Genomic DNA, 55,516 nt, shown 5'->3' with positions numbered 1-55,516 from the left:
GGCTGATGGTCATGACGTTCCAGGTCGCCATCGCGTTGGGCGCCGTCTTCGGCGGCCTGCTGGTCGACAATACCGGCGTTGCCAGCGCCTTCGCCTATTGCGCGGCGGCGACGTTGCTTGCGGCATTGGCGGCGTTCTTCCTTGGCCCCAAGCCGATCGACGACCCCAATTCCTAAACGGAACGGCCGTCGAAGTCGAAGACCGGCACGGCGGCGACGTCCAACGCCTCGATGCAATGAACGTTGATATAGGCACTTCGCCCGCTCCCTTCGCCGACATCCTCGGCGAAGGGGTGAATGCCGCAGCTGCGGCAGAAGCGGTGGGCGATGACATGGTTGCCGAAGCTGTAGCGGCCGAGATCATCGCCCCAGGCAAGCACCCGCATGCTCTCATGCGGCACTGCCCATAGCAGTGCACCCTTGCGCGAGCAGATCGAGCAATTGCACCGTACGGCTCCGGTCAGCTCGCCTTCGACCTCGAACGCGACCTTGCCGCAGTGGCAGCTGCCTTCGTAGAGCATCGGGCCTTCCTCCTTCGGTTCGACAGGTGCAAACCTGACCGTGCCGGGCTATGTCTCCTGCGGCCAGTTTGTGGCTGCTACATTAAGACGTTGCAAGCGTGCGGAGTCCGACACCGAAAATGCAATCAGCCCGTGATCGCCTCGAAACAATTGTTTCGCGTCTTGCTGCTCGCGTGGGCGATGAGAGCGTTTTCGTAAAGCTCTATCCTGAAGCAGCACGGGCGGCGGCCGACGCCGCCGATGCGCGGCGAAAAGCCGGCGTCACGCTCGGCCGCTCGATGGGGCTATCGTCTCGATCAAGGATCTGTTCGATGTCGCTGGCGAGCCGACCACGGCGGGCTCGCTGCTGCTCGCCACCGCAGCGCCGGCCCTGCGGGATGCCATTGTCGTGCGACGGCTGCGCCAGGCCGGTGCGGTCATCCTCGGCAAGACCAACATGACCGAGTTCGCCTTTACCGCGATCGGCGTCAACCCACATTACGGCACGCCCGGCAATGCAAGTGATGCCAGCCGTATTCCGGGCGGCTCGTCCTCAGGCGCCGCGGTTTCGGTCGGCGAAGGCACCAGCGAAATCTCCATCGGTTCCGATACCGGCGGATCGGTGCGCATTCCGGCATCGTTGAATGGCGTCGTCGGTTTCAAGCCGACGGCGCGGCGCGTGCCGCTCGCGGGTGCGTTTCCGCTGTCGGCCACGCTGGACTCGATCGGTCCGCTAGCCCCCACCGTCGCCGAATGTGCGGCGGGCGATGCGGTGATGGCGGGCGAAAACCTGGCGGCACTGTTGCCGCTTCCGCTGGACGGCCTGCGCATCGGTATTCCGCGCGGCGTGCTGTTCGATGATACGGAGGAAGAGGTCGCGACAACGTTCGACCGGTGCCTTGGCAAGATGGAGCTTAGCGGCGCACGGCTTGTGGAGCTGTCGATCGACGACCTGCTTGCCGATCTGCGCGCGGCAACCAAACGCGCCTCGATCGCGGCAATGGAAGGGGCGGAGATCCATGCCGACTGGCTGGCGACGGGAGCGACGATGCCGGTCGACCCGCGGGTAAGCGGGCCATTGTCGCGCGCCGCCGCCATTCCGGCCACGGTCTATATCAGAGCAATGCGCCGTCGCGCAGCACTTGCCGCCGCGATGGATGACCGGCTGGCGTCGGTCGACGCGCTGGCCCTGCCGACCACGCCGAGGACCGCGCCGACGATCGTCTCGATGATCGGCGACGAGGCCCTGTGCGACAGGACGGAAGGCCTTCTGCTGCGCAACACGCAGGTCGCCAACCAGTTCGATCTTTCAGCCATCTCGCTGCCGATGCCGGGAATGTCGCATCCGGCCGGGCTGATGCTGGTGGCGCGCAATGGCCATGACCACCACCTGCTGCGGATCGCCGCTGCGGTCGAGGCACTGCTTGCAAATTGATCCGATAGCGCGTGTCAGCGCGACGAGCAGTGGCCGCGCTCGTTGTTCTTGGCGGTGCGCTCGATGCTGGTGGCAACCAGCCAAGGCAGGGTGTATCGCTTGCCGTTGAAGGTCCGGGTGCGGTTCTCGATCGAGCCGACAACGACGACCTTGCCGGCATAGAGCTTGTCCGAAAGATCGAGGCCCTTGTCTTGCTGCGGCAGGCGATCGATGTCGATCGAAACGCCTTTGACGAACTTGCCGGTGTCGAGGTCGAGCGCGCTGTTCGATGGACAGGGTGCCATCACGCAGCGCAAGCCGTTGTCGCAGAACACGTAGCTGCCCTGTCCGTTGGCCAAGGCATGCGCCGCCGCCATGCAGACACTGGCGGTCAGCAGGAATTTTGTGGTGTTTCCCATACCGGCAACGTCGCTGGCGAATTCGGGAAAATTGAGGCGTAGCCTTTGCTTAGAAATCGGCAGGGAACCGCCGCCGGTAGTGCTCGACCATTTCGGGATTGCGCAGATTAACCGGCAATCTGTTGGCCAGCACCAGCAAGGCTTCGCCAGCCGCGCCGACGCCCATGCGCATCATCGACTGTTCGGTGATCCCGGCCATGTGCGGGGTGACGATGACGTTGTCGAAGCCGAAGTAGGAATGGTTGGGCGGCAGCGGTTGTGTCGCAAAAACGTCGAGCGCGGCGCCGCCGATGCGGCCCTTCTGCAGGGCCTCGATCAGCGCGTCGTCGTCGATCACCGGCCCGCGCGAAACATTGATCAGCAGCGCATCCGGCTTCATCCGGTCGATACGTTCCCGGCTGATCAGCCCCCGCGTTTCGGGCGTCAGCGGGCAGCACAGAACGATGATGTCGCTCTGCTCGATGAGCGCATCGATCGACAAGAAGCCGACGCTGTCCGGCGCCGGCCGCATGCTGCGCGTCGTTGCCACCACATTCAGATCGAAACCATGGGCGGCGATGTGGCCGACCGCCTGGCCAATTGCGCCGAGGCCGACAATGCCGATCGTCTTGCCGGCAAGCTCATTGGCCATGACGGTGTGTTCGCGGCCGGCCAGCCAGCCCTTCGCCCGCAAGTCGCGGTCCAACACACGAAAGCGCCGAAGCAGCGCCAGTGCCGCGAACATCACATATTCGGCGACCGAGCGCGCGTTCACTCCCGGAACGTTCGCCACCAGCACGCCCGCCGCGTTGGCCGCTTCCATCGGTACCATGTCCAGCCCGGCGCCGTGGCGGATCGCGGCCCTGAGCCTGGTCGCGCCTTCGAAAAGCGCCGCAGGCAACGGAGCGCGAACAATGATGACATCGGCGTCCCTTGCCTCGGCGGCCAGCGTGGCCGCGTCGAGAGCGGAGGCAACGGCGAGTTCGCCGGCCCCTGTCAGCATGGAAGAGGCACGGGGGTGCAGTCTGTGTGTCGACAGGATCTTGGGCATTTCAGGCCTTTTCGAGCGCTGGGCTTTGCGGTTCCGCCTCACGCCCCTCGATCAGCCCCTTCCAATAGCTTTCGGCGCCTTGCAGATGAGCGCTCATCAGCGCCTGGGCGAGGTTGCCGTCGCGGCGCAGCAGCGCCTCGTAGATCTGGATGTGCTCGGCATGCGAGCGCACGCTGCGTTCGGGATCGTTGAAATAGATCGGCAGGCGCATCTCGCCCATCATGTAGTAGACGCTGCAGACATTGTGGAACACACTGTTCTTGGTCGCCCGCACGATCTCGAGGTGGAACTCGCGGTCTTCTCTGGCAAGGCCTTCGCCGGCCGCTATGCGATCCTCTGAGGCCTTCAGGATCTCGCGCAGCCGCTCGAAATTCTCCTCGGTGGCGCGGGAACAGGCAAGTTCGGCGGCCTTGATCTCGTGGATCTTCCGCAACTCGACCGTCTCGTAGATCTGGACAGGATCGAGCGGCAGGCCAGCGCGGGCGAACAGCGCCATAGCCTCGACGCTCGCCTGCTTTGTATCGATGTAGATGCCGGACTTCGCCCGTCGTTCGACGATGCGCATGGCCTCGAGAATGGCCAGCGCCTCGCGGATCTGACCGCGGCTGACGCTGAAATGCTCTGCCAGTTCGCGCTCCGACGGCGTGCGGCCCGTCTCCTTGTCCGAATGGGAGAACAGGTAGGCGGCGAGTTCCGCGAGAAGGTTCTTTTCTTTCATGTCAGCCGTGTTGCGCGTGCGCCTCCAGGAACCGCTCCGAAATAGTGAATCCCAGCCCGGGTCTATCAGGGATCGCTACCATACCGTCCTTTGCTTCGACAGTCTCTTCGATCAGATCGTGGATCATCGGGTTGGCCCCGAGTGAATATTCGACGGTGAAGCTCGCCGGCGAAGCGGCGCAAACATGCAGCCCGGCAAAAAAGCAGGGCGCGCCCGCCCAAAGGTGCGGCGCAAAGCGCAGATTGAAGGCGCTGGCGATGGTTCCGATCTTCATCGCCTCGCTGATGCCGCCGCAAAAGGCCGGATCCGGCTGGAAGATATCGGCGGATTTGAGTACGGCGAGATCGCGGAAGGCATAGCGGGTCGCCTCACTCTCGCCGGTGGCAATCGGGATCGAGCCGCAGGCGCGCACCTCAGCCATGCCGGGCTTGTCGTCGGCGATCACCGGCTCCTCGAACCAGGCGAGATCGAGGTCGCCGGCGAGATGGATGAAGCGCTTGGCTTCGGCCACCGTGTAGGTGCCGTGCGCGTCGACCATCAGGTCGATGTCGGGACCGAGCGCCTGTCTTGCAGCGCGGACGCGGGCGGCGGAGACGTGCGGGGCGCCGTCCATGGCGCCGACGCGCATCTTCAGCGCCTTGAAGCCGCCCTTGGCGATGTAGGATTGCAGCTGATCGCCGATGGCTTCCGCAGTGGCCCAGCCGCCGGAAGCATAGGCCGGCATGCGGTCCAGCTTGCGGCCGCCGAGCAGCCGCCAGACCGGAACGCCGAGTGATTTGCCGAGAATGTCCCACAATGCGATGTCGACGGCGCTGATAGCGGCGATGCTCATGCCGCGTCGTGCCAATTGCGGCATCGCGTGGCCGGCGCGGGCGGCGCTGTCGTGACGCGCGCCATTGTAGAGCATCTCCCAGATGACGCCGATGTCGGCCGGGTCGAGGCCGACCAGCTGCGGCCCGACCTCATGGTTCAGCAAATGGACAAGGGCGCCGTAGCTGCCGGCGCTGCCGGCGGCGTTCTTGCCTTCGCCCCAGCCGACAAGCCCGTCGTCGGTTTCGATGCGCAGGATGGCGGCGTCGAACGTCGCCACCTGACCGAAGTCGCTGCGGTGCTGCTTCGCGGCTTCGATCGGTATGCGAACCCACCAGGCTTGGACCGTCTTGATGCGCATGTTCATCCTCGGCCCGGCCGCGGTGAGGCGGAAGGGCTCTTTCCAAACGGCTTGGCTACTTGATCAGCGGCAGCAGCGTTTCCGCATTGATGCGCATCTGGTCAGTGTAGAATTTTTCCGTGAGCACGCTGGAGCCGTGGTCCTGAATGAATTTCAGCTGCTCTGGCGAGATGTCGACCGGATTGCGTTCGACCATGTCGGGATAGGGGGCAGCCGGCGTGCGGTCGACGGGGGCGACGAATTCATTGGTCAGCGCGCCGTCATAGCCGATCTCCTTCAGCGTGCCGACAATCTTCGGCCAGTCGATCTGCCCGAGGCCGGCAGCGAAGCGGTTGTTGTCGGCGACATGGAAGTCGTACAGGCGCTTGCCGACCTGCCGGATGGCGTCATAAACGTTAAATTCTTCCATGTGGATGTGGTAGGCGTCGAGGCAGACGCCGCATTCGGGGCTGACCGCATCGGCAAGGGCCAGTGCCTGGGCGCCGCGGTTGAACAGATAGGTTTCGAAGCGGTTGAGCGGCTCGACCGCGATCTTGACGCCGACCTTCTTGGCGTGGGTGAAGCATTCCCGGGTGGCGTCAACCACCCATTTCCATTCCTCTTCCTCGGTGCCGTCCGGCACGACCTTGCCGACGGTGGCGGGAACCAGCGTGATAATCTCGCCGTCGAGCTCGCTGACCATGGTCAGCACGTCCTTGACATATTGCACCGAGCGCTCGCGCTGGCCCTGGTCCTTGGCGGCGAGATTGCGCTCGCCCAGCATCAGCGTCACCGCTCCCCAGCAACGGATGCCGTACTCGTTCAGCAGCGCGCGTGTTTCCTTGGTCTTGTACTGTTCGGGTTCGCCGGAAATCTCGATCGACTCATAGCCGAATTTCTTGATGCGCTTGAGCGTCGTTTCCAGCGGCTCCGCCCGCATCCAATTGTGCGTCGAAAGATGCATGGTCTATCCTTCCCAGAATCGCCTGTACCAGTTCGCCTGCGACGCACTCTGCCGAAGTGCGCTGCATGATTCCTCCCCAAGGCCTCCCAGCATTTTTTTGGCAAACTGGTTCGACCAATTGGGCTTGATGGGAGGTCTACAGTAATTTCATCTGGACGGCAAGAAGTGCTACCATCAAGCGCCGTCTCTTGCTTACAGCATTGATTACGTTGAATTATGTTGGGCAGCTCGGCATGGTTGCAGGACTGCGGCCGCGCGTCAAATGGCTTGACCAGATTTCGGCATTTGGTAATACCAGAATAGCGGCGCCGAGCGCGCTGTGCAAAGAGACCAAAGAGGCTGGCCCTGTTTTCAATCGGCGCTATGCTTGGTCGCGAAACATAGGGAGATGCCGATGCCGACGACGATGAAGGGGCCTGGTCTGTTCCTGGCGCAGTTTGCGGGCGACGCCGCTCCGTTCAACTCGCTGGCCTCGATCACCAAATGGGCGGCCGGTCTGGGCTACAAGGGCGTGCAGATCCCGACATGGGACGCCCGGCTGTTCGATCTCGAGAAGGCAGCGTCGTCGAAGGCCTATTGCGACGAGGTGAAGGGCATCTGCGCCGATGCCGGCGTCGAGATCACTGAACTGTCGACGCATCTGCAGGGTCAGCTGGTGGCGGTGCATCCGGCCTACGACGCACAATTCGACGGCTTCGCTCCACCTGCGGTGCACAACAATCCAAAAGCCAGGCAGCAATGGGCGGTCGAGCAGATGAAGTTCGGCGCCAAGGCGTCGAAGAATCTCGGGCTCAAGGCGTCGGTGTCGTTTTGCGGGGCGTTGGCCTTCCCTTACCTCTACCCGTGGCCGCAGCGGCCGGCGGGATTGATCGAGGAAGCATTTGCCGAACTCGGCAAGCGCTGGAAGCCGATCCTCGACGTCTATGACGAGAACGGCGTCGATGTCGGCTACGAAATCCATCCGGGCGAGGACGTGTTCGACGGCGCGACATTCGAGATGTTCCTCGATGCGGTCGGCGGCCACAAGCGCTGCAACATCAACTACGACCCGTCGCACTTCCTGCTGCAGCAGCTCGATTATCTCGAATTCATCGACATCTACCACGAGCGGATCAAGGCGTTCCACGTCAAGGATGCCGAGTTCAATCCGACCGGGCGGCAAGGCGTCTATTCGGGCTACCAGAGCTGGACCAACCGTGCCGGGCGGTTCCGCTCGCTCGGCGACGGACAGGTGGATTTCGGCGGCATCTTCTCCAAGCTTACCCAATACAACTATGATTCATGGGCGGTGCTGGAATGGGAATGCTGCCTGAAGCACCCGGAGGATGGTGCTGCCGAGGGCGCTCCCTTCATCCAGCATCATATCATCAGGGTTACGGAAAAGGCATTCGACGATTTCGCCGGCGGCACGACCGACAAAAAGGTGCTGCGCGGGATGATGGGGATCTAACACAGCTTTCCCTTCCCCCTTGAGGGGAGGGTCGATCCGCGCAGCGGATCGGGGTGGGGTCGCTGGGTTGAGCTCGGCATTGACCGACCCTCCCGGCCCTTCGGGCCACCCTCCCTCAAGGGGGAGGGGTATCTCAGACAACGAGGGAGAAAATCATGGTCGGCGCATCGAAGGCGGAAACCGGGGGCGGTCCGATCCGCTACGGCATGGTTGGCGGCGGACAAGGCGCCTTTATCGGCGCGGTGCACCGCATCGCGGCGCGCATGGACAACGAGTTCGTGCTGGTCGCCGGCGCGCTGTCATCGAATCCGGAGCGCGCCAAGGCCTCGGCGGCCGAGCTTGGGCTCGATCCGGCACGCAGCTACGGCTCCTATGCCGAGATGGCCAAGGCGGAGGCCAAGCGGCCGGACGGCATCGAGGTGGTCGCCATCGTCACGCCGAACAATGTGCACGTGCCGGCTGCCAAGGCTTTTCTCGAGGCCGGCATCCACGTCATCTGCGACAAGCCGCTGGCGACGACGCTGGCCGAGGCAAAGAAGCTGGCGGCGCTGGTCGAAAAGACCGGCAAAGTGTTCGTGCTGACGCATAACTACACCGCCTATCCGATGGTGCGGCAGGCACGCGAGATGGTGGCCAAGGGGCAGCTCGGCGATATCCGCATCGTGCAGTCGGAATATCCGCAGGACTGGCTGACCGAGGACCTGGCCGCCACCGGCCAGAAGCAGGCTGCGTGGCGCTCAGACCCCAAGCAGGCGGGTGCGGGCGGTGCGCTGGGTGATATCGGCACCCATGCCTACAACCTTGCCCGTTTCGTCTCCGGGCTGGAGCTCGATTCGTTGTCGGCCGATCTCGATGCCTTCGTGCCGGGGAGGCTGCTCGACGACAACATCAATGTGCTGCTGCGCTTCAAGCCGGTCGGCGGGTCGCACCCGGCCAAGGGCATGGTCTGGGCCAGCCAGGTGGCGCCCGGCCACGAGAACGGGCTGAAATTGCGTATCTACGGCTCGAAGGGCGGCCTCGAATGGGTGCAGGCCGACCCGAACTATCTCTGGTACACGCCGTTCGGCGAGCCGAAGCAGTTGATTACCCGAAATGGCGCCGGCGCGCTCCCCGTCGCGGGGCGCGTCAGCCGCGTCCCGCCAGGGCATCCGGAAGGCTATCTCGAAGGTTTCGCCAACATCTACCAGGAAGCCGCGCGGGCTATTCGTGCGGCGCGCCGGACGGGCGGCAAGCCGGCTAAGGATGTCGTCTTCCCAACCGTGCAAGACGGCGTCGAAGGCATGGCCTTCATCGAAGCCTGCGTGAAGTCGTCTAAGAAGAATGGGGCGTGGACGAAGCTTTGAAGGGGTGGTGATATTCAGGTGAGGCCGGCCTGCAAATGGCAGTTTTCCTGCGCTTCCGGTGCTCACGTACCAAAAGTACGCTCCGCTCCGGTTCTCGGAACCTACCATTTTCGGCTCGGCCTGACCTGAAATCTACCACTCCTCGGGGACGATCGAGCGAATGAAGGGAGGGGCGTCGATGAAGATCGGCATGTGCATGCTGTTGTGGACGACGGCCGTGTCGAAAAAACACGAGCCGCTGTTGAGAGACATCAAGGCGACCGGCTTCGACGGCGTCGAAATACCGGTGTTCTCCGGCGCGCCGGACGGCTACAAGAAGCTCGGTGATCTGCTCGACCGAATCGGGCTGCAACGCACCGCCGTCTCGGCCATGGGCGATCCGGCGATGAACCTGATCTCGCCGGATGCCTCGACGCGCAAGGCCGGTATCGACTACATGAAATCGGCGATCGACTGCGCTCAGGCGCTTGGCGCGAACACGTTGAGCGGCCCGCTCCATTCGACACTCGGGGCCTTCTCCGGCAGCGGGCCGACAGCGGCCGAGAAAAAACGTTCGATCGCTTCGCAACGCGCCATTGGCGACTATGCCGGGAACAAGGGCGTCACCATCGGGCTGGAGGCGCTCAACCGCTTCGAATGCTATCTTCTCAACACGATGGACGATTTGTCGGAGCATATCGACGCGATCGACCGGCCGCACATCAAGGCGATGTACGACACCTTCCATGCCAACATCGAAGAGGCCGACCCGATCGGCGCCTATTCGCGCAACCGCAAGAACGTCGTCCATATCCATATTTCGGAGAACGATCGCGGCGTGCCGGGCCGTGGCCATATTCCCTGGAAGGAGACGTTCTCCGCCATCCGCAAGAGCGGCTACGACGATTGGCTGACGATCGAGGCGTTCGGGCGTTCGCTGAAGGATTTGGCCGCGGCCACCAAGGTGTGGCGCGACTTTTCCGAAGGCCCGGAAGCTGTCTACCGCGACGGCTACAGGCATATCAGGAGCGGGTGGAGTAAGGCGGCCTAACTGCCGCCGGCGCAACGCGGCCGTCACCCCTGGTCGGCCTGGATCCTGTTGTAGTCGTGGATCGTCCTGCTCAAGCGGCGGCGCAGGAAATTGGAAATGTTGTCGAAGATGAAAACGACGAGCAGGACCAAGAGCACCATGTAGAAGACATTGGCCCAGTTGGAGTTGGTGCGCATCGCTTCCCAAAGCTTCAGGCCGATACCGCCGGCACCGACAGCGCCGATGATCGTTGCGCCCCTGGTGTTGGATTCCCACTGGTAGAGCGTCTGGCTGATGAAGACCGGAATCACTTCCGGCAGCACGCCATAGCGCTGCACCAGCAAGCCGTTGGCGCCGGTCGACTGGATGCCCTCGCGCGGCTTGTCGTCGATGTTCTCAAGGCCTTCCGAATAGACTTTGCCGAGCGTGCCGATCTCGGTGAAGAAGATCGCGGCGCTGCCGGCCAGCGGGCCGGGGCCGAAGGCGCGGGTGAAGAACAGCGCCCAGATCAGCATGTCGACCGAACGCATGAAATCGAAGAAGCGCTTGAGCACCTGACTGATCACGCCGCTCGGGGTGATGTTGCGGGCGGCAAAGAAGGCGAGCGGGAAGGCGACGATGCCGCCGAGCAAGGTGCCGAGAAATGCCATGACGATGGTCTGGAACAGCTTCGTCCAGACATCGCCATGCTGCCATTGGGCGTTGTTCCAGATGTTGTCGCCGGCCAGTGCCAGATTGGATGTGCCGGGCTTGAGCTGGGGTCCGGACATCAGCAACGAGACCACCTCGCCGGGCGACTTGCCGAAGAAGGGCGAGCGTGTGTCGAAGACGAAATTCGCCCAGCCGAGGAAGCGCTTGCGGACCTTGACGCGATCGACGGTTATGCGGACCTCGCCGGCAAAGCCCATCCTGGCGACGATTTCGTCGTCGTGTGCGGTGATCCAGTCCGGCACCAGGCCGGATATCACCGGCTTGCCGCTGGCCAAGGACACCGGCACCGTCTGGCCATTGGCGACCAGCATCGCCTCGGTCTTGTCGAAGGTAACCGATTTGGCCCGGCCGTCGATCAGAATGGTGTAGGAGCCGTTCGCACTGGTGATGACCCAGTCGGGATGAGGATCTTCGCCGAGCGCGGAAAAACGCGGGTATTTGGGCGTGATCTGAGGCTGATCGAGACGGAATTCCGGCTGCAGATCGTAGCTGATCCATTGCGTCAGAAAGAGCGGCAGGCGTTCCCAGTGCGATTCCCTCAGCACTTGCGGCAGGTTGAAGAACCACAAGGCGTAGAGGAGGTAGAGCAGGATGCCGGTGAACAGGACCAGCGGGCCGAAGCGTTTGTACAGGGGCCGCCGGAACACTTGGGGAAAGCGCTCTTCGATCGACTGCATCTCATCGGCGGTCATTGCGGCCATGCTCAGGCGCCCATCATGAATGCCTGCTCACCGACGAGCTTGCGCCTTAGCCAGGCAGAGAACTGGTCGACGAGGAAGATCGTCGTGAACAGCAGCAGCACCAGTGCCAGCGTTTTGGCGCCGAAGCCGCGCGAGATGGAGAGCTTCAGTTCCTCGCCGATGCCACCACCCCCGACCGCGCCGATGATGGTCGAGATGCGGACATTGATCTCGATCCTGAGCAGCGTGTAGGACGTGAAATTGGGCAGCACTTGCGGCAGGCCGGCAAAGCGCACGCGCTCGAACCAGTTGGCGCCGACCGCGCGCAGGCCTTCTTCGGCGCGCATGTCGATGTTTTCGTTGATCTCGTAGAAGAGCTTGCCGAGGGCGCCGATGGAATGCAGGCCGATGGCGATGATGGCCGCGACCGGGCCGGTCGAGAGGATGGCTGCGAAAAGGCCGGCAATGACGATCTCCGGGAAGGCGCGAAGCAGTTCCATGAAGCGCTTGACGACGAGCCTGAGCACCGGACTGGGCGTCAAGTTGCGCGCGGCGATGAAGGAAAAGGGCACCGCAAAGACGAAGCCGATGAAAGTGGAAACCAGCGCCACGTTGAGCGTGGTGAGCATCAGCTCGAAATATTCGGGTAGATAAAAGCCGCCCCAGAGACAGATGCGGCCAAGCGGGAAGTTGAACTCCTGGCTGCCTTTGTCGTGCGGCGATGCGATGTCGAACAGCGCGCGCCAGACGTCATTCCAGTCCTTGGGAACAAGCCAGCTAAGGAAATCCAGTATGTGCGGCAGCCGATCGAAGAAATGTCCGGCATTGGCCTCGTCGGCGAACCACATGGCTGTGCACATGGCAACAAGCAGCAAGCCGATGCCGAGCGCGGTGTAGAACCGGCGCAAGGACGTCTGGCGTCGCCAGGTGTCGGCCGTCCGCCGGGTCGCGTCTGAACGGATCGTGGCTGAGATGGTCATGATCGGCATGCAAAAAGGGCGGCGCTGGTAAGGCCGCCCTTTTCAATTGCATTCACCCGCCGATCGCGGCTTTGCGGGCTTCGACGATGACGCTGTAGAAGTCCGGCTTCACTGGAACGTAGCCAGTGAAATCGCCGCCTTCGATGGCTTCGAAGCAAGGCTTGTCCTTGGCCGGCAAGCTGGTGAAGAAGTTGGCGAGCTTGGCGCTCATATCGCCGCCGAGCGCGGTGCGCACGACCAGCGGGCCATTCGGGATCAGGCCGGAGCGCCAGACTTCGACGAAGTCGTTGGGGTCGACGGCGCCCTTGGCGACTTCCTTGTGGAAGGTGCCGGACGTGTAACCGTTCTTGAAGTCGCCGATGCCCGAGGAGTCGTCAACCGCCACGTCGACCTTGCCGTCGCGGACGGCGAGAAGGTTGTTCTCGTGGCCGCCATTGAACTGGGTCGAGGCGAAGAAGGTTTCGTTCGAAGCGCCGGTGTCCTTCGGGATCTGGGTCAGCGGGATCAGATAGCCCGACGTCGAATCCGGGTCGGCATAACCGAGCTTCTTGCCCTTGGCCGATTTGATGTCGGTGATGCCGGACGACTTCAGCGCCAGGCCTATCGAATAATAACCGGTCGCACCGTCGGTCTGCTGGGTGGTGAGGATCGGGGTCACCGCGTTCGGATCCTTGAGGTAGACGCTGGCATAGCCCGACGCACCAAGCTCGGCGAAATCGAGCGTGCCGCCGAGCAGGCCCTGGATGACGCCGTCGTAGTCGGCGGCCGGGAACAGCGAGACCTTCTCGAAGCCGAATTCGGACGTCAGGTGATCGGCGAGGCACTGAAAATTGCGCAGCCGGTCCGCTTCATTTTCACCGCCAAGGATACCGATGCGGAATTCCTTGATATCCTGGGCGTGAGCGGCACTGGCCGCGATGGCGAGCAATGAAACCGCGCCAAAAACCATCTTCCTAAACATTGGGTCTCTCTCCTTTGATCCGGCCTCGCGCCGGTTGCGATCGAATTTTGACGAGTGCCTTTGACGCGGGCGGCGATCAGGCCGTTCTCAATAACCAGGAAACGCTGGCTCGAGCGGTCCGGCGGATGCAGCGATTTTCTGTTTGATGGCGACACTGGTCGAGGTGATGGCCTCGGAGATTTCGCCGCCATTGCTGTCGGCGCCATAGACCATGCGCACCGCCTCGCGATTGAGGTCTTCGGGCGGGCCGTCGAAGACGACCTTGCCGGCGGCCATGCCGATGATGCGGTTGCAATAGTTGCGCGCCGTATCCAGCGTATGCAGATTGGTGATGACGGTGATACCCTCGCGCAAATTGATATCCTGCAGCGAATCCATCACCACTTTGGCGTTGAGCGGATCGAGCGAGGCAATCGGCTCGTCGGCGAGCAACACCTTCGGCTGCTGCATCATGGCACGCGCGATCGCAACGCGCTGCTGCTGGCCGCCGGAAAGCGTGCCGGCGGGCTGCAGCGCGGTGCGGGCGATGTCCAGGCGCTCGAGGGCTGCAACCGCCTCGGCGCATTCGTTGCGGGAGAACATGCCGAACAGGTTGGACAGGGTCGAGCGGTGGTTGAGCCGGCCGAGCAGCACATTGGTCAGCACATCGAGGCGCGGCACCAGATTGAACTGCTGGAAGATCATGGCACAGTCGCGTTGCCAACGCCGGAGCGGCGAGCCGCGCAACCCGGAAACCTCGACGCCGTCGAACAGGATGGATCCCTGGCTGGGATCGATGAGGCGGTTGATCATGCGCAGAAGGGTCGATTTGCCGGCGCCGGAGCGGCCGATGACGCCGACCATCTGTCCTTGCGGGATCGAGATGTGAACATTGCTGACGGCGGTGTTCTTGCCGAACCGGCGGGTGACGCCGCGGATTTCGAGCGTAGCTGACATGGTGCAGGCTCCAGTCCAATCGCAATTGAAGGTCTGTTAACCCTCGCTAGCGCAGCTACGTGAACCTGCGGTGTCTGATTGATGTCAGTTTTGTTACCGCCCACAGCCTGGAGCGGGGCGGGATCAACTCGGCGCGAGAAGCTCGAACGGTGAATGGTGATAAGAAAGGCTTTCCTGAGCCTCGAAATTTATTCGCTGCCCGCCATTACCATTCACGATCCTTAGCCACCATACTTCTCCAGAAAAGCCTCCGCCGACAGCTCCCGGAAATCGTCGAGCGCGGCGCGTAGCCGGGCGTGATCCCAATCCCACCAGGCCAGCGCTTGATAGCGCTCAGCCGTGCGGCGGTCGAAGCGTTCGCGGATTGGTTTTGCCGGCACGCCACCGACGATGGTGTATGGGGCGACATCCCTGGACACCACCGCGCCGGCACCGACCGCCGCGCCATCGCCGACGGTGACGCCCGGCAGGATGGTCGAGCCGTGGCCGAGCCAGGTGTCGTGGCCGATGGTGACGCGTTTGGCGCGGCGCTTGGCGAAGAATTCGCTCTCGTGCTCGGCGTCGTCCCAATAATCCGAGGCGCGATAGGTGAAATGGTGCAGCGTCGGCCGCCAGGTCGGATGGTTGGTAGCGTTGATGCGCACGCTTGCGGCGGTGTTGGCGAATTTGCCGATCGTTGCGCACCAGACGCCGCAGTCCTGCATCATGTAGGAATAGTCGCCGAGCGTGCTTTCGGAAACCCGGCAGCGCTCGGCGATCTCGGTCCAGCGGCCAAGCGTCGAGTTCTCGACTTCCGCCGTCTCGTGGATCAGCGGCGCCTCCGACAGTTTCCTGGTCATGCGGCGATTTTTCCGGCGGCGAAGGCGGTCACGTCGATGATACGGTCGGCCACCGCCTCACGCACGTCGTGGTCGTGGCAGATGCCGAGCAAAGCGACGCCCGCCGCCTTCTTGGCGGCGATCAGGGAAATCACCACATCGCGGTTCCTGGCATCGAGCGAAGCGGTCGGCTCGTCGAGCAGCAGGATCGGGTGCTCGGTGATGAAGCCGCGCGCGATGTTGACGCGCTGCTGTTCACCGCCGGAGAACGTCGCCGGCGGCAGCGCCCAGAGCTTCTCCGGCAGGTTGAGCTGCGCCAGCAAGGCGCGTGCCTTGCCGTGCGCGACCTCGCGCTCCTCGCCGCGCTCGACCAGCGGTTCGGCCACGACATCGAGCGCAGAGACACGCGGCACGGTGCGCAGGAACTGGCTGACATAGCCGATGGTAAGCCGGCGCACGGCTAGCACGGTGCGCGGGCTGGCCGTGGCGAGATCGATGAGCCCGTCCTCGTGCTGGACGATGATCTGGCCTGCGTCGACGGCATAATTGCCGTAGAGCATTTTCAGGATCGAGCTCTTGCCGGCGCCGGACGGGCCGCCGAGCACGGAGCATTCGCCGGCCCTGATCGCGAAAGAGACACCGGCGACGACAGGCAGTTTGATGCCGTCGCGCAGATGCATGGTGAAGCTCTTGGCGACATCGGAGACAACGAGCGGGGTTGCCATCAGAGGGTTCTCCAATCGTCATTCGTCTGCGGGCCAACACCCCCCTCTGGCCTGCCCTCTTTGCCAAAACTTGGCATCTCCCCCTCAGGGGGGGAGATTGGCTGTCGCATTCGGTTTCGCCATTCTCCTGTGTCGCAGAACGGGCGGGACATAAAAGCTGCCGATCTCCCCCCTTGAGGGGGAGATGGTCGGCAGGCCAGAGGGGGGTACGCCGGAGCAATCATCGTCACACCTGCAGAATCGAGGAGACAAGCAACTGGGTGTAGGGCGCGCGCGGATCGTCGAGGACGCGGTCGGTGAGGCCGCTTTCGACGACGCGGCCGTCCTTCATCACCATCATGCGCTGCGACAGCAGCCTCGCCACCGCAAGATCATGGGTGACGACGATGGCCGCGAGACCGAGGTCGGTCACCAGCCCGCGCAGCAGATCGAGCAGGCGCGCCTGCACTGAGACATCGAGGCCGCCGGTCGGCTCGTCCATGAACACCAGCCGCGGCCCGGTGACGAGGTTGCGGGCGATCTGCAGGCGCTGGCGCATGCCGCCGGAAAAGGCGCGCGGCTCGTCGTCGATGCGGTCTTCGTCGATCTCGACACGCGACAGCCAGTCGACGGCCGTCGCGCGGATTTTTCCATAGTGACGGTCGCCGACCGCCATCAGCCGTTCGCCGACATTGGCGCCGGCCGACACCGTCATGCGCAGCCCGTCGGCGGGGTTCTGATGGACAAAGCCCCAGTCGGTGCGCATCAGGAAGCGGCGCTCGGCCTCGCTCATGCGGTAAAGCTCACGGAACTGGCCGTCGCGCATGCGGTAGCTGGCGGTGCCTGAAGAGGGCAGCAGCCGTGTTGACAGGCAGTTGAGCAAAGTCGTCTTGCCGGAACCGGATTCGCCAACCACCGCCAGCACCTCGCCTGGCCACAGGTCAAAGGTGACGTTCTCGCAGCCGACGCGCGCGCCGTAGAATTTGGACAGCGCCGAAACGCGCAGCAGCGGTGCGTCGGTCATTCAGCTGGCTCCATTTTTCCTGGGGCAAGATGGGTCTCGGGCGCGAGGTGGCCGCGATGGCCTTCGGCGCGCCGCTTCTCGCAATGATCGGTATCGGAGCAGACGAACATGTGGCCGCCATGGTCGTCGAGGATGACCTCGTCGAGATAGACGTTCTCGGCCGCGCACAGCGCGCAGGGCTGGTCGAAGGTCTGCACTTCGAAGGGATGATCCTCGAAGTCGAGGCTGACCACCTCGGTAAAGGGCGGCAGTGCATAGATGCGCTTTTCGCGGCCGGCGCCGAACAATTGCAAAGCCGGCGAACGATGCATCTTCGGATTATCGAATTTCGGCGTCGGCGAGGGGTCCATGACATAGCGGCCCTCGACCTTGACCGGGTAGGCGTAGGTGGTGGCGATGCGGCCGTGCTTGGCGATGTCCTCGTAGAGCTTCACATGCATGAGGCCGTATTCCTCCAGCGCATGCATTTTGCGCGTCTCGGTCTCGCGCGCCTCGAGGAAGCGCAGCGGCTCGGGGATCGGCACCTGATAGACCAGCACCTGACCGGCACTCAGCGGATATTCAGGGATGCGGTGGCGCGTCTGGATGATGGTCGCCTTGGCCGTCTCGGTGGTGACGGCGACATTGGCGACCTTCTTGAAGAAGGCGCGGATCGAGACGGCATTGGTGGTGTCGTCGGCGCCCTGGTCGATGACCTTGAGAACATCGTCCGGTCCGATGATCGACGCCGTGACCTGGACGCCGCCGGTGCCCCAGCCATAGGGCATCGGCATCTCGCGCGACGCGAACGGCACCTGATAGCCGGGGATGGCGATGCCCTTGAGGATGGCGCGGCGGATCATCCGCTTGGTCTGCTCGTCGAGATAGGCGAAGTTGTAGGTGGCGATGTCGGTCGGTTGTCCGGTCATTCGGCGGCCTCCCTCTTCTCTTCGGCCTTGCCGGCGTTTTCGCGGGCGTCGTGCGCGGCGCGCATGCGGCGCACGAGGTCGAGCTCGGCCTGAAAATCAACATAGTGTGGCAGCTTCAAATGCTCGACGAAGCCGGTCGCCTGGACATTGTCGGAATGCGAGATGACGAACTCTTCGTCTTGCGCGGCGGCGACGACATCTTCGCCGAATTCGGTTGCACGAAGAGCGCGGTCGCATAGCGCCATGGCCATCGCCTTGCGCTCGCTCTGGCCGAAAACGAGGCCGTACCCGCGGGTGAATTGCGGCGGCGCCTTGGCCGAGCCCTTGAACTGGTTGACCATCTGGCATTCGGTGACGCGGATGCTGCCGAGCGGCACGGCAAAGGGCAATTCCGGCACGTCCAGTTCCAGTTCGACCTCGCCGATACGAACCTCGCCGACGAAAGGATGGTTGCGCGCATAGCCGCGCTGGGTGGAATAGCCGAGCGCCAGCAGAAACCCCTCGTCACCGCGCGACAGCGCCTGCAGGCGGATATCACGCGCCATCGGGAATTCGAGCGGCTCGCGGGTGATGTCGCCGGGGACATGATCCCCGGGCATATCGCCGTCGGGCTCGATCAGGCCTTCGCGAGCGAGGATGGCCGAGACGCGCGGCATCGCCTCCGCTTCGCCTGCACGCTGCTCCGGTTCGGCGACTTCGCCGCCGGCGGCAAGCTCGGGATCGAGCAGCCGGTGGGTGTAGTCGAAAGTCGGGCCGAGCAACTGCCCGCCGGGCAGGTCCTTGTAGGTCGCCGACACGCGCCGTTCGACCAGCATCGAGCCGGTTTCGATCGCCCTGGTATAGCCGAAGCGCGGCAGCGTCGTGCGATAGGCGCGAACCAGGAAGATCGCCTCGATCATGTCGCCGCGCGCCTGGACGATGGCGAGTGCCGCCAATTCCCTGTCGTAGAGCGAACCTTCGCTCATCACCCGGTCGACGCCGAGCGCCAGCTGCTCGACGATCTGGTCGAGCCGAAGTGCGGGCACCGAGCGATCGCCGCGCCGGCGGTCGGCGAGCAATTTGTGGGCGTTGCGGATGGCTGCTTCACCGCCTTTTACCGCGACATACATCCTAGGCCTCCATCGTCTTAATGCGCGTCGTGCGCGGCAGGCAGGCAATTGCGTCGGACGTGGCGAGGATGATGTCGACACCCCGCGGAAAGCGTTGATTGTTCTGCTTCCATTGCTCGACGAAATGACGCGGCATTTGCGCCGGCGCGATCGTCGCCGTCTTCTCGATGCCCGGGCCTTCGAGCAGCAGCGGAGCGCCGGAGACGAGATCGCCGACCTCAAGGATCAGCGTCGTCGAACGATCGGGATAATCCTGGGTGCCTTGCGAAAACCCGTCGAGCGCCATCATCTCGGCCGGCGTGGCAATCAGCGCGAAATGCGCGTCGGCCGGGGTGTTGGCCAGCGGCGCGCCGGTATGGAAGCCAAGCCAGGATTTCACCGCCGCCGACCCCTGCAAAGCCGGGTCGAGCCAGAGCGGCGTGTCGTTGTCGCACAGCGCCAGAGCAATGGCACCGGCGGTGGCCGACAGCGGCACGGGGGGGTGGGCGAGGGCCGGCAAGGGCTGCACGCTGCCCGGCCGCGCCATCGCGTCCATCACAGCGCGGAATACGGTCAGCGCGTTGAATACCGGATCGGCGAAGCCGCCTTCGATCGATTGAGTGGCGAGGTCCATCAGTCTTCTCCGCGCACCATTGTGAAGAAATCGACCTTGGTCGCCGCCGTCTCGGCGCGGCGCTGTTCACGCGCCTTGGCCAGTGCCGCCTGCAAGGGCGCAACGATCCTGGTCTCGACCTCGTTGCGGTGGGCAGGATCCTGCCAGAGCGCGTCGGCGATTGCAGCCAGCCTTGCCTTCTGCTTGTCGCGACCAAGCGCGTAGCAGTGGCCGATATGGCCGGACGCAAGCCGCACCGTGGCACGGGTGACCGTCGCCTCGCCGACATTGAAGGGCGCGCCGCCGCCGCCGATGCGGCCGCGTACCGTAACCAGGCCGGTTTCGGGGCCACGCAGAAGTTCCGCTTCGGAAGGCAGGCCGGCTTCGTCCCAGAGGCGGACGATGTCGTCGCCGGCCGATTGCGCCAGCGTCGCCATCACGGCCTTGCGCTCGGCCTGCTCTCGCGCTTCCCGTCCTCGCATGGCCGTACTCCTCGTTTGCGCGCATTTGTCTATTGATATAGACAACTATACAAATTATATCCATTATGTAGCGCGTGTCCATGACGGGCACGTGACACGGGCCAAAAGATCGGCGCAAGGAATTGGGGCGGGAGATGATCGGACAAGCCAACAGCATCGAGCGACGCAGCGGTGTCGCGCTGTGGCGGCAGATCGCCGACCAGATCCTGCATTCGATCGCCGCCGGCGATTTTCCCGAGAATGCCGCGCTGCCGCCGGAGATCGCGTTGGCCGGACGCTATGGCGTCAACCGCCACACGGTGCGTAGCGCTATCGCAGCGCTGGTGCAGGAGGGTGTGCTCAGGGCGGAGCAGGGGCGCGGCACCTTCGTGCTGTCGCGCAAGCGGCTGTCTTATCCGATCGGCGCCCGCACCCGCTTTTCCGAGGGATTGCAAGGACAGGCGTCCGAGCGGCATATCACCTTGCTCGCGTCATCGATCGAGCCGGCCAACCGTCGTGTCGCAGAGGGCTTAGGCCTTGCGACGGGGGCCGATGTGATACGCCTGGAAACGCGCGGCGAAGCCGATGGAATGCCGGTGTCCCGCGCGGCCGGCTGGTTCGATGCCAGGCGCTTTGCCGGCATCGATGCCGCCATGGCGGAAACCGGTTCGATCACCGCATCGCTGGCACGTTTCGGCATCGACGACTATCTCAGGCAATCGACCGTGCTGTCGGCGCGCCATGCCGATGCCGCCGACCTTGCGGACCTCGAGCTGCAGCCCGGCGCCATCGTGCTGGTGACGGTCGCCGTCAATGTCACGCCCGACGGTCAGCCGATACAGTTTTCGGAGTCGCGCTTCCCGGCCGAGCGGATCGAGCTCAAATTGTCGGCGCTCTGAGATGCGGCAGCCCTGGCATCATCCGACTTGAATGACGGCCTTGATCAGGCCGGACTTCTCATGCGCCCAGCGGGCGAGGTCGTGCGGCGTCTCGCCAAGCGTGGTGCGGTGGGTGACCAGCTTTGCCAGCGGCAGCGCGCCGTTGCGAATCGAGGCGGCGACATGATCGAAATCGGCACGCAGGGCGTTGCGGCTGCCGATCAGCATCATCTCGCGCTTGTGGAATTCGGGATCGGAAAAGGCGATGTCGTCCTTGACGACGCTGACCAGGACCAGCGCCCCGCCGTGCGCGACATGGGCGAAGGCCGACTGCACCGACCGGGTGTTGCCGGTGGCATCGAAAACCACGTCGAAGCCGTCGCCGCCGGTTGCTTCCCGCACCAGGTCGGCAGCAGCGCCCCGCGAGCCGTCGAGGGTCGCGAAGCCGAGTTCGTTTTCGGCAAAACCAAGCCGTTCAGCACTCATGTCGAGCAGCGTCACATCGAGCCCGGCGATGCGGGCGAACAGCGCCGTGCCGAGCCCGATCGGGCCTGCACCTATGACCAGTGTGCGCGCACCTGGATCAGCGAGCGAGCGCCGCACGGCATGGGCGCCAATCGCCAGGAATTCGACGGCGGCGGCATCGGCCAGCGACAGGCCGTTTGCCGGATAAAGATTTTGCGCCGGCACCAGGATCTGCTCGCACATGGCGCCGTCGCGGTGGACGCCGAGCACCTCGATCCTGACGCAGCAATTCGGCTTGCCTTGCCGGCAGGCGATGCATTTGCCGCAGGCGAGATAGGGATTGACGACCACCGCTTCGCCGACGGCGAGATCGACGTCCTCGCCAACCTCGATCACGGTGCCGGAAACCTCGTGGCCCATGATGCGGGGATAGGCGAGGAACGGGTGCTTGCCTTCGAAGATGTGATAGTCGGTGCCGCAGATGCCGACATGGCTGACGGCGACCAGCGCCCAGCCGGCGGGGCGCGCGCCAGGCTCCGGGCGGTCTTCGAGGACAAGTTCGCCGGGCGAGCGGCAGACGACGGCTTTCATGCTTCAATCCAGTCGGTTCATGGCACCGCCGGCCCTGCTGTCGCGAGGCCGGCGGTTGTTGGGAGGCGGTCTATTTGCCGCGGCGGCGCAGCCCGTCGAAATAGACGATGACGATGATCAGCACGCCGGTGATGATGCGCTGCCAGAAGGCGTTGACGTTGAGCAGATTGGCGCCGTTGTTGATGGTGGCAAGGATGAAGGCGCCGAGCAGCGGTCCGTGCACGGAGCCGACAGCGCCGAACAGGGAGGTGCCGCCGATCACCGAGGAGGCGATCGCCTGCAATTCCCAGCCCTCGGCCTGCGTCGGATTGCCGATGCCGATGCGCGAGGCAAGCAGCACGCCGACGAAGGCCGCACACAGGCCCGACAGCGTGTAGGCCATGTAGATGGTGCGCTGGACGTTGACGCCTGACAGGCGCGACGCCTCGGCGTTGGAGCCGACCGAGAACAGATAGCGGCCCCAGCGGCTGTGGTGCAGGAAGATGTAGGCTGGGATGCCGACCAGGATCACCATCCAGAACAGATTGGGGACGCCGGCGAAGGAACTGCGCGAGAACGTCTGGAAGGCGTCGTTGTTGATCGAGATCGAGTTGCCATTGGTCATCAACAGACCGATGCCGCGCAGCGAGGTCAGCGTTGCCAGGGTGATGATGAAGGGCGGCAGGCCCATCTTGACGATGCCGAACCCATGGAACATGCCGATGGCGACGCCGACCAGCAAGGTGATCAGGATGGCGAGGAAAACCGGTGTGCCGGCGTTGATCAGCATCGCGACGATGACGGTGGCGAAGCCGACCACGGCGCCGACGGAAAGGTCGATGCCGCCGGTGATGATGACGAAGGTCTGGCCGACCGCCAGGATGGCGATCATCGACCCTTGCCGCAACAGGTTGGAGATGTTGTTGGCGGAGGCGAAGCTCGGCGTCGCCACCGACAGGATGATCCATAAAAGAACCAGCAGCGCCAGCAGTGTCAGCCCGAACAGGGCGTTGTAGTTGCGTTTCGGCCTTTCGGCAGCGATCGCCTCGGTGCTCATATCTTCCCTCCCGGTCTTTCTTGTTTCTCGGCCAGCGCCTGGGTGAGGATCTCCTCGTGATCAGCGGTACGAAAGCCGTGCGTGGCCACCAGCTTGCCGCGCCGGAACACGTGCAGCGTGTCCGCGAGTTCATAGACCTCGGGCAGGTAGGACGAGATCAGGATGATGCCGGCTCCCTTGGACAACAGCGCGCCGAACAGGCGGTAGATCTCGGCCTTGGTGCCGACGTCGACGCCGACAGTCGGCTCGTCGAAGATGAATAGCTTGGCGCCATGGGCGAGCCATTTGCCGATGACGATCTTCTGCTGGTTACCGCCGGACAGGCTGGAGGCCAGCGCGCCGCGCGTCGGCGTCTTGATGCGCAGGTCGGCGATCTGGCGATCGGCTTGCGCCTTTTCCTGCGCGCGGGAGATCAGCAGATTGCTCGAGATGCGCTTGTAGATCGGCAGATTGAGGTTGAGTCCGACCGGCAGGTTGAGGCAGAGGCCCTGGTCGCGGCGGCTTTCCGGGGCCAGCGCCATGCCGAGCCTGATCGCGTCATGTTCGGAATTGACCTTGACCTCCTTGCCCCCCCAGAGGATCTGGCCGGCCGATTTGCGGTGGCGGCCATAGAGCGTGGTGACGAACTCGCTGCGCCCGGCGCCGATCAGGCCGTAGAGGCCGACGATCTCGCCGGCGCGGACGGACATCGAGACATTTTCGAAACCCTTGCCGGACAGGTTCCTGGTTTCGACGATGGTCGCGCCGGGGGTGAAATGCTCCTTGTGGTAGACCTGCTCGATCGAGCGGTTGATCATCATCTTGACCAGCTCGGCGTCATTGGTCTCGGCAATGTTCCTGGTGCCGACCAGCGTGCCGTCGCGCAGCACCGAGACGCGGTCGGCGAGCTCGAACACTTCTTCCATGCGATGGCTGATGTAGATGATGGTGACGCCTTCGCCCTTCAGCCGGCGGATCAGCGTGAACAGCTGGTCGGCCTCCTTGCGGGTAAGATAGGCGGTCGGCTCGTCGAAGATCAGGAATTTGGTGCCGCGCACCGTGGCGCGGGCGGCGGCGATCAACTGCTGCTGGCCGATGGTCAGGTCACCCAGCATGACATGCGCCGGCAGGTCGAAGCCGAGATCGTCGATGATCTTCTGCGCCTGCCTGACCATCGCCCGCTGCTGCAGGATGCCGAAGCGGGAATCCTCCTCGCCGAGGAACATGTTGGCGGCGACGGTGAGATGGCGGCATAGGACGACTTCCTGATGCACGGCATTGATGCCGAGCGCCATCGCCTCATGCGGCGTTGCCAATGCGGCAGGCTTGCCCTCCCAGATGACGTCGCCGGAGGTGCGCGGCATGACGCCGGTCAGAAGCTTGATCAGGGTGGATTTGCCGGCGCCGTTCTCGCCAACGATGGCGTGGATCTCGCCGGCCTTGAAGGCGAGATCGACCGGCTTCAGCGCATGGGTGCCGGGATAGCGCTTTTCCAGCCCGCGGAGTTCGAGGATGGTCCTGCCCAGTTCCAGCGTTGGGGCCGGATGGAGTTCCTGCGCCGTCGACATCATGACAATCCTCCCAGATTGGCCCCCAAAGATTGGCCTCGCGATTGGCACGAGTGGGATGTTTCCGGGGCGAAAAGGCCCCGGAAACAGTTCACTTGCGGCTATGCTCAGTCGAGCTTCGGGTTGAGCAGCGCGTCGATCTTCGGATCCTTCATGTTGGCCTTGGTAACCAAATTGGCGCCGGTATCGACATTGGCCTCGACCTTCTCGCCCTTCGAGGCGGCGAGCGCCGTCTTGATGCCGTCATAGCCCATCCGGTACGGATCCTGAACGACGAGAGCCGAAATGACGCCGTCGTTGAGGAACTTGATCAGCTTCTCGTCGCTGTCGAAACCGACCAGCCCGACCTTGCCGGCAAGACTGTTCTCGGCGATCGCCTGACCGACGCCCTGCGCCATGATCAGATTGGAGGCGAAGATGCCCTTGAGGTTGGGGTTGGCGGTGATCAGGTCGGTGGCGATGTTGAGGCCGGTGGTGGCCTGGCCGTCGGCGTATTTGTCGGCGACCAGCTTGAGGCCCGGATATTTGGCGGCGAGCTGTTCCTTAAAACCCTGGGCGCGCTGTTCGAGCGAGCCGGCGCCCGGAAGAGCGGTGATCAGGGCGACGTCGCCCTCGACCTTGCCGCCATTGGCTTCGCCGATGGCTGCGGCAAGGCCGTCAGCGGCGACGCGGCCGCCCTGGATGTTGTCGGTGGTCAGGAACGAAGTGAAGGCTTTGGAGTCGGCGCCGGAGTCGATGCCGATGATCTTGACCTTGGTGGCGGCCTCGTCGATCGGCTTGCCGAGCGCCTTGGCTTCGGTCGGCGCGATGACGACGGCGGCCGGGTTACCGGCGACGGCATTTTCGAGGATCGAGATCTGGCCGTTGACGTCGGTCTCGGCCTGGGCGCCGAGTTCCGGCACGTTGACGCCGAGATCCTTGCCGGCCTTGCGGGCGCCGGCCAGAACGATCTGCCAGTAGAAGGACGTGGTGTCCTTGACGATGATCGGAATGGTCGCATCGGCCGCGGATGCCGGGGCCGAGTGCATCACGCCGGCAAGCATCGAGGCGGCTGCGAGTGCCACGAAGGCGCGGCGATTGAGAATGCTGGTCACGAATTTCATTAGGAGTCCTCCCTAAGTCGCCCGGTGAATGTTACGGAAGCTCCATTCGGATGGCGCGGCCCAAACGGAACTTTATCAATAAAAAACATTTACCGCATTTTGATAGTGCATCACCTCGGTCGGCGCAAGCGATGTTTGATGGCCGCTCGAATGGCTGGGCGGGAAAGCTTGCTCCCTCGGAACTCCGCTGCCAATCTCCTCCAATATGTCGTATGGAATATTAATTCCATCATCCAGTCAATATGGAATGTTCATTCTTTTTCGGGAGCGTTGGAACTGTGACGCCTGGCCATCACGTCCGGTGTTCGCGACTATTGCGCATGTCCGGCTTAGAGCGTCGCTCCGAGATGCCAAGGCACGAACTCGTTGTCGCCGTAGCCGAACTCTTCGCTCTTGGTCTTGCGGCCCGAAGCCGTCTCGACGATCAGTTCGAAGATCTCGCGGCCCATGCCGGCGATGGTCTTTTCGCCCGAGGCGATGACGCCGCAATTCACGTCCATGTCCTCTTCCATCGTGTGATACATGGTCGAGTTGCTGGCGACCTTAATCGACGGCGTCGGCCGGCAGCCGAAGCAGGAGCCGCGGCCTGTGGTGAAGACGATGACGTTGGCGCCGCCCGCCACCTGGCCGGTGGCCGAGACCGGGTCGTAGCCGGGCGTGTCCATGAACACCAGCCCGTGCCCGGTGACCTTTTCGGCATAGCCGAAGACGCCGTTGAGCGGCGTCTGGCCGCCCTTGGCGACAGCGCCGAGCGACTTTTCCAGGATGGTGGTCAGGCCGCCGCGCTTGTTGCCGGGCGAGGGATTGTTGTCGATGGATGCGCCATGCTTGGCGACGTGGTCTTCCCACCATTTCACGTAGCCGTCGAGCTTGGCGGCGATCTCGGGAGTTGCGGCGCGATAGGCAAGCAGGTGCTCGGCGCCGTAGATCTCCGTCGTTTCGGAGAGGATGCCGACGCCGCCGACGCCGGCCAAAATGTCGACGGCCGCACCCAGCGCCGGATTGGCGGTGATGCCGGACATGCCGTCGGAGCCGCCGCATTGCAGGCCGACGACAATCTCGCTGACCGGGATCGGCTCACGCTGAAGCTTGCCGACCTCTTCGGCGATCTCGGCCAGCACGACCAGCGCCTTCTCGACCGATTTGCGCGAGCCGCCGGCATCCTGGATGTTGAAATGGCGTTTTCCCGCGGCGACGCCCTTCTGGCCATAGAGGGTGAGCTGGTTGACCTCGCAGCCGAGCCCGACCATCAGCACGCCGCCGAAATTCGGATGACGTGCATAGCCGGCCAGCGTGCGGTGCAGCACCATCATGCCATCGCCGGTGGCGCTCATGCCGCAGCCCTGGCCGTGGACGATCGGGACGAAGCCGTCGATGCCGGGATATTGCGGCAGAAGCGTGCGGTTCGCCGCGTCGGCGATGGCATGGCAGACGGTGGCCGAGCAATTGACGCTAGCGAGAATGCCGATGAAGTTGCGCGTGCCGGCACGGCCGTCGGCACGGCGGTAGCCCATGAAGGTGCGGGCGCGGTCGGCCTCGGTCGCGTGCACGGCCTCGCTCGGCGGCACCACCGGCAAACGCCCGCTTTCGAAGACCAGATTGTGCGAATGGACATGCTCGCCGGGCGCGATGTTCTGCGTGGCGCGGCCGATCGCCTGGGCGTATTTGACCACGGCTTCGCCGGCCGCAATCGGCTTGATCGCCACTTTGTGGCCCGGCTCGATCAGCGCGGCGGCGACGGCGCCGCCCGGCAGCACGGTGCCGATCTCGATGCGGCCATTGGCGACCGCGACATTGTCGGCGGGAGACAGAAGAATGCTGTTTGCGGCGTTCACGGGAGCTTCCTGGGTGTGTTCCTGGGTGCGCGAGCGGATTGACACGCGGCTCTTAACATATAATGTCTTTTATCGTGAAAAAACATTTTTGCGTCAATTGTTTTTTCGCCAGAGCGCGACGCGTCTTTTGGATGCGTGAAGTAGGCTCTACAACCAAAACTAGCGTTGCGCATGATGTTTTCCGAAGCGATTCCGATTTCATGCGCGAGAAAAGCTTCACGCCGGCCGCAAACGCCGGCGCGCCACGGGGCAGGGGATGTCGAAGAGCAACAACGTATACAAGGACGCCTATAATCGCGGTCTTAGGCTGCTCGACGAAACCAGGAGCCTGCCTTCGGAGCCGGAACTGGGCACGCTGCTCGGCGTCAGCCGCACGACCGTCCGCACCATCCTTGCCCGCATGGAAGAGACCGGGCTGATCGATTGGAACAAGCGCAGCAAGACGGTTCTGCGCGAGCCGCGGCCGGACGATTTTTTTCCCGAGGAAGAGACCGACACGCTGGCCGAGATCATCGAACGCTCCTTCATGCGGCGGCTGCTTGCCGGTGGCGCCGAGGCCGGCATGCAGATCAACGAACTCGAACTGGCGCGCGAGATCGGCGTCGGCACCACCAGCGTGCGCGAATTCCTGATCCGCTTCTCGCGCTTCGGCCTGATCGAGAAGCGCCGCAACAGTCATTGGGTGCTGAAAGGCTTTACCCGCGCCTTCGCGCTGGAGCTGACCGAAATCCGCGAGATGTTCGAACTGCGCTCGGCCGCAGCCTTTGCCGCTCTGCCCGAGGACAGCCCGGTCTGGGCCGACCTCGACAGCCTGGAAGACGAGCATCGCCTGCTGGCTCGCGAGATCGCCGTGCGCTTCAACGCGTTCTCCGAGCTCGACGAGCGCTTTCACCGGCTGATCCACCGCGCCTCGCACAACCGCTTCATCGTCGATTTCTACGACGTCATCGCCATGATCTTCCACTACCACTACCAGTGGAACAAGGCACAGGAGCGCGAGCGCAACGAAGTCGCGGTCCAGGAGCATCTCGCCTATATCGCCGCGCTCAAATCGCGCGATCTCGCCAAGGTCGACGCCGCCTGCCGCAAGCACCTGAAATCGGCCCGCCACACGCTGCTGACGTCGATCCCGGAGGGCAGGCAGCCGCAACGCGCGTGATTGTGTTGCGTTGCCGCAGCAACGTTTTGGCGATTTTCCGTCCGCCGCCTCCGTGCTAGAGAGCTGACGTTGCTGCGTGATGAGGCTGGTTCTTGACCATACGCCGGAGACGATGGAGCATGCCGGTCGCGTTCGCCGCGGCCTGGCTTTTCGTGCTCCAGTCGATGTTCGGCGCGTCTGCTTCCGGCGGCGAGCCGAACGCTTCGCAATTCGATGCTTTCGGCAACACCATCTGCACCCATGACGGTGCGGCGCAACTCCCCGCCGGCGATCCGCATCATCAGCACATGCCGGCTTGCTGCATGCTTGGCTGCAACCTCGTTTCGGCGGTCTACGCCCCGCCCGATGCCGCCGGGAGCCTGGCTCGCAGCCTCTCCGTCGAAACCATCGCCTTTTTCCTGCCGGCCTTCCGGCATCGCGATTTCGCCCGCGCCCGCACTCCGTCCAATCCGCGCGCACCACCGGCGACGGCCTGATCCGGTCTGGTTCGCGCCGCGCAACCCTTTGCCGGCGCGTTTATCGACATCGTTCGCGACCGGCCGTCGGCGCGGTCCCTTAAAATCCATGGAGCAATCATGTCTCACTCTTTTCGCCCTGCCGCATCCAGCCGCAGGCGCTTCGCACTGGGTCGTTTCGAGCAGCGTCTCGGCGTCACCCTTTGCGTTCTTGCCCTCCTGTTCGCCAGCGTCCAGATCGTGTTGGCACACGAGTTCAAGCTTGGCGATCTCGAGATCGGGCACCCCTGGTCGCGCGCCACGCCAGCCGGCGCCAAGGTAGCCGGCGGCTACTTCACCATCACCAACACCGGCAGTGCGCCGGATCGCCTGCTGTCGATCACCTCCGACATTTCGGTTAAGGCCGAACTGCACGAGATGGGCGTCAGCAATGGCGTCATGACCATGCGGCCGGTCACCGGCGGCCTCGAAATCCCGGCCGGCGGCAAGGTCGCGCTGGCGCCTAAGGGCTATCATCTGATGTTCATGGATTTGAAGCGGCGGCCCAAGGAGGGCGAAATGTTCTCCGCCACGCTGACCTTCGAGAAAGCCGGGCCCGTGCAGATTGAATTCGCCGTGCAAGGCATCGGCAGTGCGGCACCCCAGGACGACGACTGACTTGGCCGCTTCGAGAGGTACCATCATGAAGAAATCTCTTTTGCCCGGCTGCGTGCTTCTTGTTCTCGGGACCAGCGCGGCCTTCGCCCACATCACGCTCGAAACGCCGGAGGCGGCGGTCGGCTCGACCTACAAGGCGGTTCTTCGGGTGCCGCATGGCTGCGAGGGCAACGCAACGACCGCCTTGCGCGTGCAGATCCCGGAAGGGGTGCTCTCGGTCAAACCGATGCCGAAGCCGGGCTGGACGCTGCAGGTCAAGAACGGCAAATACGAGAAGTCCTACCAGCTCTACGGCCAGGCAGTGACCAGCGGCGTCAAGGAGGTCGACTGGAGCGCCGGCAGCCTGCCGGACGAATTCTACGACGAATTCGTCTTTCGCACGACACTGGCGTCCGACCTGCCGGCAGGCCAGACGCTGCATTTCCCGGTGGTGCAGGAATGTGACGGGATTGCCGATCGCTGGATTGAAATTCCGGCGGTCGGGCAGGCTGAGGACGCGCTGGAATTTCCGGCGCCCGGCCTCAAGCTGCTGCCGAAGAAGTGAGCTCCAGCGGCGCGCTTTGGCGGATGAGCGCGCCGCTGCTCTTGGCGGTGAGATGAGCGCGGCATCCTTCCTGCGGCAAGCTTGCATGGCCGGCAACTATTCTGGCCGGCTTGTGGCTGGCCTGCTGGCCGCCGTCCTGCTGCTCGCCGTAATTGCCGCGCCGAACCCCGCCTCCGCCCACGCGGCGCTGCTCAAGGCCGAGCCGGCTGACGGTGCGGTGCTGGCGCAGAGCCCGTCGCAGATGTCGCTGACCTTCAGCGAGCCGGTTTCGCCGCTGGTGCTGACGCTGGTGCGGCCCGACGGCACGTCGATCCCGCTGACCTCATTCCGGCTCAGCGGCCAGACCGTCGAGGTCGACAATCCGCAGGCGCTGAAATCCGGCACGCATGTGCTGAGCTGGCGGGTAATCTCCGCCGACGGGCATCCGGTCGGCGGCTCGGTGCTGTTCTCGGTCGGTGCGCCGAGTGCTGCGCCGGCCGCCTCCGAAGCTGTCGACCGGGAGCTTCGAACGGCGATCTGGATCGGCAAGGTTTTTCTATACATCGGCCTGTTTTTCGGTGTCGGCGGTGCCTTTGCGCTAGGCTGGCTGGCGCAAGGCGGCCGATCCGGCCAGAACATGATCGTCGCCGCGATCCTGTGCGGGCTGGCCGCCGCACTTTTGTCGCTCGGTTTCCAGGGGCTGGATGCACTCGGCGCGCCGCTTGCCCGGCTGGCGCAGCCGGTCATCTGGCAGACCGGGCTTGGCACCAGCTTCGGCTGGACGGTGCTGATCGCGCTGATGGCGCTCGGCCTGAGCCTATTATCGCTGGTCGTGCCGCCCGCCGACGCAAAGCCGCTGGCCTTGGCCGGACTGGTTGGCGTTGGCGCAGCACTTGCCGCCAGCGGGCATGCCAGTGCCGCCGAGCCGCAATGGCTGACCAGGCCGATGGTGTTTCTGCACGCCACTGGTATCGCGATTTGGTCCGGGGCGCTGGCGCCGCTCGGTCTTGCCTTGAAACGGCAGCCGGACAAAACCGGGCCGTTGCTGCGCCGGTTTTCACGAGCGATCCTGTTCGTCGTGGCGGTGCTTGCGGCAGCCGGCATCGTGCTCGCCGTCATCCAGGTGCAAACACCGTCGGCGCTGGTCCATACCGCTTACGGCCGGCTGCTGCTGCTCAAGCTGGTGCTGCTCGTCTTTCTGTTCACGCTCGCCGCCGTCAATCGCTTCAAGCTTACGGCTCCGGCTGAGGCGGGCGAAACGGAAGTCCAGCGGCGGCTGGCCCGCTCGATCGCCATCGAGGTGCTGATCGTGCTGGCGATCTTCGGCGTTGCCGCCGGCTGGCGCTTCACGCCGCCGCCGCGCGCGCTGGCGATCGCCGCGGCACAGCCGGCATCGGTGCATATCCACACGCTGCAAGCGATGGCCGATCTCAGCATTGCGCCCGGCCATGCCGGGCCTGTTGCCGCTTCGATCTTCATCATGACCGGCGATTTCGGCCCGCTCGACGCCAAGCAGGTAACACTGGTGCTGTCAAAGCCCGATTCCGGCATCGAACCCATCAAGCGCCCGGCGACGAGGCTTGCCGACGGCACCTGGCGCGTCGACGATCTCGTCATTCCGGTCGCCGGCCGGTGGACGGCGCGGCTCGATATCCTGGTCTCGGATTTCGAGATGGTGAAGATAGAGGCGCCGATCGACATCAGGCCGGAGTGACGTGCTGATATTCAGGTGATGCCGGCCTGCAAATGGCGGTATCCTGCGCTTCTGGTGATCACGTACTTTGAGTACGCTCCGCTCCGGTTCTCGGAAACCACCTGTTGGGTCGCTTACGCGCCCGTCTTCGACCCCGGCTCCGCCTGACCTGCATCTCAACACGCCCCGGCTGCAAGACAATTCGGCGAGGCGGTTGACGCGGCCGCGAACCCCCGTCAATCATCGCCATCAAGAATGGGCGTCCAATCCAATCGCGGGCTCAAACCAACAAGATCCGAAAGCAGGGAAGAAACGATGGAAAAAGCCGAAATAGGCCTGATCGGCCTTGGCACGATGGGCTCCAACCTGGCGCTCAATATCGCCGAGAAGGGGCACCGCATCGCAGTCTTCAACCGCACCGCGGCGCGCACCGATGCCTTTGTCGAAAATGCCGGCGCGCTTCGGGATAGGGTGGTGCCCTGCTACAGCCTCGAAGAACTGGCCGCCGCGATCCGGCCGCCGCGGCCGATCATCATCATGGTGCTGGCCGGCAAGCCGGTCGACGAGCAGATCGCGGCATTGCGCGGCGTGCTGTCGGCCAACGACATCGTCATCGACGCCGGCAATGCCAATTTCCGCGATACGATGCGGCGCTTCTCCGAGCTTACCGATTCGGGCCTGACCTTCATCGGCATGGGCGTGTCCGGCGGCGAAGAGGGCGCACGCCACGGTCCCTCTATCATGGTCGGCGGCACCGAAGAGTCCTGGAAGCGCGTCGAAAAGGTGCTGACCGCGATCTCGGCCAAGTTCAAGGGCGAGCCTTGCGCGGCGTGGCTTGGCACCGACGGCGCCGGCCATTTCGTCAAGACCATCCACAACGGCATCGAATATGCCGACATGCAGATGATCGCCGAGATCTACGGCATATTGCGCGACGGGCTCGGCATGGGGCCGAAAGAGATCGCTGAGGTGTTTTCTCAGTGGAACACGGGCAGGCTCAATTCGTACCTGATCGAGATCACCGCCAAGGTGCTGGCCGCCGACGATCCCAAGACCGGCAAACCGGTGGTCGACATCATCCTCGACCGCGCCGGCCAGAAGGGCACCGGCAAATGGTCGGTGATCGAGGCGCAGCAGCTCGGCATCCCGGCCACCGCGATCGAGGCGGCTGTGGCGGCACGCGTACTGTCGTCGATCAAGGACGAGCGGCTTGCCGCCGAAAAGGTCTATGGCGGCGGCGTGAGCAAGATTTCCCGAGACAGGGACGCCCTGCTCGCCGATCTCGAGCTGGCCCTGTTTGCCGGCAAGATCGCCGCCTACGCGCAAGGCTTCGCGGTGATGAGCGGCGCGTCGAAGGAATTCAACTGGAACCTGCCGATGCCGGTCATCGCCAAGATCTGGCGGGCCGGCTGCATCATCCGCTCGCAATTGCTGGATACGATGGCGGAGGCCTTCGGCGCCGGCGGTGCGGCCACCAACCTGTTGATGGCGCCGGCTTTCGTCTCGTTGATGCAGGAGGCACATCCGTCGCTTCGCCGTGTCGTGGCAAGGGCGGCAGAAGCCGGCTCGCCGGTGCCGGCCCTGTCATCTGCACTTGCCTATTTCGACAGTTACCGGCAGGGCCGCGGCACGTCGAACCTGATCCAGGCGCAACGGGATTTCTTCGGCGCGCACGGCTTCGAGCGCATCGACGGGCAGGGCGCTTTCCATGGCCCATGGGGGAGTGGGGCGGCGGGTTAGCGCCCAATTTCGGTCATTCGCACGGTCGGGATGATCCACCCAACGCGGACATTGTTTGGCCAACCGCCATTCGCATGGTTGGAGAGAGTTCCGGAATTCTAGCTAAATATGGGGTGTCCCAGTCAGACTCAGAAAAAACCTGTGTCGCGATGAAATCCATCAACAAGAGACCGGCAGGCAAAAATTGAGAGCCGTGCGTTCATAGGTGAATGGCGCGGCCTTCTGCTTCTTGTTTCCGTGGGCAACGTTGTTGCGGAGTTGTGCATAACCTCGCGATAAGAGGCGATCCCAGGAATCGATTGAGTCGTTGTCGCTGTCCCAATCGGCGCGGTTATTCTCCTTGATCACCAGGTATTGGGGCGCGGTTTGCGCAAAAATCTCGAACCCGGACTTCGAGAAATCGAAGGACGTGAAAGGAAATTTTTCCTCGATGCGCTGTGCGAGCTTTGTCCAGTTGACGCCCGAAACCGCGGCAAAGGTCCTCACCTCTTTGGAAAGAGCGAGTTCGATACTCTGATTGATTACGAAGAACTCGAACTTTGACGCTTTGAGCATGAACCTCGCAATTTCCTCCTCCATAGCCGCCTCTCTTCGCGCGAAAATATTCAGACCTCACCACAAACTTGCCCGCTAGCAACCGGCGTACTTGCGACACCAACTCTCAGCCGCGATCGCTCTATTGCGTTAAAGATTCACTGGTGGTAGTCGGAAGATAACCTTTGGGGGGATAAATGCTCGACGCGCTTTGGTACGTGCTGACCTTTTTGGCAGGGCTAGGAACAGGTGTCGTCGTGAAGATCAGATTTGACGCAAGCAAACGCACGATATCGAGCACCCGTGTTGCGAGTAATAGTCAGGGCAGCGTTGATCAACATGGGAACACTGTCGGCGGGCATATGTCTGGCCGAGACGTGAACGTGACGCGGGATTGAAGGCGACGCCACCCGGCCCTGAAGAACCGCAGCCCACTTCAGGCACCGCGCTTGCACTGATACAGCCCTTTGGCACCGCGCTCATGACCACCCAAAGTGGAAACGCGGTGCAGGGCCACATGGGAGGCAGGGATGTAAACGTCTATGCCAACGATGGGCATATATACGTCACCCCTCAACTGCCATCCGCTCCCCCCAACCCATTCCGTAAGCTCTTTGCCAAGCTAGAGAGCGAGGCTGAAGAGGATAAGGTCCTCACCTCATATATTCGCCAGTTGGAGGTTTACACTCGGCGCGTTGAAAATGAGGAGGTCATCGGCCTCGAAGAAAAACTAAAGCTCGCAGGTAGAGATCACCAACTCACCATTGCAAAGGCCCTTAAGGAAAACGTCTACGCCGACATAAAGGCAAACATCTTCTCCCCCACCTATCAGCTAATCGTCGCAACCCTCATGTCGAAAGTTCATGAGCGCTTCGACACCCAAATACGGCCCTTGATCAAGACTGGAACAGACAGCGCGCACGTCGACAAAGCGGTTTCAGAGCAGATCACAATTCCTATTTCCAACGAATTAGACGAATGTCCTCAGTTCGAAGACGTTGCCCTCGATTATGTCCGGGGCATGTTGTTTTTCCTTACGGGTAACTGCCATATTAGGTGGGACTAGATGCTAGTTTATCATCCCGCATTTGACGTCTATCACGGGGTGTTCCGAGCGCTCCTGCTTCTTGAGCATACGCCTAGTAAATCTATGCCTACTGACACATTGCGCATAGTCGACCTCTATTTTGTGTTTCCCTATCTTTTGGCCGAACTCGATTTTCCCAAGGGCGCGGGAGCAAGGGGGCGAAAACTTGCGGGCACTCGGTCGCGCTTCAACACTCTTCCGTCGCCTAGAGCATTTTTGACTCAGGTAAAGGGCCTTCATAGCTTGGTAACGGCTTCGCTGGCGGGACAAGAACTCGTTTCAGTTGAGGCCTTGCGAGATGGAATCGTGTCACGCACGGACATAGAAATTCCCACGGGACTACTCATCCATGCGACCGCAGAGGATAATGAGTTAGCTGAGTACTTGGGAAGTAAGGTCGCCACGGTCCCGTTACTGGGCAAACGCGGTCTGAAGGATCGTTCGGACCTGATGGAGTTTCGTTATGACCCGGCGTGACCCGTCCCTACGTCTATTGCGCCTTATCGTCACCAAGTCGGGCAAGAGCGCCTACGATGAGACGTTCCACCCCGGCGTGAACATGATTCGAAGCGAAGGCAACAGTCGGGGTAAGTCGACTATTGCTGACCTGATTTTCTTTGCTCTAGGGGGCGACCTAACCGAGTGGAAGGATGAAGCTGGCATTTGCGATCAAACTTTTGCCGAGGTTGCTCTCAACGGGTCAGTAGTTACTCTTCGTCGTGACATTTCCCGAACCGGTACCCAAGTACCAATGTGGGTCTACTTCGGCCCACTTGCGGAAGGAGGAGCTAGTGCAGTCGAAGGCTGGAGCAAGCTTTCGTATGGTCGCTTCGGTGACCGGGAGGGATTTAGTCAGGTACTATTTCGAGCTCTGGGAATACCCGAAGTTCCCTCAGATGACGCGAACATCACGATGCATCAATTGCTTCGGCTGATGTATGTGGACCAGATGACGCCTGTAAGCGCTATTTTTCGAATGGAAGAAAGGGACTCACCAAACAGGCGGCAAGCAGTTGGGGACCTGCTTTGTGGCGTGCTGGATGACCGGATTTATCCTAGCCAAATACGCGCACGGCAGCTCGACCGTGAATATGCTGAGGTAACAAGCCAGTTCTCCGGGCTAGTGCGAGTATTGCGTAGGGTTGACGAAGGACTGGATTTCTCTGACCTCCTGAGCAAAGTCACTGCTACTGAGAACTCCCGCAGGCAAGCTCTAGAGGAAATTGAAGCACTTCGGGCATCGAGGTACTCGGCGGGTCAAAGCCAATCCGACACCTCAGAGGTACTTGAGGTTTTGCGGCGTGACCTCGACAAAGTGAGCCGAGACATTGTCACCGTCCAGCGTGACGTTGACCGTCTGTTGCTGTCTATGGAGGACGCCGCCCTTCTCATAGCTGATCTTGAAAAGAATCTCGTCCAGATCGGACAGGCACAAGCAACTGGCAACGTGATGGGGCCGCTTGTTTTCTCGTTCTGTCCAAGCTGCCTAACTCCGATTACTGGGCCGGCAGACGGACACCACTGTCATCTTTGCAAATCGGAGCTTGATGAAGCACACGACCTTTCTCGCTACGCTCGTCTTCGGAACGAATTGGAGATGCAACTGAAAGAGTCACGCGCGCTGCAGCAGGTGCGCGCAAAAGACCGGGCGGCGCTCGAAGAACGCTTGGGTGGACTGCAGCGTGTCAGGAGCTTGCTTTCCGAAGAATTGCTTGATCAGTCGAGGCATTATCTGACCGAAGCAGACGCCAAGATCGAAGCTCTGACACGCTCCGTGGGCTATTTCGACCGTGAGCTAATTGACTTGGACAGAGAACATCGCTTGGCTGTTGAAGTAACCGAGCTGTCTGCCCGTAAGCAGCAATTGAATGACGAACTCAACGAGTTGAAGCGGAACATCGCGATGTGGATTTCCGCTAAGGAAAAGCGACAGTCTTCGATGTACGGTCTTATATCCCGCATTACCGCCGAAATCCTATCTCATGACTTGCCGAGCGATATTGAGCCGGTTTCCCAAGAAGGCGTGAGGTTTGATTTTGCTGACAACGAGATCGTCGTAAACCAAAAGCGCGGTTACTCTGCCAGCTCTCGCACGGTCATCAAGAACGCCTTTCACCTAGCCCTGCTCTTCGCTTCATGCACAGACGTCAGGATGAAATACCCGAAGTTCTTGCTGCTCGATAATATTGAAGACAAAGGAATGACGCCTGAGCGAAGTCACAACTTCCAGCGTCTTATTCTTCAGCTAAGTGAGGCGACGGATGTCGAGCATCAAATCATTTTCACGACATCCATGCCGGATCCGCTGTTAGACCAGCCACAATATACGGTTGGGTCCATGTACACGGAAACGCATAAATCACTTAGGATAGGCTAAGGACGAGCGTTGGCGCCTTTCAGTCGAGACACATCATTGAAACATAGGCTGTCAATTTGGATCCAGGAAACTCCAGCAAGGCCGGACTGTCCGGAGACGGCCCCTTCGCGGTCAAGGCGTAGCCTTCTTGGCAGCCGTGGCCAGCCGCTTTGGCTTCGCGGGAATCCTGCTCTGAATGCTCAATGCCTTCTGGCCGACGATGAAGGCACGATGGAGAAATACCTCCAACGATGAGAGCAGTTCCCAGACTTCCCGGCTGTCAGGCTCCCATCCGCGATGCGCAGCGGCATTGCCCGCATCAGTAACGACGCCGAGGATGTCCCGCTCAGTTTGCCCAATCCACCCTCCGTCGCGGAGTTCGTTCAGCTTCTCATCAAACGTCTTGGCCGGATCGATGCCGAGAACTTCGGTCGCTCGGTCCAATGCCGTTCTGAGTCCGATCGCTGTGAGGATGTACGCCTGGCTATCGTGCGCCACGTACATCTGGCTCAGGATTTTGTGCAGCTGCGGGTCAGCCTTCTGCATGGCGTCGAACCATACCGGCTTCGTCTTGGCCTCTGGCTTCGGATGGGTCTGTATCTCCCTCGGATGCTCGTACTGCTCTTGGCCCATCGCATTGTAGTAGTGATCGATATCTTCGCTGTTCCAGCTGGAGGTTTCGTAGAACACCGTCTCGCACCCTCGGCATTCAAGGAGGGAGTGGTCCACGCCGCCGTTGACCGAATGGCCATACTGCCGATCCTCCCAATCCCAAGCCTTGTAGATTGTGCCGTGGACTTCGCAGGTGCGCTCACCATCGCAGGTCGGGCAGTGCGCCTTCTTTGTTGCATTCATTGCTGCCGGTGCTTCGACCATAAAGCTCAATAACAAAACCAACGAACTTTTCCAACGGTGGGCGAGCAAGGTCGGCGCAGCCGAAGTCCGCTTCTACGTTTGGCCGCTCTGAAGCTGCCATTCCGCTTCCGGCCCAACGCTGCCAGTCAGCAGCGCGCATTTTGCAACCAAGTGGAATCACTGGCGTCGCAGAAATTCGGCTAAGACAAATAGATCGAGCCGATGCCAGTTTCAACGAGCCGGGTGCCAGTTCACTTTGAACATGTCCCACTCACCCCGGACGGCGATAGGCCTGGACTTCGCCCGGTTCGCTCAGGCTCTGGAGGGTGCCGGGTGCGGCGCCGCCGATCCAGCCCAGCACCGAGCGGGCGAGTTCGGCGCCGGCCAGTCGGAAGTTCTCGTTGACGACCAGCAATTCGCTGCGAAACAGGTGCAGAAGCTCCGACGATTGTTTGGACACCACATCGACATCGCGGCCAAGCTTGAGGCCGGCGTCTTCGATGCCGGCGACGATGGCGAGCGTCGCGGCGGCGGCGCTGCTGATGAAACCGTCCGGGCGGCTTTCGCGGCGCATCAGCTGCGCGGTCCGCATTCTGATCTGCTCGATCGAATGATCGATCGAAACGGTGTTGAACGGAATCTCGCTGGCGCCGACCTCGCTCAGCGCATCGGCAAAGCCTGCGAGCGTGTGGCCGTGATAGGTCAGCTCGACCGGCGGCGCCAGCAGTGCCAGCCGGCGGCGGCCGAGGCCGGCCAGATGGCGCACTGCCTCGGCTGCGAAAGCGTAATTGTCGAAATCATGGTAGGGATGGATCAGCCCCATATCGGTGCGGCCATGCGTGGCAAAGGGGATGCCGCGCTCCAGCATATAACGGGCCCGCGGGTCGTTCGGCTGCGTGCGCGAAATGATGACGCCGTCGGCTGAACCGGTTTCCACGAGGTAGCGGATCGGATCGAGCGGATCCTGCGAGCGCGAGTAGGGTGTCACGATCAAATGGTAGGGCGTGTCGGCAATGACTTCGGAAACGCCGTAGATGATATCCGAGACAAAGCTCATGATCTCGTGCTCGGTGTTGAGCACCAGGCTGATGACATTGGTCTTGCCGGTGCGCAGGCGGACGCCGGCACGGTTGGGCCGATAGCCGATTTGTTTGGCGACAAGCTGGACGCGACGCCTGGTCTCGGCGCCGATCTCGGGCGCGTCCTTCAGCGCGCGCGACACGGTGGTGACGCCCAGCCCGGTCATGAAGGCGAGCGTCTTCAGTGTCGGCCGGCCCTGCCCCGACGCTTCGTCGGCCTTCTCTTTTTGATGCCTGTTCATTCGTCCCGCCCCGTCAGGCGCATAGCAGTTGCCGGGCAGGCCGGCAATCGGCGGGCCGCGGGTACGCCGCGGGTCTTCACCGAATGAGACCGCTATATACTGAAACGTTACAGATTGTCACTGCCGTCGCCATATCACTGGTGACAGATGCAGAACGAGCGGTCCTGCAGTCGGTGCAAAACCGTGATTGGAACGGGCTTTTCCGATTTTTTGGCGTCGCAGCATTCCATTTTGCAGTGCAACCCCTCTTGTTGCGATGCGGCAGGCCGACGAGCCGCGCGATTTTATTCGCGCTTCGAAAAAACTTGATGCCACCTTCGCCTGAGGGGTTGCGCGCCTCAAGCAATTGCCGTATCGAAAATCTGTAACGTTTCAGATTCTGGGAGGAACGAAATGCGATACCAACTCATGACTGCTGCGCTGGCTGCGACGGTCGCGCTGCAATTTGCCGGCCCGGCGGCCGCGACGGATCTGGAAGTCACCCATTGGTGGACCTCCGGCGGCGAGGCGGCAGCGGTCGCCGAACTCGCCAAGGCTTTCGACGCAACCGGCAATCACTGGGTTGACGGCGCCATCGCCGGCTCCGGCGGCACGGCGCGGCCGATCATGATCAGCCGCATCACCGGCGGCGACCCGATGGGCGCGACCCAGTTCAATCACGGCCGGCAGGCGGAAGAATTGGTGCAGGCCGGGCTGATGCGCGACCTCACCGATCTCGCCACCAAGGAAAAGTGGACGGAAATCGTGCAGCCGAAGAGCCTGCTCGACGGCTGTACCCTCGACGGCAAGATCTATTGCGTGCCCGTCAACATCCACTCCTGGCAGTGGCTGTGGCTGTCGAATGCGGCCTTCGAAAAAGCCGGCGTGCCGGTGCCGAAGAACTGGAATGAATATGTCGCTGCGGCGCCCGCGCTTGAAAAGGCAGGCATCCAGCCGCTAGCGGTCGGCGGCCAGCCCTGGCAGGCCTCCGGCGCTTTCGACGTGCTGCTTGCGGCGGTCGGCGGCACCGACGCCTTCCTCAAGGTCTACAAGGACAAGGACGCGGAATTCGCCGCTGGGCCCGAGGTCGCCAAGGTCTTCAAGGCCGCGGACGATGCCCGCAAGATGGCCAAGAACACCAATGTGCAGGACTGGAACCAGGCCACCAATCTGGTCATCACCGGCAAGGCGGGCGGCCAGATCATGGGTGACTGGGCGCAGGGCGAGTTCCAGGTTGCCGGCCAGACCGCCGGCAAGGACTATACTTGCCTTCCGGGCCTCGGTCTCAACGAGATGATCGCCACCGGCGGCGACGCTTTCTACTTCCCGCTGCTGAAGGATCCCGAAAAATCGAAGGCACAGGAAGTGCTGGCCCACACGCTGCTCGATCCCAAGACGCAGGTCGCCTTCAATCTCAAGAAAGGTTCGCTGCCGGTGCGCGGCGACGTCGACCTCAAGGCGGCGAACGACTGCATGAAGAAGGGGCTCGAAATCCTCGCCAAGGGCAATGTCATGCCTTGGACGGACCAGCTGCTTTCGCAGGATACGCAGAAGCAGAAGGAGGATCTTTTCTCCGAGTTCTTCGCCAAGCAGGACATGACCGTGGAAGATGCGCAGAAGCGCTTCGCCGCCATTGTCGGTTCGGCCGATTGAGCGATCGACCGACCGCCTCACTCCCGCCCCTGCAAACGCAGGGTCGGGAGCTCGGGTCAAGGCCTTTTGACCCTCCGGCCCTTACCCGATCCAGCGCGGCTGTGCAGATGAGCAAGAGCGAACGCCCCAGCCAACTCTTTCGCAACCTCAATGCGAAGATCGCCTCGATCCCAATGATCCTCACCGCGCTGGTGATCTTTGTCGGCGGCAGCGCGTGGACGGTGATTTATTCCTTCACCAGTTCGAAGCTGCTGCCACGGCTGAATTTCGTCGGGCTCGACCAGTACTACCGGCTGTGGTCCGTGCCGCGCTGGCTGGTCTCGATCGAGAACCTGCTGATCTACGGCGTGCTGTCGCTGGTGTTCTCGCTGGTGATCGGTTTCCTGCTTGCTGCCCTGCTCGACCAGAAGATCCGGTTCGAGGACACGTTCCGGACCATTTTCCTCTATCCCTTCGCCCTTTCCTTCATCGTCACCGGTCTCGTCTGGCAGTGGCTGCTCAACCCCGAGTTCGGTGTCCAGGCGGTGGTGCGCAGCCTCGGCTGGACGAGCTTCAGCTTCAATCCGCTCTATGATTCCAGCATCGTCATCTACGGCATATTGATCGCCGCTCTCTGGCAAGGCACCGGGCTCATCATGTGCCTGATGCTGGCCGGCCTGCGCGGCATCGACGAGGATATCTGGAAGGCAGCGCGGGTCGACGGGATACCGACCTGGAAGACCTATCTGTTCATCATCATACCGATGATGCGGCCGGTCTTCATCACCACGCTCGTCATCATCGCCTCCAACATTGTTCGCGTCTACGACCTTGTCGTCGCCCAGACCAGCGGCGGGCCCGGTATCGCCTCCGAAGTCCCGGCCAAATATGTCTATGATTACATGTTCTTCGCCCAGAACCTCGGCCAAGGGTTCGCCGCTTCGACGATGATGCTGCTGTCGGTGATCATCGTCATCGTGCCGTGGGCCTATCTCGAGTTCGGAGGCAAGAAGCGTGTCTGACCATACCGTTTCCTTGCCGGCCGGCCCCGGCACGCTCGAAGCGTACGGGCCGAGCGGGCCGAAGCCGCGGCATATGTTCTCGCGCCGCAACGTCTTCCTCTACGGCACGCTGATCGTGGTGGCGCTCTACTATCTTTTGCCGCTCTACGTCATGGTGGTGACATCGCTTAAAGGCATGCCTGAGATACGCCTTGGCAACATCTTCTCGCCGCCGATGGAGATCACCTTCGAGCCCTGGGTCAAGGCCTGGTCGAGCGCCTGCACCGGGCTCAACTGCGACGGGCTGTCGCGTGGCTTCTGGAATTCGGTGCGCATCACCATCCCGTCGGTGATCCTGTCGATCGCGCTCGCCTCGGTGAACGGCTATGCGCTGGCCAACTGGCGCTTCAAAGGGGCCGACACTTTCTTCATTATCCTGATCGTTGGCGCCTTCATCCCGTATCAGGTGATGATCTATCCGATCGTCATTATCCTGCGCGAGGTCGGCCTCTACGGCAGCCTCAGCGGCCTGGTGATCGTCCATTCCATCTTCGGCATGCCGATCCTCACGCTTTTGTTCCGCAACTACTTTACCTCCATGCCGGAGGAGCTGTTCCGGGCAGCGCGTGTCGACGGCGCCGGCTTCTGGGGCATCTATTTCCGCATCATGCTGCCGATGTCGCTGCCGATCTTCGTCGTCGCCATCATCCTGCAGGTGACCGGCATCTGGAACGACTTCCTGTTCGGCGTCGTCTACACCCGCCCCGACACCTATCCGATGACGGTGCAGCTCAACAACATCGTCAACTCGGTGCAAGGCGTGAAGGAATACAACGTCAACATGGCAGCTACCATCCTGACCGGCCTGGTGCCGCTGATCGTCTATTTCCTGTCCGGAAAATTGTTTGTGCGCGGCATCGCCGCCGGCGCGGTGAAAGGATGATGGCGATGAACGCAAACGGCAGTGTTGAGGTAAACGGCAGCAGCGGGGCAAACGGCACCAGCGTCTCGATCCAGAACCTGTCGCTGAATTTCGGCGCGATATCGGTGCTGCAGACGCTCAACCTCGATGTCGCAGAAGGCGAGTTCATCGTGCTGCTCGGCCCGTCCGGCTGCGGCAAGTCGACCCTGCTCAACTGCATTGCCGGGCTGCTGGACGTTTCCGAAGGCCGCATCTTCATCAAGGGCAAGAACGTCACCTGGGAAGAGCCCAAGGATCGCGGCATCGGCATGGTGTTCCAATCCTACGCACTCTATCCGCAGATGACGGTGGAGAAGAACCTGTCGTTTGGGCTGCGCGTTGCCGGCCTCGCCAAGGACGAGATCGCCAAGCGCATCGCCCGGGCCGCCGAGATCCTGCAGATCGAGCCGCTTTTGCATCGCAAGCCGGCGGCTCTGTCCGGTGGCCAGCGCCAGCGCGTGGCGATCGGGCGCGCACTTGTGCGTGACGTCGATGTCTTTCTGTTCGACGAGCCGCTCTCCAACCTCGACGCCAAGCTGCGCGCGGAATTGCGCGTCGAGATAAAGCTGCTGCATCGCAAGCTCGAGAACACCATGATCTACGTCACCCACGACCAGATCGAGGCGATGACGCTGGCCGACCGCATCGCGGTGATGAAGGGCGGCGTCATCCAGCAGCTCGATGCACCGCAGACCATCTATAACCGGCCGGTCAACCGGTTTGTCGCCGGCTTCCTCGGCTCGCCGGCGATGAACTTCCTTGACGGCAGGCTGGAGCAGGCGGACGGCGACTGGCACTTCGTCGCCGAGGATGTACGGATTCCGCTTGCCACCTATGCTTTCGAGAAGGACCCGGTGCCGGGGCCGGCCGTGTTCGGCATTCGCCCCGAGCACGTCGCGTTCAACAGCGGCACGGGATGGCCATTCGCAGCCACGGCAAGTGTCGAGGTCGTCGAGCCCATGGGTTCCGACACGCTGGTCTGGCTGAAGCTCGGCGGCCAGAATTTCACGGTACGGGTGACAGCCGAGCGCACGCCAAACAACGCCGAGGCGGTCGGCATCGGTTTTGATCCGATGCGCGCCTCGCTGTTCGACGCCGCCACAGGTAACCGCCTCTAGAGCAGATCTAGCCACCCAAGACTCTTCCATTCCCCCCAAGACTCATCCCCCCAAGACTAACCATCCACAAGAAAACGGACAGAGACGATGAACTGGTCATTCCAACTTTACAGTGCCCGCAATTTCCAGCCCTGGGAGGGCGTGCTCAAGATGCTGGGCGAGCTTGGTTACAGCCAAGTCGAAGGGTTCGGTGGTGTCTATGACGATCCCAAGGCATTCCGTGCGGAACTCGACAAGAACGGGCTTGCCATGCCGACCGGGCATTTCTCGATCGACGCGCTCGAGAAGGATTTCGATGGCGTGCGCAGGACGGCCGACGCGCTCGGCATCACGCTGCTCATCTGCCCGTTCCTGAACGCCGAGTTCAGGCCGGCCGACACAGCCGGCTGGCGCGGCTTCGGCGAACGCCTGGCCAAGGTCGGCGAGACGGCTAGGAAAGCCGGCTATGGCTTTGCCTGGCACAACCATGATTTCGAGTTCAAGGCGCTTGCCGACGGCTCGGTGCCGCAGGACCATATTCTGTCCTCGGCGCCTGACATCGGCTGGGAGATGGACGTCGCCTGGGTGGTGCGCGGCGGCGTCGATCCGCTGCCCTGGATCGAGAAGCACGGCAAGCGCATCGTCGCCGTCCACGTCAAGGACATGGCCAAGGCGGGCGAGGGACTCGACGAGGACGGCTGGTCGGATGTCGGCCACGGCACCATCGACTGGCCCGGCCTGATCAAGGCGCTGCGCGCCAAAAGCGCCGCAAAATACTACGTCATGGAACAGGACAATCCCAACGATATCGCGCGCTTCGCCCGCCGCTCGATCGCAGCCGCCAAGACCTATTAGGAGCACACCAGCATGGCAACAAAACTTGGCATCGGCGTCATCGGCTGCGGCAACATCTCGAAGGCGTATTTCTCGCTGGCGCCGCTGTTCCGTGGCATCGAGATGCGCGCCTGCGCCGACATCAACATGGAAGCGGCGAAAGCGCGGGCAAAAGAGTTCAAGCTGCGCGCCGATACCGTCGAGGGGCTACTCAAGGCCGACGATATCGACATCATCGTCAACCTGACCATTCCGGCGGTGCATTACGAGGTGTCGAAGCAGATTCTCGACGCCGGCAAGCATGTTTATTCGGAGAAGCCCTTCGTGCTCTCGGTCAAGGAAGGGCTCGACCTGAAGAAACGGGCCGAAAGCAAGGGGCTGCGCATCGGTTCGGCGCCCGACACCTTCCTCGGCGGCGCGCACCAGCTTGTCCGCGACCTGATCGACACCGGCAGGCTCGGCAGGATCACCAGCGGCACCTGTCATGTGATGAGCCATGGGATGGAACATTGGCACCCCAATCCGGACTTCTTCTTCCAGCCGGGCGCCGGGCCGGTGCTCGATATCGGACCGTATTACATCACCAACCTGATCCAGCTGATCGGGCCGGTGAAGCAGGTCGCGGCTTTTGCTTCGATCCCGATGACGGAACGCATCATCAGCTCGAAGCCGCGCGCCGGCGAAAAGATCCCGGTCTCCACGCCGACGACGATCCATGGCGTGCTGGAATTCGAGAACGGCGCCGTGGTGACGCTCAACACCAGCTGGGATGTCTGGAGCCATGGCCACGCGCCGATGGAGCTCTATGGCGAGGTAGGCACGGTGTTCGTGCCGGATCCGAATTTCTTCGGCGGCGAGGTGCGCTACACCGAGGCCGCCAAGCCGGTGAAGAAGCTGCCGAAATGGCGGCATCCGTTCGGCGTGCCCAACGAGATGCATTCGCATGGCATGATGGCCAACTACCGCACCGCCGGCCTTGCCGACATGGCGATCGCGATTACCGAAGGCCGGCCGCACCGCTGCTCGATGGAACTGGCGCTGCATGCCGTCGATGTCATGACCGGCCTGTTGCGTTCTGGCGAGACCGGAAAGTTCGTCGCCATGCAGACCAGCTGCGAGCGGCCCGCGGCACTCGGCGTCAAGGCAGCGAAGGAGCTGCTGGCGAAGAAGAAAACGAAGTAGGCGGCGCACCTCCCAAGCACCGTAAAAGCCTCTCCCCGTTTGCGCGGGGAGAGGCTAAAGGTGCGGAAGGCTCGGCTGCCGTGCGTCGCGGCGACAGCCGTCGGGCTCGTTTCGATATGAGGATTTCCCATGCCCTATGTTCCCGCCGAGAACCGCTACGAAAAGATGGTCTACAATCGCTGCGGGCGGTCCGGCCTGAAGCTGCCGGCGATCTCGCTCGGGCTGTGGCACAATTTCGGCGATGACACGCCGCATAGAACCAAGCAGGCAATCACGCGCAAGGCCTTCGATCTCGGCATCACGCATTTCGATCTCGCCAACAATTACGGCCCGCCGCCCGGCTCGGCGGAGCGGGCCTTTGGCGAGATCCTGCGGACGGACTTTGCCGGTTATCGCGACGAGCTGATCATCTCGACCAAGGCCGGCTACGAAATGTGGGCAGGACCTTACGGCGAATGGGGCGGCCGCAAATATGTGCTGGCCAGCCTCGACCAGAGCCTGAAGCGGATGGGGCTCGATTATGTCGACATCTTCTATTCCCATCGCTTCGACCCCGACACCCCTCTGGAAGAGACGATGGGCGCGCTCGATCACGCGGTGCGCTCGGGCAAGGCGCTCTATGCCGGCATTTCCTCCTATAATTCACAGCGCACCCGCGAAGCCGCCGACATTTTGAAGCAGCTCGGCACGCCTTGCGTGATCCATCAGCCGAGCTATTCGATGCTCAACCGCTGGGTCGAGGATGATGGCCTGCTCGATACGCTCGAGGGGCTTGGCGTCGGTTCCATCGTGTTCTCGCCGCTGGCGCAAGGCATGCTGACCGACAAATATCTCGGCGGCATCCCCGATGGCAGCCGCGCCAGCCAGGGCAAGTCGCTGCGCCCGGCATTCATCAACGACAAATCGATCGGCAATATCGAGGCGCTGAACGTCATCGCCCGTCGCCGCGGCCAGACGCTGGCGCAGATGGCGCTGGCCTGGGTGTTGCGCCGGGGCAGGGTGACGTCGGCGCTGATCGGCGCCAGCCGGCCGGAACAGGTCGTGGATTGCGTCGGCGCGCTCGAGACGCTCGACTTCAGCGATGCCGAGCTCGCCGAGATCGACACCTTTGCCCGCGAGTCGGACATCAATCTCTGGGCGACGTCGGCCGAGCGCAAGGGGCCGCCAAGGAAGTAGGCGAAGACGGTCCGCGGTCCGTTTTCATCGAAAGACGCGGCAGCGCAAACTGATAGCTGTCTTCGACACGGTGGCCAGCGGCTAACTTTCGGCTGCCTTGAGGTTCCGCGCGGCTTCTTCGAGTGCGGCTCTGTCGTTGCCGAGCCTGTCGATCAGCTCTTGCGCCTGATCACCGGTTATCCCGGTGCGCATCGCCAGTGCCTCGACCGTCAGAACGTCGGAACTGGCGATCACTCCAGCCGGACCGCGATCCGCGTCGTCGAGGTCAAGCTCTCGCTTCGCCTGCTGCCAATGACGCTCATGTTCGCCGTGCGGGCGGCCTTCGCGCACCCAGATTTCATAGGCTCGCTGCCGAATTTTTTCATGTCGATCGTCATCCATGGCGGTTCCTCCCTTGTGGCGTTTTCACCAACGCGGGGAGCGCTGGAACGATCCGATGTTGATGCCGAATTCGCACACATGCCGAACAAATCCCGGGTTCTCACCGAACAAACACCGGACAGAATCGTTTTGCCGAGGAACCTGCACAGTGGGCCGACCGTTGAGCCGAGCCTTCCGCAAAGGAGATTACCATGGCCGACGACCCGAACGAATCCGCAGCACCCAAGATGACTCAACGTGAAGCTCAGGAAGCCCTGGAGAAGCAGGTCGCGCAGCTGAGGCGTGAGATCAGCAAGATCAATCGGACCTTGGCCGAACGCGCGGAAGAGGCGATCGAAGAGGCCGGCGACTGGTATGACAGCGCTGCTGACCGCGCGTCCCGGACGGCGCAAGCCCTGCGCAACAGGGCGCAGACGGTTTCCGGGGTCGTCCAGGAGAATCCCGGCACAGTATCGTCCGCATTCATACTCGGAGCGGCCGTAGGGGCGCTACTGGGCCTCGCCTTGGCCGCCACAGACCAGCGCCGCGATCGCTGGTTCTAGTTCCGACCAAAAGTTTCCGGGCAGAAGCGGCGGGATTGCTCGCGCCGTTCGTTCGTTCAGCGGGTGACGCCGGTCAGGGGGTCGCCGGCTTCTGCGCCGTGCCGAGGGCTTTGGGTGCTGCGGGCACGGGCGCTGCCCTTTTCATCTTCTCCTCGATCCAGCCGGTGTAATTGGCCAGCCGCGTGTAGATGCCGTAGGCGTTCTTGTGGCCGCAGGCGGTGCCGCCGTCGGCCGGACCTTCGCCCCAGCTGACGACGCCGACCTGCACCGGACCATCGGCGCCGGTCATGAACAGCGGTCCGCCGCTGTCGCCATTGCAGGCGTCGCGCTCGCCGCTGGCCGTTCCGGCGCAGATCATGTTGCCGGTCAGCGGATCCGCCATGTCGGCAGCAATCGCGTTGGCGGCCGCCTCGATGCCCCTTTCCGAATAACGCATGCGGCGGGCGAGCTCGCCGAGCGCTGCTTTCAAATCATGCGCATAAATCGCCTTGATGCCGCTGTTGCAGGTTGCGTTCGGCTGGAGGTCCAGGTCGGCGACCATCAGCGCGGTGGGAAATGTTCCGTCCTGCATCTTGCCCCAGCCGGTGACTGTCGTCTTGCCGGCGTCGGGGGTCGGCTCACTGGCAATTTTGATGGTCGGGGCATCGGCCGGCTCGGCCAGCCGGATCAGGCCGAGATCGTTGTCCAGCGTCTGCTCGCTGTAGCCCTCGTTGACGATGATCTCCACCGCCTTGTAGCGCTTGCCCTCGCTGAGATCGGTGGCGCCGGTGAGCACGGTGACCACATCAGGCGAAATCGGCTCGCCGTCGTCATTGAGGCAGTGCGCCGCGGTCAGCACCCATTGCGGCGCGATCAGGCTGCCGCCGCAGAACTGCGCATTCGCCTGCGAGGCCGGGCTTTTGTCCAGCTTGCCCGTGGTCAGCAATGCCACCTGGAACGGGTAGGCGCCCGTCTCGGCCTGCTTGCCGCCGTAGACGCGATCGGCGCCGTCGGGGTTCTCCGCCCTGGCCTTTGCCCTGGCCTCGGCCACGCGTTTCATCGGCGAGATCGCCGCCTCCGGCCGGGCGGCCGCGTCCGTGGCATGAACGGAATCAACGACCGGCAAGGCCGCCGCGATGCCGAGCAGCGCGGCGGCGGCAATCGGTCTGAACCTATGGATGATCTTCACCTCGAACCCCTGAGACAATATTCCGACAGGTCAGCCACGGACGCATGATCCACTGAAATGGAACCGGCCGGTGAGATCATGCTCCAAGGCGGAGCGCGATCCGTCACAAAACCGAGCACCACTTTTGCTAATCGTGCTGTCGAACCAAGCCCGCCCAAATCCTATAGCCCCCCACGGGCTATGTGAAAGCAATTTGTCATTGCCAATGTTGGATTAATTTAGGCAGTATACCGTTGCGGGCATTTTTGGCGGGGACCTAAACTGGCTGCACTGAATAATGGCCCGGTAAAGGCGCCGGCAACCAATTTCATTTTTCGTCACCACCACGATCTCGACAATATTTCTCTATCTTGATCCAGTCCTTGCTGACTTTTGGGAGAGTCTCACCATGACAAAACTGACACATAGCATTATTGCGTCCGCGTTGCTTTCCACCGCAATGTGGGCGGTTCCTGCCTTGGCTGCCGATCCAGGCTCCGCCAATGCTGGCAACGGCGAAAGCATGCGGGACGTGACATCGGGCGATTACAAGCCCGGCCGGGCGAAACCGATCGCCCCGCCGAAACTGACCGACGACGAGGCCAACCGCGCCGCGCCGCTCGCCGACGAAGCAACGGCAGTCAAATCTTATGGCATCGTCGGCCGCTCCGCCGATGGCAAGGACATCAAGATCGACCCGAACGAGACGCTGAAGGACCTTGTCATCAAGGAAATGAACGCGCCCGCCGACGGGCAGAAGTCCGATAATTCCGGACTAAGCGGAGGCGAAGAGGCCGGCCGCCAGGTGTTCGGGACGGACGACCGCGAGCAGATCAAGAATACCAAAACCTACCCGTTCACCGCGATCGGCTATCTCGAAGGCAAATCGAAGAGCGGCAGCTATGGCAGCTGCTCGGCGACACTGATCGGCCCGCGCACGGTGCTCACCGCGGCGCACTGCCTCTACAGCCACGAGGACAAGGCCTGGCTCGACGACATCCTGTTCGTGCCGGCCCTCAATGGCAAGACCGCCGACGACGCACCGTTCGGCGCCTTCACCTATGAAAGCGCCTATATCGTCCAGGGGTTCATCGACAATTATCAGGGCTTTTACGGCTCGGTCGTGCCGTGGGATCTCGGCATCGTCACCCTGAAGCAGGATGTCGGCACCAATCTCGGCTGGCTGGGCTATGCCAATTACGTGGATCTCGGCGATTTCACCGCCAACATCATCGGCTATCCCGGCGACAAGCCGATGGGCACGATGTGGAAAGCGACCTGCGAAGTGCACGCCGAAAACATCGCCACCGAGTATTTCCAGTACGACTGCGACACCTATCCAGGATCGAGCGGCAGCTCGGTCTATGCCTATGACAATGGCTCCAAGCAGCGCGTCATCACCGGCGTGAACGTGGCCGAGAGCCCGGATGCCAATACCGCCGTGCGCCTGAACGCCATCAACGTCCAGTGGATCAACAGCCTGTACAAATAGACCTGCAGAGTTCGCGCCGCGATCATCGGGGCGGGTTATCTATTTTAGCGGCATTTCTGCGACGCCAAATATGATCACACTTGGCTGCAAAATGCTCCAATCAAAGCCGGCGGCGGAGCATTTCCGTCGCCGGCTTTCGCATTTTCGGGGATTATCTGGATTGGGCCGGGGGTGGCGCCTGGCGGACATAGTTCTCGATTGGCAGGGCGAAGGTCGGCGAACCGGCCTTGCGCTCCTTGTCGATATAGCCGGCAAAATAGCTCCAGAACGAGGCGGCATAGTCGCGGAAATACGAGTCGGCGACCTGACGCGAGCAAAGCCTGCCTTCGACGCAGAAGGAAAGACGGTTGAGGAAATAGACGATGCGGTCGAAATTGTCGCTGAACTCGGCAAGCGGCATGTCGCCGCCGGTTGCGCTCATCGCCTCGATGCCGATGCGTTGCCGATAGACCTGTTCCTCGGTCGGCGTGGGATTGGCGCTGAGCAGATTGCCGTATTTGGCATTGAGCGTCGCCAGGCGTTGCTTGAGGGCCCGTTGCGCCTGCTGGTAATCCTTGCTTTCCCAGAGCTCGACCAGCGACATCGTCTGTTCGACACGCTTCTGCTCCTGGTTTGCCAGGAACTGGTAGACCGAAAAGATCAAGGTGAAGATGATCGCCAGCCGTACCAGCAATCCGGACCAGGCATAGACAAGCATGCGCCAGTCGCGATCGGTGAACGGGTTCGCCTCCTTCTTGACCTCGTGATTGCTCACCCAAGGCAGGCCTTCGACGGTTTCCGGCAGTGACGCCGGCTTCTTTTGCGGTACCGGCGCCGCCCCTGCCTGCTGCGTTGCGTCGCTCCCTGCTTTCGTCATCCGCAGCTGTCCAGTTCGATGATAGCTGACGGATCGAGCACGATGCCCGGCGTCTCCAGCTTCTTCTTCAGGCAATCCAGCTGCGCCCGCGAAACGATGAACTGCACGTCAGGCTCCACCTGCGGCTTGCCAGGCGACGGCAACGGCTCGACCACGCCGCGTGAGGTGCAGCTGCTGAGATCGACGACGACGGCGGTGTTGCCGGTTTTGGCGATCTGGTCGTACTGATCGAGAAAGCAACTCGCCAGTTCGGAGTTGATGACGACCTCCTTGGCGCAAAGGCCGCAGATCTCGTCCGCCGAGGCATTGGCGGCCAGCAACAGCCCGGCGACAAGGCCGGCGGTTGTTGCGCGCCACGAAAATACCATCCTGTTCACGAACGCCCTCATCCGTTCCGTTCGGCCGCCGACAGCGGCGGTCGAAGAATGTTCATTATCAGCCGATCAGGCAAGAGGCCTGGCCGGGCGCTTGATCCCGCCTCAGGCGCGCGGCACCGTCTCCATCGGGAAGATCATCACGGCGCCCTTCGATGCCTTGTCGTCGGTGAGCCGCATGGCCGACCGCGTCGCCGGCGCCATGCCGATATCGGCCAGCATATCGGAGAAACTTGGCTGTCCCAGTCCGCGCGTTACCGAGACAACCCCCGCTTGCGCCAGGAAGCTCAGGTCCTGCTTCTCGCTCTGCGGCGGCGCCTCGGTCAAGACGGCGATCATCTGCTCCATGCCGAAGCTGGTGTCGGTGAATTTGAACAGGCCTTCCTCGAGCACGGCGCCCTCGGTCAGGCGCTCGGCAAGAAAATGCTGGATGGAATAGTCGGAGCCGACATAGAGCACGTTGATGTCAACCAGGTTGGTCGAGCCGTTCCTGACCAGCACATGCACCTGATCGTCGGGCGAAACACGCGGCACCGTCGACGGCTCGATAGGCTGCAGCGCGTCACTGTCCAGACGCTTGATCCGGAACTCGACGTCGACCTCTTCCGGCCGATAATCCGAAGCGGCGGCCAGCCTCGACAGGCCGATGGCGCGGAAGATTTTTGTCAGGTTCCTGGCCGCGGCGTCGATCAGCTTTTCGCGGCCGTCCGGATGAATGACGATCAGCGGCGGCTTGCTGCCATCCTTGAGCGTCATGTCGCCCGAAGCTGGCAGGAACCACAGCGCCGGCGCGTCGGTGGCGTCTTCTGCGGCGCCGGCAATGGCATTCTCGCGCAGCACGGCGAGACGCAGATCTGCGCTCTTGCCCGGCTCGACCAGCGCGATGTGGAACCCTGAGTTCTCCCTGGCCGCCAGATCGTCGAGAACCGAGTTCGCCAGCGCAGCCTCTTTCTCGAGGCCTTTGGCCGCTGCCGGCCGCGCGACCACGAGCTTGTAGTCGACGGCGAGCTCGGCGAGCCGGGCATAGGCATTGGCGGGGATGTCAGCCAGCTTGAGCGCCGGCTTGCCGCCGAACTCGACCGGCTGGACCCGGCTCTCCAGGTTCTTTGCCGATCGCACCTGGAGATAACCAAGCGCCTCGGACAGCGGCGACAGCGCCGACGGCAAGATTGCCAGCTTGCTGCCGGGGGTGAGGCGATGCAGCAGTCCGGCGCCGATCGTGGCTTTGTCGTCCTTGACGACGATCGGCCATTGCATGACCGCATCGGTCTTGTCGGTGCCGAAGACGCGTGCGTCGAGTTCTCCCTCGAACAGCGGCGTTGGCCGGGTGCGGCCGTCCGCCGAATATTGCTGCAGCACGGCCTGGCCGAGCTGGCGGTAGGTGATGTTGGGGTTCTCGCCCAGTTTCGACAGCATGGTGAAGGTGAACAGCCCGAAACGCGGCGCATCGGCCGTGCCCCTGGGCAGCGGCATCTCAGGCGTCGTCTCCACCGTCTGCGCCGCGTAGAAGGCGACCAATTTACCCTTGGTGGTCGGCTCGGCGCCGGTCGGCGCGAGCTTGAAGGCCGGCTTGCGCTGCCCGTCCTCGTCAAAGCCGCGCGGCGCGGCCGACGCAATCCCGTCATAGGCTTTCACCGCAGCCGCCCTGGCAGCATCGTCGCCGCCGACCAGATCGGCGAACTCGACCTTGCGTTCCAGCTCGTCGTCGACCTCGGTGGCGCGCGTCGCCGTGCCGGAATGGCAGCAGTCGAACACGGCCCAGATAAAGGCGCCCTTGTCGCGGATGGCGTCGAGTGCGGTGCCGATCTCGTTGTCGACCAGCGCATTGGGCACGCCCTGTTCGCGGTTGACCCATTTGTCGATGTCGGACGGCAAGAAAATCTCGTCGAGGCCGTCGGTCTCGTCGCCCTTGGTCGCCGCGGGCTGTTGCGCGCCGTGACCGGACAAATGCAGATAGACGAAATCATCACGCTGGACCTTGGCGGCAAGGTCGGCGAGTGCTGCCTTGATCGCCGCATGTGTCGGCGGTCCATTGGCGCCTTCGACATCCTTGGCGAGCAGCGCGACGTTTTCGGCCAGGAATTTCACCGGCGCGGGCGTGTTCTTCAGAAGGTAATCGCGCACCAGGCCGGCATCGTTCTTCGGTCCGATCAGCCAGTTTTTCTTCGGCAGGTTCGGATAATCGGTGCAGGCAACGAGCAGCGCATGGTAGGTGCGCGCCGCTGCGAATGCCCGAAACGGCATCAGGCCGGCAGCGGCCAGCGCGGACGTGCCGGCAAGCAGCGTCCGCCGTGTCACTTTGATCATGATTGCTTCCCCAAGCCCGATCGAATTTCCAAGCACGGCCAGCCTGGCCGAGGATTTTGTCAGTATTTTGAATATGACGCCGCCGGCCAGCCGACCACCGGCAGCGAATAGAAACAGTAGCAAAAATGGCCGTTCGTCGCTATCTCAGTGGACGAGGCCGGATTGCATGCGAACTGGCAGTGATCGGCACAGAGCGGCTTGGAACAGGATCATGGCGGCAAGGGATGTACTGACGAAGAACCAGCTTTGCGTTCTCGAGAAACTCGAGGCCGCCAGCGGGCCGCTCAGCGCCTATACGTTGCTCGACCAACTGCGCGAGCGCGGTTTTCGCGCGCCGCTGCAGGTCTACCGGGCGCTCGACACGCTGGTGAAGTCCGGCTTCGTGCACAGGCTCGAAAGCCTCAATTCCTTCGTCGCCTGTGCCGAGCCGCACGACCACAGCCATTCGATGACGGCGTTTGCCATCTGCGACAGCTGCGGCCAGGTGACCGAGTTCTCCGACCATGATGTCGGCCACCGGCTCGACGAATGGGTGCGCTCGACCGGCTTCGCCGCCAAGAAGGCGGTGATCGAGTTCCGCGGCACCTGTGCGAAGTGTTTGGCTGAGGCGGCTTGAGGGCTTACTAAGCCGCGAGATGCTGGCGGGACAGCGCCCCCCTCTGTCCTGCCGGACATCTCCCCCACATGGGGGGAGATCGGCTAACATCCCGGCGTTTGCCACTTCCAATCGATGGTGCGCAGCGCCCAAGCTGCCAATCTCCCCCCTCGTGGGGGAGATGTCCGGCAGGACAGAGCGACTGTCTTGGCTGTCAAGCTGTTTGCCATGGTTTTTGGTCCCGG

General features: G+C 62.6%; 54 protein-coding genes and 1 pseudogene (1 of these 55 cut by a window edge). 25 read left to right on the top strand and 30 right to left on the bottom strand.

All coding sequences use genetic code 11. The annotated features are described in order from the left end of the window. On the top strand, positions 1–176 hold the 3' portion of the coding sequence (locus NKH43_RS28975) for an MFS transporter (protein WP_352861018.1). 1,048 nt of this gene lie to the left of the window's left edge; the window shows 176 of its 1,224 coding nt (coding positions 1,049–1,224); its start codon lies off the left edge, out of view; the stop codon is at positions 174–176. On the opposite strand, the gene NKH43_RS28970 is transcribed toward NKH43_RS28975, so the two are convergent. After that, positions 173–520 (bottom strand): GFA family protein, encoded by a 348-nt coding sequence (locus NKH43_RS28970; RefSeq protein WP_352861016.1) that lies wholly within the window; start codon positions 518–520, stop codon positions 173–175. The genes NKH43_RS28975 and NKH43_RS28970 overlap by 4 nt on opposite strands. A gap of 119 nt (positions 521–639) precedes the next feature. Between NKH43_RS28970 and NKH43_RS28965 the strand changes: the two are divergent. Then, positions 640–1,934: pseudogene (locus NKH43_RS28965) on the top strand (amidase). A gap of 14 nt (positions 1,935–1,948) precedes the next feature. Here NKH43_RS28965 and NKH43_RS28960 read toward each other — a convergent pair. From NKH43_RS28960 to NKH43_RS28940, 5 genes are read right to left on the bottom strand one after another with little or no spacing between them, the layout of a single operon-like run. After that, entirely contained in the window at positions 1,949–2,332 is a 384-nt protein-coding gene (locus NKH43_RS28960; RefSeq protein ID WP_352861015.1) for a hypothetical protein, read from the bottom strand. 49 nt (positions 2,333–2,381) lie between these two features. Beyond that, the gene (locus NKH43_RS28955; RefSeq protein ID WP_352861014.1) at positions 2,382–3,362 is read right to left on the bottom strand and encodes a hydroxyacid dehydrogenase; all 981 of its coding nucleotides are present in this window, start codon (positions 3,360–3,362) and stop codon (positions 2,382–2,384) included. 1 nt (position 3,363) lies between these two features. Beyond that, positions 3,364–4,080, bottom strand: a complete 717-nt coding sequence (locus tag NKH43_RS28950; RefSeq protein WP_352483633.1) for a FadR/GntR family transcriptional regulator — start codon at positions 4,078–4,080, stop codon at positions 3,364–3,366. Between the two features lies 1 nt (position 4,081). Then, entirely contained in the window at positions 4,082–5,251 is a 1,170-nt protein-coding gene (locus tag NKH43_RS28945) for a mandelate racemase/muconate lactonizing enzyme family protein (RefSeq protein ID WP_031194933.1), read from the bottom strand. Between the two features lie 55 nt (positions 5,252–5,306). Then, positions 5,307–6,194, bottom strand: coding sequence for a sugar phosphate isomerase/epimerase family protein (locus tag NKH43_RS28940; protein ID WP_023721982.1), 888 nt, complete (start codon positions 6,192–6,194; stop codon positions 5,307–5,309). 394 nt (positions 6,195–6,588) lie between these two features. On the opposite strand from NKH43_RS28940, the gene NKH43_RS28935 reads away from it, so the two are divergent. The 3 genes from NKH43_RS28935 to NKH43_RS28925 all read left to right on the top strand — a co-directional run bounded on the left by NKH43_RS28935 (position 6,589) and on the right by NKH43_RS28925 (position 10,017). Beyond that, entirely contained in the window at positions 6,589–7,644 is a 1,056-nt protein-coding gene (locus NKH43_RS28935) for a sugar phosphate isomerase/epimerase family protein (RefSeq protein WP_031194931.1), read from the top strand. Positions 7,645–7,799: 155 nt separating this feature from the next. After that, positions 7,800–8,987, top strand: a complete 1,188-nt coding sequence (locus NKH43_RS28930; RefSeq protein ID WP_023721980.1) for a Gfo/Idh/MocA family protein — start codon at positions 7,800–7,802, stop codon at positions 8,985–8,987. Between the two features lie 178 nt (positions 8,988–9,165). Further along, complete coding sequence (locus tag NKH43_RS28925) at positions 9,166–10,017, top strand: sugar phosphate isomerase/epimerase family protein (RefSeq protein ID WP_352861012.1); 852 nt, start codon at positions 9,166–9,168, stop codon at positions 10,015–10,017. Positions 10,018–10,040: 23 nt separating this feature from the next. Here the strand turns inward: NKH43_RS28925 and phnE (NKH43_RS28920) are convergent, their stop codons facing one another. The 11 genes from phnE (NKH43_RS28920) to phnG all read right to left on the bottom strand — a co-directional run bounded on the left by phnE (NKH43_RS28920) (position 10,041) and on the right by phnG (position 19,901). Beyond that, entirely contained in the window at positions 10,041–11,408 is a 1,368-nt protein-coding gene (gene phnE, locus NKH43_RS28920; protein ID WP_352861010.1) for a phosphonate ABC transporter, permease protein PhnE, read from the bottom strand. Positions 11,409–11,410: 2 nt separating this feature from the next. Further along, entirely contained in the window at positions 11,411–12,367 is a 957-nt protein-coding gene (gene phnE / locus NKH43_RS28915; protein WP_352861009.1) for a phosphonate ABC transporter, permease protein PhnE, read from the bottom strand. Between the two features lie 52 nt (positions 12,368–12,419). Then, a complete protein-coding gene (phnD, locus tag NKH43_RS28910; RefSeq protein ID WP_023721976.1) occupies positions 12,420–13,328 on the bottom strand; it encodes a phosphonate ABC transporter substrate-binding protein in 909 nt (302 codons plus the stop codon). 87 nt (positions 13,329–13,415) lie between these two features. After that, positions 13,416–14,264, bottom strand: coding sequence for a phosphonate ABC transporter ATP-binding protein (gene phnC, locus NKH43_RS28905; protein WP_023721975.1), 849 nt, complete (start codon positions 14,262–14,264; stop codon positions 13,416–13,418). A gap of 221 nt (positions 14,265–14,485) precedes the next feature. After that, positions 14,486–15,103: a DapH/DapD/GlmU-related protein gene (locus NKH43_RS28900; RefSeq protein ID WP_352861007.1), complete on the bottom strand. Its 618-nt coding sequence runs from the start codon at positions 15,101–15,103 to the stop codon at positions 14,486–14,488. Then, positions 15,100–15,807, bottom strand: coding sequence for a phosphonate C-P lyase system protein PhnL (phnL, locus tag NKH43_RS28895; RefSeq protein WP_352861005.1), 708 nt, complete (start codon positions 15,805–15,807; stop codon positions 15,100–15,102). Before phnL ends, NKH43_RS28900 begins: the two co-directional genes overlap by 4 nt. Positions 15,808–16,033: 226 nt before the next feature. Then, positions 16,034–16,810, bottom strand: coding sequence for a phosphonate C-P lyase system protein PhnK (gene phnK, locus NKH43_RS28890; protein WP_023721972.1), 777 nt, complete (start codon positions 16,808–16,810; stop codon positions 16,034–16,036). Then, positions 16,807–17,718, bottom strand: a complete 912-nt coding sequence (locus NKH43_RS28885) for an alpha-D-ribose 1-methylphosphonate 5-phosphate C-P-lyase PhnJ (RefSeq protein ID WP_352861003.1) — start codon at positions 17,716–17,718, stop codon at positions 16,807–16,809. The genes phnK and NKH43_RS28885 overlap by 4 nt, the downstream gene beginning before the upstream one ends. After that, a complete protein-coding gene (locus NKH43_RS28880) occupies positions 17,715–18,827 on the bottom strand; it encodes a carbon-phosphorus lyase complex subunit (protein WP_352861001.1) in 1,113 nt (370 codons plus the stop codon). The genes NKH43_RS28885 and NKH43_RS28880 overlap by 4 nt, the downstream gene beginning before the upstream one ends. A 1-nt stretch (position 18,828) precedes the next feature. After that, on the bottom strand, positions 18,829–19,440 hold the full coding sequence (phnH, locus tag NKH43_RS28875; protein WP_352861000.1) for a phosphonate C-P lyase system protein PhnH: 612 nt from the start codon (positions 19,438–19,440) through the stop codon (positions 18,829–18,831). Further along, on the bottom strand, positions 19,440–19,901 hold the full coding sequence (gene phnG / locus NKH43_RS28870; protein WP_352860998.1) for a phosphonate C-P lyase system protein PhnG: 462 nt from the start codon (positions 19,899–19,901) through the stop codon (positions 19,440–19,442). Before phnG ends, phnH begins: the two co-directional genes overlap by 1 nt. Positions 19,902–20,035: 134 nt before the next feature. Here phnG and phnF point away from each other — a divergent pair, with 134 nt between their 5' ends. Then, positions 20,036–20,779, top strand: coding sequence for a phosphonate metabolism transcriptional regulator PhnF (gene phnF, locus NKH43_RS28865; protein ID WP_352448378.1), 744 nt, complete (start codon positions 20,036–20,038; stop codon positions 20,777–20,779). Positions 20,780–20,797: 18 nt separating this feature from the next. On the opposite strand, the gene NKH43_RS28860 is transcribed toward phnF, so the two are convergent. The 5 genes from NKH43_RS28860 to NKH43_RS28840 all read right to left on the bottom strand — a co-directional run bounded on the left by NKH43_RS28860 (position 20,798) and on the right by NKH43_RS28840 (position 27,335). Then, a complete protein-coding gene (locus NKH43_RS28860) occupies positions 20,798–21,814 on the bottom strand; it encodes a zinc-binding alcohol dehydrogenase family protein (RefSeq protein WP_352860996.1) in 1,017 nt (338 codons plus the stop codon). 70 nt (positions 21,815–21,884) lie between these two features. After that, positions 21,885–22,850, bottom strand: a complete 966-nt coding sequence (locus NKH43_RS28855; RefSeq protein ID WP_352448376.1) for an ABC transporter permease — start codon at positions 22,848–22,850, stop codon at positions 21,885–21,887. Next, positions 22,847–24,400, bottom strand: coding sequence for a sugar ABC transporter ATP-binding protein (locus NKH43_RS28850; RefSeq protein WP_352860994.1), 1,554 nt, complete (start codon positions 24,398–24,400; stop codon positions 22,847–22,849). Before NKH43_RS28850 ends, NKH43_RS28855 begins: the two co-directional genes overlap by 4 nt. A 104-nt stretch (positions 24,401–24,504) precedes the next feature. Further along, positions 24,505–25,500 (bottom strand): ABC transporter substrate-binding protein, encoded by a 996-nt coding sequence (locus tag NKH43_RS28845; RefSeq protein WP_023675208.1) that lies wholly within the window; start codon positions 25,498–25,500, stop codon positions 24,505–24,507. Positions 25,501–25,829: 329 nt separating this feature from the next. Next, entirely contained in the window at positions 25,830–27,335 is a 1,506-nt protein-coding gene (locus NKH43_RS28840; protein ID WP_352860992.1) for a UxaA family hydrolase, read from the bottom strand. 256 nt (positions 27,336–27,591) lie between these two features. On the opposite strand from NKH43_RS28840, the gene NKH43_RS28835 reads away from it, so the two are divergent. From NKH43_RS28835 to gnd, 6 genes are all read left to right on the top strand, one after another. Continuing rightward, a complete protein-coding gene (locus NKH43_RS28835) occupies positions 27,592–28,494 on the top strand; it encodes a GntR family transcriptional regulator (RefSeq protein ID WP_352860990.1) in 903 nt (300 codons plus the stop codon). A gap of 119 nt (positions 28,495–28,613) precedes the next feature. Continuing rightward, on the top strand, positions 28,614–28,970 hold the full coding sequence (locus NKH43_RS28830; protein WP_352860988.1) for a DUF2946 family protein: 357 nt from the start codon (positions 28,614–28,616) through the stop codon (positions 28,968–28,970). Positions 28,971–29,069: 99 nt separating this feature from the next. Further along, positions 29,070–29,606: a copper chaperone PCu(A)C gene (locus NKH43_RS28825; RefSeq protein WP_352860986.1), complete on the top strand. Its 537-nt coding sequence runs from the start codon at positions 29,070–29,072 to the stop codon at positions 29,604–29,606. A 25-nt stretch (positions 29,607–29,631) separates the two neighbouring features. Then, on the top strand, positions 29,632–30,150 hold the full coding sequence (locus tag NKH43_RS28820; RefSeq protein ID WP_352860984.1) for a YcnI family copper-binding membrane protein: 519 nt from the start codon (positions 29,632–29,634) through the stop codon (positions 30,148–30,150). Positions 30,151–30,202: 52 nt separating this feature from the next. Beyond that, entirely contained in the window at positions 30,203–31,843 is a 1,641-nt protein-coding gene (locus NKH43_RS28815) for a copper resistance CopC/CopD family protein (RefSeq protein ID WP_352860982.1), read from the top strand. Positions 31,844–32,137: 294 nt separating this feature from the next. Beyond that, the gene (gene gnd / locus NKH43_RS28810) at positions 32,138–33,562 is read left to right on the top strand and encodes an NADP-dependent phosphogluconate dehydrogenase (RefSeq protein WP_352860980.1); all 1,425 of its coding nucleotides are present in this window, start codon (positions 32,138–32,140) and stop codon (positions 33,560–33,562) included. A 159-nt stretch (positions 33,563–33,721) separates the two neighbouring features. Here gnd and NKH43_RS28805 read toward each other — a convergent pair whose 3' ends face one another. Next, the gene (locus NKH43_RS28805) at positions 33,722–34,141 is read right to left on the bottom strand and encodes a hypothetical protein (RefSeq protein ID WP_352860978.1); all 420 of its coding nucleotides are present in this window, start codon (positions 34,139–34,141) and stop codon (positions 33,722–33,724) included. A gap of 436 nt (positions 34,142–34,577) precedes the next feature. Between NKH43_RS28805 and NKH43_RS28800 the strand changes: the two genes are divergently transcribed. From NKH43_RS28800 to NKH43_RS28790, 3 genes are read left to right on the top strand one after another with little or no spacing between them, the layout of a single operon-like run. After that, the gene (locus NKH43_RS28800) at positions 34,578–35,162 is read left to right on the top strand and encodes an ABC-three component system protein (protein ID WP_352860976.1); all 585 of its coding nucleotides are present in this window, start codon (positions 34,578–34,580) and stop codon (positions 35,160–35,162) included. Beyond that, the gene (locus NKH43_RS28795) at positions 35,163–35,660 is read left to right on the top strand and encodes an ABC-three component system middle component 5 (protein WP_352860975.1); all 498 of its coding nucleotides are present in this window, start codon (positions 35,163–35,165) and stop codon (positions 35,658–35,660) included. It begins immediately after the preceding gene. Beyond that, a complete protein-coding gene (locus NKH43_RS28790; protein WP_352860974.1) occupies positions 35,647–37,560 on the top strand; it encodes a hypothetical protein in 1,914 nt (637 codons plus the stop codon). Before NKH43_RS28795 ends, NKH43_RS28790 begins: the two co-directional genes overlap by 14 nt. Before the next feature lie 111 nt (positions 37,561–37,671). Here the strand turns inward: NKH43_RS28790 and NKH43_RS28785 are convergent, their stop codons facing one another. Both NKH43_RS28785 and NKH43_RS28780 read right to left on the bottom strand, forming a co-directional pair. Further along, positions 37,672–38,436, bottom strand: coding sequence for a DUF4145 domain-containing protein (locus tag NKH43_RS28785; RefSeq protein ID WP_352860972.1), 765 nt, complete (start codon positions 38,434–38,436; stop codon positions 37,672–37,674). 229 nt (positions 38,437–38,665) lie between these two features. Beyond that, positions 38,666–39,715 carry a LacI family transcriptional regulator gene (locus tag NKH43_RS28780; RefSeq protein WP_352860971.1) on the bottom strand — a complete coding sequence of 350 codons (1,050 nt, stop codon included), beginning with the start codon at positions 39,713–39,715 and terminating at the stop codon, positions 38,666–38,668. A 393-nt stretch (positions 39,716–40,108) separates the two neighbouring features. Here NKH43_RS28780 and NKH43_RS28775 point away from each other — a divergent pair, with 393 nt between their 5' ends. The 7 genes from NKH43_RS28775 (at position 40,109) to mgrA (ending at position 47,577) form a co-directional block, all read left to right on the top strand. Next, positions 40,109–41,347, top strand: coding sequence for an ABC transporter substrate-binding protein (locus NKH43_RS28775; RefSeq protein ID WP_352517508.1), 1,239 nt, complete (start codon positions 40,109–40,111; stop codon positions 41,345–41,347). 107 nt (positions 41,348–41,454) lie between these two features. Then, complete coding sequence (locus tag NKH43_RS28770; protein ID WP_352860970.1) at positions 41,455–42,348, top strand: carbohydrate ABC transporter permease; 894 nt, start codon at positions 41,455–41,457, stop codon at positions 42,346–42,348. Beyond that, entirely contained in the window at positions 42,341–43,270 is a 930-nt protein-coding gene (locus tag NKH43_RS28765; protein ID WP_352860969.1) for a carbohydrate ABC transporter permease, read from the top strand. The genes NKH43_RS28770 and NKH43_RS28765 overlap by 8 nt, the downstream gene beginning before the upstream one ends. Before the next feature lie 5 nt (positions 43,271–43,275). Further along, positions 43,276–44,406: an ABC transporter ATP-binding protein gene (locus NKH43_RS28760; RefSeq protein WP_051409752.1), complete on the top strand. Its 1,131-nt coding sequence runs from the start codon at positions 43,276–43,278 to the stop codon at positions 44,404–44,406. An 87-nt stretch (positions 44,407–44,493) separates the two neighbouring features. Beyond that, positions 44,494–45,240 (top strand): sugar phosphate isomerase/epimerase family protein, encoded by a 747-nt coding sequence (locus NKH43_RS28755; RefSeq protein WP_023721947.1) that lies wholly within the window; start codon positions 44,494–44,496, stop codon positions 45,238–45,240. A gap of 12 nt (positions 45,241–45,252) precedes the next feature. Beyond that, positions 45,253–46,401 carry a Gfo/Idh/MocA family protein gene (locus tag NKH43_RS28750; RefSeq protein WP_352860968.1) on the top strand — a complete coding sequence of 383 codons (1,149 nt, stop codon included), beginning with the start codon at positions 45,253–45,255 and terminating at the stop codon, positions 46,399–46,401. Between the two features lie 129 nt (positions 46,402–46,530). After that, positions 46,531–47,577, top strand: a complete 1,047-nt coding sequence (gene mgrA / locus NKH43_RS28745; protein WP_023721945.1) for an L-glyceraldehyde 3-phosphate reductase — start codon at positions 46,531–46,533, stop codon at positions 47,575–47,577. An 81-nt stretch (positions 47,578–47,658) separates the two neighbouring features. Here mgrA and NKH43_RS28740 read toward each other — a convergent pair whose 3' ends face one another. Further along, the gene (locus NKH43_RS28740; RefSeq protein WP_023721944.1) at positions 47,659–47,958 is read right to left on the bottom strand and encodes a DUF2934 domain-containing protein; all 300 of its coding nucleotides are present in this window, start codon (positions 47,956–47,958) and stop codon (positions 47,659–47,661) included. A gap of 191 nt (positions 47,959–48,149) precedes the next feature. On the opposite strand from NKH43_RS28740, the gene NKH43_RS28735 reads away from it, so the two are divergent. Next, entirely contained in the window at positions 48,150–48,500 is a 351-nt protein-coding gene (locus NKH43_RS28735) for a hypothetical protein (protein WP_023721943.1), read from the top strand. 73 nt (positions 48,501–48,573) lie between these two features. Here the strand turns inward: NKH43_RS28735 and NKH43_RS28730 are convergent, their stop codons facing one another. After that, positions 48,574–49,668 (bottom strand): S1 family serine peptidase, encoded by a 1,095-nt coding sequence (locus NKH43_RS28730; RefSeq protein ID WP_031194912.1) that lies wholly within the window; start codon positions 49,666–49,668, stop codon positions 48,574–48,576. A 388-nt stretch (positions 49,669–50,056) separates the two neighbouring features. Between NKH43_RS28730 and NKH43_RS28725 the strand changes: the two genes are divergently transcribed. Further along, on the top strand, positions 50,057–51,139 hold the full coding sequence (locus NKH43_RS28725) for a trypsin-like serine peptidase (RefSeq protein WP_031194911.1): 1,083 nt from the start codon (positions 50,057–50,059) through the stop codon (positions 51,137–51,139). Between the two features lie 151 nt (positions 51,140–51,290). Here NKH43_RS28725 and NKH43_RS28720 read toward each other — a convergent pair whose 3' ends face one another. The 3 genes from NKH43_RS28720 to NKH43_RS28710 form a co-directional block, all read right to left on the bottom strand. After that, positions 51,291–51,995 carry a DUF4760 domain-containing protein gene (locus NKH43_RS28720; RefSeq protein WP_352483605.1) on the bottom strand — a complete coding sequence of 235 codons (705 nt, stop codon included), beginning with the start codon at positions 51,993–51,995 and terminating at the stop codon, positions 51,291–51,293. Beyond that, complete coding sequence (locus NKH43_RS28715; protein ID WP_352483640.1) at positions 51,992–52,363, bottom strand: hypothetical protein; 372 nt, start codon at positions 52,361–52,363, stop codon at positions 51,992–51,994. Before NKH43_RS28715 ends, NKH43_RS28720 begins: the two co-directional genes overlap by 4 nt. Positions 52,364–52,474: 111 nt before the next feature. Continuing rightward, positions 52,475–54,676 carry a caspase family protein gene (locus NKH43_RS28710; protein ID WP_352860967.1) on the bottom strand — a complete coding sequence of 734 codons (2,202 nt, stop codon included), beginning with the start codon at positions 54,674–54,676 and terminating at the stop codon, positions 52,475–52,477. A gap of 211 nt (positions 54,677–54,887) precedes the next feature. Between NKH43_RS28710 and NKH43_RS28705 the strand changes: the two genes are divergently transcribed. Next, the gene (locus tag NKH43_RS28705; RefSeq protein WP_023721937.1) at positions 54,888–55,292 is read left to right on the top strand and encodes a Fur family transcriptional regulator; all 405 of its coding nucleotides are present in this window, start codon (positions 54,888–54,890) and stop codon (positions 55,290–55,292) included. Positions 55,293–55,516: the final 224 nt, after the last annotated feature.

The sequence above is a fragment of the Mesorhizobium sp. M1163 genome, from assembly GCF_040318415.1.
Taxonomy (GTDB): Bacteria; Pseudomonadota; Alphaproteobacteria; order Rhizobiales; family Rhizobiaceae; genus Mesorhizobium.
Note: the sequence above shows the minus strand (reverse complement) of the source record. Positions and strands in the feature narration are given on the sequence as shown.

Bases quoted from the DNA above. Each gene is read 5' to 3' on its own strand.
- NKH43_RS28720 (WP_352483605.1), bottom strand. From the start codon at position 51,995: ATGACGAAAGCAGGGAGCGACGCAACGCAGCAGGCAGGGGCGGCGCCG.
- NKH43_RS28800 (WP_352860976.1), top strand. From the start codon at position 34,578: ATGACCACCCAAAGTGGAAACGCGGTGCAGGGCCACATGGGAGGCAGG.
- NKH43_RS28750 (WP_352860968.1), top strand. From the start codon at position 45,253: ATGGCAACAAAACTTGGCATCGGCGTCATCGGCTGCGGCAACATCTCG.
- NKH43_RS28755 (WP_023721947.1), top strand. From the start codon at position 44,494: ATGAACTGGTCATTCCAACTTTACAGTGCCCGCAATTTCCAGCCCTGG.
- phnL (WP_352861005.1), bottom strand. From the start codon at position 15,807: ATGGCAACCCCGCTCGTTGTCTCCGATGTCGCCAAGAGCTTCACCATG.
- NKH43_RS28925 (WP_352861012.1), top strand. From the start codon at position 9,166: ATGAAGATCGGCATGTGCATGCTGTTGTGGACGACGGCCGTGTCGAAA.
- NKH43_RS28900 (WP_352861007.1), bottom strand. From the start codon at position 15,103: ATGACCAGGAAACTGTCGGAGGCGCCGCTGATCCACGAGACGGCGGAA.
- phnG (WP_352860998.1), bottom strand. From the start codon at position 19,901: ATGCGAGGACGGGAAGCGCGAGAGCAGGCCGAGCGCAAGGCCGTGATG.
- phnK (WP_023721972.1), bottom strand. From the start codon at position 16,810: ATGACCGACGCACCGCTGCTGCGCGTTTCGGCGCTGTCCAAATTCTAC.
- phnF (WP_352448378.1), top strand. From the start codon at position 20,036: ATGATCGGACAAGCCAACAGCATCGAGCGACGCAGCGGTGTCGCGCTG.
- NKH43_RS28955 (WP_352861014.1), bottom strand. From the start codon at position 3,362: ATGCCCAAGATCCTGTCGACACACAGACTGCACCCCCGTGCCTCTTCC.
- phnE (WP_352861009.1), bottom strand. From the start codon at position 12,367: ATGACCATCTCAGCCACGATCCGTTCAGACGCGACCCGGCGGACGGCC.
- NKH43_RS28830 (WP_352860988.1), top strand. From the start codon at position 28,614: ATGCCGGTCGCGTTCGCCGCGGCCTGGCTTTTCGTGCTCCAGTCGATG.
- NKH43_RS28835 (WP_352860990.1), top strand. From the start codon at position 27,592: ATGTCGAAGAGCAACAACGTATACAAGGACGCCTATAATCGCGGTCTT.
- NKH43_RS28885 (WP_352861003.1), bottom strand. From the start codon at position 17,718: ATGACCGGACAACCGACCGACATCGCCACCTACAACTTCGCCTATCTC.
- NKH43_RS28825 (WP_352860986.1), top strand. From the start codon at position 29,070: ATGTCTCACTCTTTTCGCCCTGCCGCATCCAGCCGCAGGCGCTTCGCA.
- NKH43_RS28935 (WP_031194931.1), top strand. From the start codon at position 6,589: ATGCCGACGACGATGAAGGGGCCTGGTCTGTTCCTGGCGCAGTTTGCG.
- NKH43_RS28880 (WP_352861001.1), bottom strand. From the start codon at position 18,827: ATGTATGTCGCGGTAAAAGGCGGTGAAGCAGCCATCCGCAACGCCCAC.
- phnE (WP_352861010.1), bottom strand. From the start codon at position 11,408: ATGGCCGCAATGACCGCCGATGAGATGCAGTCGATCGAAGAGCGCTTT.
- NKH43_RS28820 (WP_352860984.1), top strand. From the start codon at position 29,632: ATGAAGAAATCTCTTTTGCCCGGCTGCGTGCTTCTTGTTCTCGGGACC.
- NKH43_RS28740 (WP_023721944.1), bottom strand. From the start codon at position 47,958: ATGGATGACGATCGACATGAAAAAATTCGGCAGCGAGCCTATGAAATC.
- mgrA (WP_023721945.1), top strand. From the start codon at position 46,531: ATGCCCTATGTTCCCGCCGAGAACCGCTACGAAAAGATGGTCTACAAT.
- NKH43_RS28845 (WP_023675208.1), bottom strand. From the start codon at position 25,500: ATGAAATTCGTGACCAGCATTCTCAATCGCCGCGCCTTCGTGGCACTC.
- NKH43_RS28770 (WP_352860970.1), top strand. From the start codon at position 41,455: ATGAGCAAGAGCGAACGCCCCAGCCAACTCTTTCGCAACCTCAATGCG.
- NKH43_RS28705 (WP_023721937.1), top strand. From the start codon at position 54,888: ATGGCGGCAAGGGATGTACTGACGAAGAACCAGCTTTGCGTTCTCGAG.
- NKH43_RS28815 (WP_352860982.1), top strand. From the start codon at position 30,203: ATGAGCGCGGCATCCTTCCTGCGGCAAGCTTGCATGGCCGGCAACTAT.
- NKH43_RS28715 (WP_352483640.1), bottom strand. From the start codon at position 52,363: ATGGTATTTTCGTGGCGCGCAACAACCGCCGGCCTTGTCGCCGGGCTG.
- NKH43_RS28940 (WP_023721982.1), bottom strand. From the start codon at position 6,194: ATGCATCTTTCGACGCACAATTGGATGCGGGCGGAGCCGCTGGAAACG.
- NKH43_RS28805 (WP_352860978.1), bottom strand. From the start codon at position 34,141: ATGGAGGAGGAAATTGCGAGGTTCATGCTCAAAGCGTCAAAGTTCGAG.
- phnD (WP_023721976.1), bottom strand. From the start codon at position 13,328: ATGTTTAGGAAGATGGTTTTTGGCGCGGTTTCATTGCTCGCCATCGCG.
- NKH43_RS28725 (WP_031194911.1), top strand. From the start codon at position 50,057: ATGACAAAACTGACACATAGCATTATTGCGTCCGCGTTGCTTTCCACC.
- NKH43_RS28960 (WP_352861015.1), bottom strand. From the start codon at position 2,332: ATGGGAAACACCACAAAATTCCTGCTGACCGCCAGTGTCTGCATGGCG.
- phnH (WP_352861000.1), bottom strand. From the start codon at position 19,440: ATGGACCTCGCCACTCAATCGATCGAAGGCGGCTTCGCCGATCCGGTA.
- gnd (WP_352860980.1), top strand. From the start codon at position 32,138: ATGGAAAAAGCCGAAATAGGCCTGATCGGCCTTGGCACGATGGGCTCC.
- NKH43_RS28780 (WP_352860971.1), bottom strand. From the start codon at position 39,715: ATGAACAGGCATCAAAAAGAGAAGGCCGACGAAGCGTCGGGGCAGGGC.
- NKH43_RS28795 (WP_352860975.1), top strand. From the start codon at position 35,163: ATGCTAGTTTATCATCCCGCATTTGACGTCTATCACGGGGTGTTCCGA.
- NKH43_RS28710 (WP_352860967.1), bottom strand. From the start codon at position 54,676: ATGATCAAAGTGACACGGCGGACGCTGCTTGCCGGCACGTCCGCGCTG.
- NKH43_RS28855 (WP_352448376.1), bottom strand. From the start codon at position 22,850: ATGAGCACCGAGGCGATCGCTGCCGAAAGGCCGAAACGCAACTACAAC.
- NKH43_RS28850 (WP_352860994.1), bottom strand. From the start codon at position 24,400: ATGATGTCGACGGCGCAGGAACTCCATCCGGCCCCAACGCTGGAACTG.
- NKH43_RS28950 (WP_352483633.1), bottom strand. From the start codon at position 4,080: ATGAAAGAAAAGAACCTTCTCGCGGAACTCGCCGCCTACCTGTTCTCC.
- NKH43_RS28790 (WP_352860974.1), top strand. From the start codon at position 35,647: ATGACCCGGCGTGACCCGTCCCTACGTCTATTGCGCCTTATCGTCACC.
- NKH43_RS28860 (WP_352860996.1), bottom strand. From the start codon at position 21,814: ATGAAAGCCGTCGTCTGCCGCTCGCCCGGCGAACTTGTCCTCGAAGAC.
- NKH43_RS28945 (WP_031194933.1), bottom strand. From the start codon at position 5,251: ATGCGCATCAAGACGGTCCAAGCCTGGTGGGTTCGCATACCGATCGAA.
- NKH43_RS28735 (WP_023721943.1), top strand. From the start codon at position 48,150: ATGGCCGACGACCCGAACGAATCCGCAGCACCCAAGATGACTCAACGT.
- NKH43_RS28930 (WP_023721980.1), top strand. From the start codon at position 7,800: ATGGTCGGCGCATCGAAGGCGGAAACCGGGGGCGGTCCGATCCGCTAC.
- NKH43_RS28775 (WP_352517508.1), top strand. From the start codon at position 40,109: ATGCGATACCAACTCATGACTGCTGCGCTGGCTGCGACGGTCGCGCTG.
- NKH43_RS28760 (WP_051409752.1), top strand. From the start codon at position 43,276: ATGAACGCAAACGGCAGTGTTGAGGTAAACGGCAGCAGCGGGGCAAAC.
- NKH43_RS28970 (WP_352861016.1), bottom strand. From the start codon at position 520: ATGCTCTACGAAGGCAGCTGCCACTGCGGCAAGGTCGCGTTCGAGGTC.
- phnC (WP_023721975.1), bottom strand. From the start codon at position 14,264: ATGTCAGCTACGCTCGAAATCCGCGGCGTCACCCGCCGGTTCGGCAAG.